At 67.3% G+C, this 45,122-nt stretch carries 46 protein-coding genes and 1 tRNA gene; 34 read left to right on the top strand and 13 right to left on the bottom strand.

Features of this window, described 5'->3' with window-relative positions:
- From WG923_RS29020 to WG923_RS28925, 21 genes are all read left to right on the top strand, one after another.
- Positions 1–507: hypothetical protein (locus WG923_RS29020; RefSeq protein ID WP_340354516.1), on the top strand; the 507-nt coding region annotated here is incomplete at its 5' end.
- Positions 508–1,340: 833 nt separating this feature from the next.
- The gene (locus WG923_RS29015; protein ID WP_340354515.1) at positions 1,341–1,733 is read left to right on the top strand and encodes a ribonuclease E inhibitor RraB; all 393 of its coding nucleotides are present in this window, start codon (positions 1,341–1,343) and stop codon (positions 1,731–1,733) included.
- A 136-nt stretch (positions 1,734–1,869) separates the two neighbouring features.
- A complete protein-coding gene (locus WG923_RS29010) occupies positions 1,870–2,355 on the top strand; it encodes a hypothetical protein (protein WP_340354514.1) in 486 nt (161 codons plus the stop codon).
- Positions 2,356–2,450: 95 nt separating this feature from the next.
- Positions 2,451–2,873, top strand: coding sequence for a gamma-glutamylcyclotransferase family protein (locus WG923_RS29005; RefSeq protein WP_340354513.1), 423 nt, complete (start codon positions 2,451–2,453; stop codon positions 2,871–2,873).
- Positions 2,874–2,997: 124 nt separating this feature from the next.
- The gene (locus tag WG923_RS29000) at positions 2,998–3,477 is read left to right on the top strand and encodes a hypothetical protein (protein WP_340354512.1); all 480 of its coding nucleotides are present in this window, start codon (positions 2,998–3,000) and stop codon (positions 3,475–3,477) included.
- 134 nt (positions 3,478–3,611) lie between these two features.
- Positions 3,612–4,028, top strand: a complete 417-nt coding sequence (locus WG923_RS30455; protein WP_445322995.1) for a DUF6228 family protein — start codon at positions 3,612–3,614, stop codon at positions 4,026–4,028.
- Between the two features lie 162 nt (positions 4,029–4,190).
- The gene (locus WG923_RS28995; protein ID WP_340354511.1) at positions 4,191–4,622 is read left to right on the top strand and encodes a hypothetical protein; all 432 of its coding nucleotides are present in this window, start codon (positions 4,191–4,193) and stop codon (positions 4,620–4,622) included.
- A gap of 113 nt (positions 4,623–4,735) precedes the next feature.
- Positions 4,736–5,131 (top strand): hypothetical protein, encoded by a 396-nt coding sequence (locus tag WG923_RS28990; RefSeq protein WP_340354510.1) that lies wholly within the window; start codon positions 4,736–4,738, stop codon positions 5,129–5,131.
- A gap of 710 nt (positions 5,132–5,841) precedes the next feature.
- Positions 5,842–6,564: a hypothetical protein gene (locus WG923_RS28985; RefSeq protein ID WP_340354509.1), complete on the top strand. Its 723-nt coding sequence runs from the start codon at positions 5,842–5,844 to the stop codon at positions 6,562–6,564.
- 162 nt (positions 6,565–6,726) lie between these two features.
- Positions 6,727–7,176, top strand: a complete 450-nt coding sequence (locus WG923_RS28980) for a hypothetical protein (RefSeq protein WP_340354508.1) — start codon at positions 6,727–6,729, stop codon at positions 7,174–7,176.
- Positions 7,177–7,329: 153 nt separating this feature from the next.
- Positions 7,330–7,893: a hypothetical protein gene (locus WG923_RS28975; RefSeq protein WP_340354507.1), complete on the top strand. Its 564-nt coding sequence runs from the start codon at positions 7,330–7,332 to the stop codon at positions 7,891–7,893.
- Between the two features lie 368 nt (positions 7,894–8,261).
- Positions 8,262–8,678, top strand: coding sequence for a hypothetical protein (locus WG923_RS28970; RefSeq protein WP_340354506.1), 417 nt, complete (start codon positions 8,262–8,264; stop codon positions 8,676–8,678).
- Between the two features lie 117 nt (positions 8,679–8,795).
- Positions 8,796–9,074: a hypothetical protein gene (locus WG923_RS28965; protein ID WP_340354505.1), complete on the top strand. Its 279-nt coding sequence runs from the start codon at positions 8,796–8,798 to the stop codon at positions 9,072–9,074.
- A 597-nt stretch (positions 9,075–9,671) separates the two neighbouring features.
- Entirely contained in the window at positions 9,672–10,019 is a 348-nt protein-coding gene (locus WG923_RS28960) for a DUF3024 domain-containing protein (protein ID WP_340354504.1), read from the top strand.
- Between the two features lie 498 nt (positions 10,020–10,517).
- Entirely contained in the window at positions 10,518–10,790 is a 273-nt protein-coding gene (locus WG923_RS28955; protein WP_340354503.1) for a hypothetical protein, read from the top strand.
- A 111-nt stretch (positions 10,791–10,901) separates the two neighbouring features.
- Positions 10,902–11,351, top strand: coding sequence for a GNAT family N-acetyltransferase (locus tag WG923_RS28950; RefSeq protein ID WP_340354502.1), 450 nt, complete (start codon positions 10,902–10,904; stop codon positions 11,349–11,351).
- A gap of 592 nt (positions 11,352–11,943) precedes the next feature.
- Positions 11,944–12,237, top strand: a complete 294-nt coding sequence (locus WG923_RS28945; protein WP_340354517.1) for a YciI family protein — start codon at positions 11,944–11,946, stop codon at positions 12,235–12,237.
- 1,008 nt (positions 12,238–13,245) lie between these two features.
- Positions 13,246–13,761 (top strand): hypothetical protein, encoded by a 516-nt coding sequence (locus WG923_RS28940; protein WP_340354501.1) that lies wholly within the window; start codon positions 13,246–13,248, stop codon positions 13,759–13,761.
- A gap of 741 nt (positions 13,762–14,502) precedes the next feature.
- A complete protein-coding gene (locus WG923_RS28935; protein WP_340354500.1) occupies positions 14,503–14,778 on the top strand; it encodes a BrnT family toxin in 276 nt (91 codons plus the stop codon).
- Positions 14,735–15,010 carry a BrnA antitoxin family protein gene (locus WG923_RS28930; RefSeq protein WP_340354499.1) on the top strand — a complete coding sequence of 92 codons (276 nt, stop codon included), beginning with the start codon at positions 14,735–14,737 and terminating at the stop codon, positions 15,008–15,010. The genes WG923_RS28935 and WG923_RS28930 overlap by 44 nt, the downstream gene beginning before the upstream one ends.
- Before the next feature lie 483 nt (positions 15,011–15,493).
- Positions 15,494–15,976, top strand: coding sequence for an ASCH domain-containing protein (locus tag WG923_RS28925; RefSeq protein ID WP_340354498.1), 483 nt, complete (start codon positions 15,494–15,496; stop codon positions 15,974–15,976).
- Between the two features lie 108 nt (positions 15,977–16,084).
- Here the strand turns inward: WG923_RS28925 and WG923_RS28920 are convergent, their stop codons facing one another.
- The 4 genes from WG923_RS28920 to gcl all read right to left on the bottom strand — a co-directional run bounded on the left by WG923_RS28920 (position 16,085) and on the right by gcl (position 21,934).
- Positions 16,085–18,376, bottom strand: a complete 2,292-nt coding sequence (locus WG923_RS28920) for an NADP-dependent malic enzyme (protein WP_340354497.1) — start codon at positions 18,374–18,376, stop codon at positions 16,085–16,087.
- Positions 18,377–18,464: 88 nt separating this feature from the next.
- Entirely contained in the window at positions 18,465–19,358 is an 894-nt protein-coding gene (locus tag WG923_RS28915; RefSeq protein ID WP_340354496.1) for a 2-hydroxy-3-oxopropionate reductase, read from the bottom strand.
- Positions 19,355–20,134 (bottom strand): hydroxypyruvate isomerase, encoded by a 780-nt coding sequence (gene hyi / locus WG923_RS28910; RefSeq protein WP_340354495.1) that lies wholly within the window; start codon positions 20,132–20,134, stop codon positions 19,355–19,357. Before hyi ends, WG923_RS28915 begins: the two co-directional genes overlap by 4 nt.
- A 12-nt stretch (positions 20,135–20,146) precedes the next feature.
- Complete coding sequence (gcl, locus tag WG923_RS28905) at positions 20,147–21,934, bottom strand: glyoxylate carboligase (RefSeq protein ID WP_340354494.1); 1,788 nt, start codon at positions 21,932–21,934, stop codon at positions 20,147–20,149.
- 176 nt (positions 21,935–22,110) lie between these two features.
- Between gcl and WG923_RS28900 the strand changes: the two genes are divergently transcribed.
- From WG923_RS28900 to WG923_RS28890, 3 genes are all read left to right on the top strand, one after another.
- A complete protein-coding gene (locus WG923_RS28900; RefSeq protein WP_340354493.1) occupies positions 22,111–22,911 on the top strand; it encodes a response regulator in 801 nt (266 codons plus the stop codon).
- Positions 22,912–22,959: 48 nt separating this feature from the next.
- Complete coding sequence (locus WG923_RS28895) at positions 22,960–23,874, top strand: LysR family transcriptional regulator (RefSeq protein ID WP_340354492.1); 915 nt, start codon at positions 22,960–22,962, stop codon at positions 23,872–23,874.
- A 124-nt stretch (positions 23,875–23,998) separates the two neighbouring features.
- A complete protein-coding gene (locus WG923_RS28890; RefSeq protein ID WP_340354491.1) occupies positions 23,999–24,343 on the top strand; it encodes a DUF2917 domain-containing protein in 345 nt (114 codons plus the stop codon).
- On the opposite strand, the gene WG923_RS28885 is transcribed toward WG923_RS28890, so the two are convergent.
- Positions 24,340–25,293, bottom strand: coding sequence for a 2-hydroxyacid dehydrogenase (locus WG923_RS28885; protein ID WP_340354490.1), 954 nt, complete (start codon positions 25,291–25,293; stop codon positions 24,340–24,342). The genes WG923_RS28890 and WG923_RS28885 overlap by 4 nt on opposite strands.
- 66 nt (positions 25,294–25,359) lie before the next feature.
- Here WG923_RS28885 and WG923_RS28880 point away from each other — a divergent pair, with 66 nt between their 5' ends.
- The 4 genes from WG923_RS28880 to WG923_RS28865 all read left to right on the top strand — a co-directional run bounded on the left by WG923_RS28880 (position 25,360) and on the right by WG923_RS28865 (position 28,237).
- Positions 25,360–26,328 (top strand): tripartite tricarboxylate transporter substrate binding protein, encoded by a 969-nt coding sequence (locus WG923_RS28880; RefSeq protein WP_340354489.1) that lies wholly within the window; start codon positions 25,360–25,362, stop codon positions 26,326–26,328.
- A gap of 40 nt (positions 26,329–26,368) precedes the next feature.
- Positions 26,369–26,453 (top strand) — tRNA-Leu (locus WG923_RS28875).
- Positions 26,454–26,526: 73 nt separating this feature from the next.
- Entirely contained in the window at positions 26,527–27,429 is a 903-nt protein-coding gene (locus WG923_RS28870) for an alpha/beta fold hydrolase (RefSeq protein ID WP_340354488.1), read from the top strand.
- A gap of 73 nt (positions 27,430–27,502) precedes the next feature.
- On the top strand, positions 27,503–28,237 hold the full coding sequence (locus WG923_RS28865; RefSeq protein WP_340354487.1) for an ABC transporter substrate-binding protein: 735 nt from the start codon (positions 27,503–27,505) through the stop codon (positions 28,235–28,237).
- Positions 28,238–28,425: 188 nt separating this feature from the next.
- Here WG923_RS28865 and WG923_RS28860 read toward each other — a convergent pair whose 3' ends face one another.
- On the bottom strand, positions 28,426–30,120 hold the full coding sequence (locus WG923_RS28860; protein ID WP_340354486.1) for a methyl-accepting chemotaxis protein: 1,695 nt from the start codon (positions 30,118–30,120) through the stop codon (positions 28,426–28,428).
- A gap of 271 nt (positions 30,121–30,391) precedes the next feature.
- Between WG923_RS28860 and WG923_RS28855 the strand changes: the two genes are divergently transcribed.
- Complete coding sequence (locus tag WG923_RS28855; RefSeq protein WP_340354485.1) at positions 30,392–30,817, top strand: GlcG/HbpS family heme-binding protein; 426 nt, start codon at positions 30,392–30,394, stop codon at positions 30,815–30,817.
- 81 nt (positions 30,818–30,898) lie between these two features.
- Positions 30,899–32,191, top strand: coding sequence for a lytic murein transglycosylase (locus WG923_RS28850; protein WP_340354484.1), 1,293 nt, complete (start codon positions 30,899–30,901; stop codon positions 32,189–32,191).
- Here the strand turns inward: WG923_RS28850 and WG923_RS28845 are convergent.
- Positions 32,188–32,667: a hypothetical protein gene (locus WG923_RS28845; protein WP_340354483.1), complete on the bottom strand. Its 480-nt coding sequence runs from the start codon at positions 32,665–32,667 to the stop codon at positions 32,188–32,190. The two genes, WG923_RS28850 and WG923_RS28845, sit on opposite strands and share 4 nt — an antisense overlap.
- Before the next feature lie 135 nt (positions 32,668–32,802).
- Between WG923_RS28845 and WG923_RS28840 the strand changes: the two genes are divergently transcribed.
- Complete coding sequence (locus tag WG923_RS28840) at positions 32,803–33,918, top strand: bifunctional nicotinamide-nucleotide adenylyltransferase/Nudix hydroxylase (protein WP_340354482.1); 1,116 nt, start codon at positions 32,803–32,805, stop codon at positions 33,916–33,918.
- On the opposite strand, the gene garD is transcribed toward WG923_RS28840, so the two are convergent.
- The 5 genes from garD to WG923_RS28815 form a co-directional block, all read right to left on the bottom strand.
- The gene (garD, locus tag WG923_RS28835) at positions 33,896–35,452 is read right to left on the bottom strand and encodes a galactarate dehydratase (protein ID WP_340354481.1); all 1,557 of its coding nucleotides are present in this window, start codon (positions 35,450–35,452) and stop codon (positions 33,896–33,898) included. The genes WG923_RS28840 and garD overlap by 23 nt on opposite strands.
- Positions 35,453–35,460: 8 nt before the next feature.
- A complete protein-coding gene (locus WG923_RS28830) occupies positions 35,461–36,435 on the bottom strand; it encodes a Bug family tripartite tricarboxylate transporter substrate binding protein (RefSeq protein ID WP_340354480.1) in 975 nt (324 codons plus the stop codon).
- A gap of 66 nt (positions 36,436–36,501) precedes the next feature.
- Positions 36,502–37,941: an aldehyde dehydrogenase family protein gene (locus WG923_RS28825; RefSeq protein ID WP_340354479.1), complete on the bottom strand. Its 1,440-nt coding sequence runs from the start codon at positions 37,939–37,941 to the stop codon at positions 36,502–36,504.
- Between the two features lie 177 nt (positions 37,942–38,118).
- Positions 38,119–38,763 (bottom strand): response regulator transcription factor, encoded by a 645-nt coding sequence (locus WG923_RS28820; protein WP_340354478.1) that lies wholly within the window; start codon positions 38,761–38,763, stop codon positions 38,119–38,121.
- Positions 38,760–39,815, bottom strand: a complete 1,056-nt coding sequence (locus WG923_RS28815; RefSeq protein ID WP_340354477.1) for a PAS domain-containing sensor histidine kinase — start codon at positions 39,813–39,815, stop codon at positions 38,760–38,762. Before WG923_RS28815 ends, WG923_RS28820 begins: the two co-directional genes overlap by 4 nt.
- A 178-nt stretch (positions 39,816–39,993) precedes the next feature.
- Between WG923_RS28815 and WG923_RS28810 the strand changes: the two genes are divergently transcribed.
- Complete coding sequence (locus WG923_RS28810; protein ID WP_340354476.1) at positions 39,994–40,740, top strand: hypothetical protein; 747 nt, start codon at positions 39,994–39,996, stop codon at positions 40,738–40,740.
- On the opposite strand, the gene WG923_RS28805 is transcribed toward WG923_RS28810, so the two are convergent.
- Entirely contained in the window at positions 40,709–43,186 is a 2,478-nt protein-coding gene (locus tag WG923_RS28805; protein WP_340354475.1) for a sensor domain-containing protein, read from the bottom strand. The two genes, WG923_RS28810 and WG923_RS28805, sit on opposite strands and share 32 nt — an antisense overlap.
- Before the next feature lie 157 nt (positions 43,187–43,343).
- Between WG923_RS28805 and WG923_RS28800 the strand changes: the two genes are divergently transcribed.
- Both WG923_RS28800 and WG923_RS28795 read left to right on the top strand, forming a co-directional pair.
- A complete protein-coding gene (locus tag WG923_RS28800; RefSeq protein WP_340354474.1) occupies positions 43,344–43,766 on the top strand; it encodes a response regulator in 423 nt (140 codons plus the stop codon).
- Complete coding sequence (locus tag WG923_RS28795; RefSeq protein WP_340354473.1) at positions 43,763–45,016, top strand: hypothetical protein; 1,254 nt, start codon at positions 43,763–43,765, stop codon at positions 45,014–45,016. Before WG923_RS28800 ends, WG923_RS28795 begins: the two co-directional genes overlap by 4 nt.
- Positions 45,017–45,122: the final 106 nt, after the last annotated feature.

Raw genomic sequence — 45,122 nt, 5'->3', positions numbered from 1 at the left:
ACGTTAGACGGCATGAAGAAGCTCGTGCTCGCATTTCTCGCCGTGTTCGTTGTGGCGCCGACGTGTGTGGCCGTGCTGTTGGCCTCCGTTCTGTTTCCGGCAATTCTTGCCCTTCGCATTCCCGTTGTGATCGTGGTGCTTGCCCTTGTCGGAAGCTGGCTCGGCGTCGCCGCTCTGGTTCGGCTTTCCTCACACTACTCTCGCTCCGACGACCTACCGCCGGCGCCTAGGAAGGCTGCAATCGGCCTGTTGTGCGGCACCGCGTCAGCGTTGACCCTCATGGCTTCGGCAGGACGGCCGTTTGAGGCTCCCGCCGTTCTCCTTTGGGGACCCGTCGTCGCAGCAGCGTATGTGGGATACCTGCTTTGGACGTCATGGCCTAAAGAGCCGGAGAATGCGGAGATGGGGCCACTGGGCCGCTTCCTTCAATCCAACGCTTGGCGCTTGCAGCTCATATCGATTGGCGTTGTCGTACTACTCGGGATTGTTGTGCTGATACTTGCATGATGTCTAGCAGTCTCATGCCAGGCCAGGTCGTGGCCCTGCCGTCTAACAGGTCGTTCGACGCGGACACGCACCGGCAGGGCGCCGCCGGCCGTGCGCGGGAGCATACGTCCGGCGGCGCCCTGCCGGTGCGCGCCGGTCAACTCCAACGTTAGAGCTCATGGCCCGCTGCCCGAACTGTGACGCTGAAATTGATGCCGACGCGGGTACTTGCCGGCAGTGCAACGCTGACTTTCAAGGCCCCGGTTCGTGGAAGCCCCGTGCAACATCGTGGAAGCGGTCGCCCACATTCTGGGGACGGCCTGAGTTCACGGAGTACGAGCACGACGAGTATGAGGCGCTCATAGACACAGTATCTCGGCATCCATTGCAGCCAGCGGTCGGACTGCCTCTATTTGGCGCTATGTTCGCTATGACTCTGCTCGCGAAGAACTTGCTGGGCTTTTCATTTGCGGGCGTGGTCCTTATCCTGCTTCTCTTTCTATTTCCCTACTATGTTGTTCAACTGCTCATGCGATGGCGCATGCGCGAGCATCAGAAACTGGCGCTAAGGGATGGGGTGAAGCCTAGGTATGTTCCGTCTAACGCACGCGGTTGGGCTGCGGTGTACATAGCGACGTTCCTTGCAGCGGCGTACGCGATCCTTACCCTTGACAGGATCTCTATCCGATGAATCGAGTGAACCCAGTGAGGGAGCCGAAGGGGAGTGACGAGATGAGCTCTAACAGGTCGTTCGACACGGACACGCGCCGGCAAGGCGCCGCGAGCCGTGCGCGGGAGCATACGTCTCGCGGCGCCTTGCCGGAGCGTGCCGGTCAACTCCGACGTTAGACCGCATGAAGAAGCTCGTCGTCATTCTTGTCGCCGTTACGCTTTCCGCCTGTGCGCCGACGCGCGCGCCCGTGAATGCGGAGGCCGCGGAGGACGCTCGAACAATCGAGCAGTTGCGCAAAGCAGGCACGGATCTGACGAAGCCACACCTCACTCGGTTCTACCTATATTTCCCAGACGAGCGCAGCGCCCGTGCCGCCAAGACAGAACTCCCAGGGTCAGCCTACGTTGTCGCGCGCATCGCGCGGGCTGCGCGCGGGACCGACTGGCTCCTGCTTTTGAAGAGACCTACACTCCTGTCCGCGGGCGAACTCTCCGAGCGATCTCGTGAGTTGACAGTCCTCGCTGCAAAGCATGGCGGTGCGTACGACGGCTGGGAAGCGGAGGTGAGGAAGTGACGCTGCGGTCTAACAGGTCGTTCGACGCGGACACGCACCGGCAAGGCGCCGCGAGCCGTGCGCGGAAGCATACGTCTCGCGGCGCCTTGCCGGTGCGTGCCGGTCAACTCCGACGTTAGATTGCTTAGGAGCTCAAGTGACTTATCCAGACTCAAGCTACAAGATCTACCGACCCAAGACGTTGCCGCCCGGATTGTTTGGCGAGACATATGTCATTGCAGTCGGAATTCATACATCGAGCAACTACTACAAAGGCGAACTCTTCGTTCTCACTCAGCGACCATCTCCGCGCTTGGTCAAGGGGGCGTTTCGCTTCTCGGCTACGGGTGTCCCGCCGGAGCTGCTTACGGTCAGCGTGGAGTTCATGCTCGAACAGGCCATGCGACAGGGAGAGATCCACCTCATCGATCGACTTGAAGAGCGCGCGAAGGAACTTGCCCGCCCCGAGATCCTTGCTCTTCACCTGGAACTTGAGGAGTGTCCGGCGAGCCCGCTTGTGAGTTGTTGGCTGCGTGGGCAGTTCAGAGACGAGCTGACCGATATTTGGCGAGCTACAGAGTGCGCCTCACTGGAGAGCCACCTTGGGTTGGTCGCTCAACTTGGCGGATTTCAAACGAAGTGACGGCGCAATCTAACAGGTCGATCGACACGGACGTCCTATGGGCCGGCTTCGCCGTCCTACTGTCCGCCGGTCATCTCCGACGTTAGACCGCAGTCATGGAGCACTTGGTCTTTGTCTTTGGCACCTTGAAGGAGGGGTTCCCGAACTTTGGCGTCAATCGGGGCACCCGGGTCCCTGGGGAGTTCAAGACCTGTGCGGCATATCCGCTGTACCTTGTGGGGGAGCGTCATTCGCCGTGGCTCATTGAGGCACCAGACACTGGCTTGCGCGTGACTGGTCAGGTCTTCCGCGTTGATGGTGAGACGCTTGATGCCATGGACAGACTGGAACGAGTCGCCGAGCACGACGGATATCGCAGAAAGCTGTTGCAACTGGAAGAGGTTGGCTCGTCCAGCTTAGTCTCTGCTTATGCTTACCTCAAGCCGCTGAAGCAGCTCGTCAGGTCTGAAGTTCGCATCGGCCCACTTGGGGAGTACCTGCATGCACATGCCGCCTTGTATCGCGCCCGTGCTGTCTAACAGGTCGTTCGACGCGGACACGCAGCGGCATTGCGCCGCAAGCCGTGCGCGGGAGCATACGTCTTGCGGCGCAATGCCACTGCGTGCCGGTCAACTCCGACGTTAGGCCTCACTGGGAGATCGCATGTACGCTGAAATCAGTGCCGCAATCCAGAGCGTCAAGACCGTTGGCGAGCTCGCCAAAGCGGCAACGTCTCTTTCGAACTACAACGAACTGATCGCGGCCGTTTCGGAGGTGAACTCCAAGCTCATGGAAGCTACCGCGGTCGCACTCGCGAGCCAGGAGCGCCAGTCGGAGCTTTTGAATCGGATTGCGCACCTGGAGAAGGAACTTGGAGAAGTTCGTGCGGAGCAGAAGCGCGCGGAACGGTACTCACTGTTCAAGTTTGCTACTGGATCACTTGCGTATCAGCTCAAGACCGAGTTCGAGGCTGAGGAGCCCCCGCACTTCCTGTGCGCCAAGTGCGCTGATAGTGGAGGTCATACCAAATTGCAGCCTTGGGGTAGTCGGCGTTTGAAGTGCTTCAGTTGTGAATCGGTCATCCAAACTGAGCCTGACCCGCCTGCGCAGCCCCGCAGCCTCATCTCTCGTACTCGGATCTAGGCAGGGCAAGTGAGGCCTAACAGGTCGTTCGACGCGGACACGCACCGGCAAGGCGCCGCAAGCCGTGCGCGGGAGCATACGTCTTGCGGCGCCTTGCCGGTGCGTGCCGGTCAACTCCGACGTTAGGCCGCGCTATGGGGAAGTTGCTGATCGGAGGCCGAGGGAGCCCAGAAATCAAGATCTCGGTGCCAGACCGGTCGCGGACCGAATGGCCTGGGCACTTCGCGGTTGCGATTTGCGCGCCAGGTATCAACGCGAGCATCACGGTGGAGAACCCGCCGTATGCGCCCGAGCTGAGCGCCTTCTTTGAGGAACTAGGGAACGCTTCCTCCGCTTGGGCCGGCGGGCGAGAATGGCGGTCCATCGAGGAAGAATTTGGAATTCGCGCCGCATGCGACCCCACAGGGCACGTGCACCTTGAGTTCGAGATTCGTCCTGGCTATGGTTCAGCGCAAGGGTGGCGCGCAATCGCCAGCATTGTTGTGGAGCTTGGGTTCCTTCACGGAATCGCCGGTGAACTGCGGGAGATGTTCGCTTATGTGCGAAGCTAATCGGATGGTTCACGCGGCCGCTCGGCCTAACAGGTCGTTCGACGCGGACACGCAGCGGCATTGCGCCGCGAGCCGTGCGCGGGAGCATACGTCTCGCGGCGCAATGCCGCTGCGCGCCGGTCAACTCCGACGTTAGCCCTCATCTGAACCATGCGCGCGCACGTGTACCTGTCCGAACTTCTCGACGCCTTCGAGTGGGTGAGCGCGGCAGGTCCGTTCGAGAACACAGCGTACGTGAGTCGCGAATCCGGTCGCATCTTTTGGGCTACGGACACTGGGGACCTCGACGAGGATCTGCCCGAGGACGTGGAGGACGGAACGCTTTACGTCTGCGTACCGCACAAGCATGACCTAGACCTTGGGCAAAGGCTGGTTTTCCGCTTTGTCGAGACGAACGCTCCTGACGCCTACGACCAAGTTCGAGCGTACTTCTCCAAGCGCAGCGCGTATGCTCGGTTGAAGGACCTTCTGGAGCGCCGCGGCCTCCTTGAGGGCTGGTACTCATACGAGCAAGAGGCCTGCGAAGCCGCTTTGCGGGAATGGGCCGAAGATGAGGATCTCGAAGTCGTGGAGGGGCGGCGTGCTGAGGGCTAACAGGTCGTTCGACGCGGACACGCACCGGCAAGGCGCCGCGAGCCGTGCGCGCGAGCATACGTCTCGCGGCGCCTTGCCGGTGCGTGCCGGTCAACTCCAACGTTAGACCGCAGATGAACCGCTCTCTCGCTATTTCGCTGTCAGCCACGGCTGTTGTCGCGGTTGGCCTCGCCTCCTATCGGCTTGGACTTCGGGCTGGAGCAGTTCAGGCTAAGGAGTCCTTTGGCTCTGTCCTGGCCTCCGTGCAGGCCGATCTCGGGCTAAGCCAGCTGCAGCGATTGCGAGTCCTCGAGGCCGACTTGGCGCGCGGCTGCTCGAAAGAAGCCCTGGCCAAGCTCCGCTTCGACATTGACTCACAGCTCTATGTGCTTTCCTCTCTTTATCGGGGCCACAGGGGCACCTGGGTGATTGAGGAGCTTGCAAAGCGCGACCCAACACTTCCTGCGCAACTCGAGAGCTTCAAGAGTCAGTTCGGAAACTCGTGGACGGAGCCGAAATGTGCAGCCTAGTGCGCTTGCGGTCTAACAGATCGTTCGACGCGGACACGCACCGGCAAGGCGCCGCGAGCCGCGTGGGTGATCATGCGTCTCGCGGCGCCTTGCCGGCGCGTGCCGGTCAACTCCGACGTTAGAGCGCATGAAAACGCCGGCCCCGTACTGCCCCTTTTGCGCCACTGCGCTCGAGCACCGCGAAGGACATCTTCACTGCCCCTCGGGGGACACGTTCTTTGCGACCGCCGTAGAAGCCTGGGTTATTGATGCCGTGGCGAAGGTGGGCGGGCCTCGGCAGAACCCGGACCCGTCGCAGCCTGGCAATTCTGGGTTCTTCTGTCCAAGTTGCACGGGCCCGTTGAACTACGCCACCGGCGCAATGAGATGCAGTAGGTGCGACCTCGTCATGCCATTGCGTCTCCACCATCTCTTGGTGGAACATCACTCACATGGACCGCAGCATGCGCTCTAACAGGTCGTTCGACACGGACACGCTGCGGCATTGCGCCGCGAAGCGTGCTGGTGAGCGTACGCCTCGCGGCGCAATGCCGCAGCGTGCCGGTCAACTCCGACGTTAGACCGCAAGAATGGTGCATCTGCCTGACATCGCATTCCTCGTTCTCGCCGCATTGCTGTGGGGCCTGAGACAGCAGGTTGCGCTGCGAGTGCTTGCAATCGTTCTGCTGGCGGGAGCACTTGCGGCTTGCGCCGCGCCTGGAGCCAGCGCTATGAAGTCGGAACAGCAGTCCGTTGCCGGCGCCATGTGGGTGGAGCGCTGCAAGAAGGCGGGAGTCTTCATTCGCCGGCAGGTAAACGACGTGGAAGGAATAGCGCTGCTGAACGTCCGGATACGGAATATCAACTACGGTGATCAGTTCGCCATGGACGACCCATACGGCAGCGACTTCGGCGGTGACGACTACATCGCAAGCTTCCTTCGTGGACGTTGGCCGAAGGTGGAGAAGCCGACGCCGTTGACGTTCGTGTATCAAGGATACCGTTACGTGGAAGCCGTAGATCCGAAGGACGGGCAGCGGTATCGGTATACAGGTGGGATGCGGGACGTAGAACGAGTGACCAGCCATATGTCCGGTGATGCCGCTGGACAACGCTTCCTGCATCGGGAGTTCGTCCTGGACCGTGTTCCCGCCTCCGGGTTGAGGCCGAGGTACGGGGTTTCATTCGAGGACATCTCCACTCCAGAAGAGCGGCAGCATTGGATTGCCGGCAGTTCCCTGAAGGTGATCGACCTGGAGACCAAGGAGGTCATTGCCGAGCGGATCGGCTACATGGTTGATCGCGGCCAAGGCAATCGGTCGGGCGGGCGCTCGCCCTGGCTGCGCGCTGCTAGCTATTCGTGCCCTCGGTTTCGTGGCGATGGGGCGTCCGACCAGACAGGGCAGACGGCCCGGTTTGTAGAACAAGTCCTGCAGCCGATAAAAGGGGAGTGAGGTGGCTGATTTGATGGCGGCGAGTGCTACCTCGCGCCGGTTGCGGCCTAACAGGTCGTTCGACTCGGACACGCAGCGGCATTGCGCCGCGAGCCGTGCGCGGGAGCATACGTCTCGCGGCGCAATGTCACTGCGTGCCGGTCAACTCCAACGTTAGACCGCATGGGTTGCATCATTCATTTCGTGGGCCGAGACGCTGATGTGGAGCGGCTCGTTGCGCTGAGTCCAGTTGAGCCGTGTACCGTCTGGCGCCGCGGTGAGCCGCGCTCTTCGCGCCCCAACAGCCGGCGCGCCGTGACATCTGGTGTGAACTTGGAGGTCAGCGACGCTGAATTTGAGGAACTGGAGCAACAGCAGGCCGATGCAGTTCGCTTCCTCCGTGAGCACGCAACTGCCCTAAGAAACATGCGCGAAGTCGAAGGCGTGGAGAGATCGACCCTGGACTTCGGAATCGCCATGCGGGACGTCGTGGTCCAATCGGACAGCTTTTCCGCCGACCTGATATCGGCACTCGCCACAGTGGGCTGCGGTTTGGAGCTAACTCAATTCCCCACGGGGCGGAAGGCGAAGAACCTCAAGCGTTATCGGAAGGCGCTCCGTGCTGCGGTCTAACAGGTCGTTCGACGCGGACACGCACCGGCAAGGCGCCGCCGGCCGTGCGCGGGAGCATACGTCCGGCGGCGCCTTGCCGGTGCGTGCCGGTCAACTCCGACGTTAGGTCGCACATGGAAGCCGCTGTCGTTTTGAACCGAACTCGGGAACTGCTTGAACAAAGCTGAACACGTCGACGCGTCGCGCGACGCACCTCAGCGTTACTGGCGCAGGCACGTCGGGATCCTGGCGCCGTTGGTGGCGCTTTCCGTGTACCCAGTCCTGAACCTGGCGGGATTCTGTTTTGACGAGAATCGCTTTCTGGATCGTCAAGCAACAATCCGAGATGGCATTTCCGCTGTCATTGCCTACTATCCATCAATCCGGTTCGCTTACAACAAACTTCCTCCGGGAGGGATGCAGCTGGCCCACGGAGAAGAACGCCGAGCGCTCATGAAGTATTCAGATGGAATCGAGCTTGAGCAGCAGCAGCTTGTTCCCTATCGTGATGTCGACGAATTCCGCGCGGTGAATCCCGGCTGCTGCTCATTCACCCCAACGCCAGAGTTCGATGAATTCCCCGCAACTTCATTTCTCGACAAGGCGACGGGCCGCGCCGCCGGATTCGTGAACATCCGCTTTTTGGTGCGGTTCAGAGACTCTTCTGGCCAGCTGGTTAGCCGTCTTTCTGCATACTCGTTCGGGTACACGAACTGCGGACGGCCTATGTCTTTCTAGGGATAGCTCACCATTGAGACAAGCAACATCCCTTGGCGCTTCAATCGGCGGCAGAAATCGCTGTCACTGAATGCCGTGAGACGTCGCGGAGCCAGCTGGACGCTAGGAGCGGCCGGTGACCTTAGCGCGGATCTGATGAATTTGGGTGGTCTACTGCCGTGGTTCTTGGTGGCCTACGAGCGATTTGGGGTTCCGCGATGATTCCGGGACACGAACATGGATGGAGGCTGCGGGGCATGCGACCTAACAGGTCGTTCGACGCGGACACGCAGCGGCATTGCGCCGCGAGCCGTGCGCGGGAGCATACGCCTCGCGGCGCAATGCCGCTACGTGCCGGTCAACTCCGACGTTAGACGGCAGGAGCAGACGTGTTTGTGATCGAGGCAGTGAATGACAAGGGCTGGCGGTGGATTTCAGCCATCTGCCTCAAGCCGGCCACGGCGGAAGCGTTCCTGGAGAGTGTCCCTGCCGAACTACGCGCGATGCAGAAGCTAGTGGAACTCCCGATAACGGCGTACCCGTTGTTCGTTGTCGACGAAAACGGGTTCCAGTACGGGGGCGCCGATCTAGTTCGTGCGCGGCTCGCGAGCGTCACTCCGCATGGCTCGGAGGATTACATTCATTTCAACGTCTACATCGTACGGGACGACTTCTTGCCCAATCGGCCGGGCGAGGACTCGATGGGCGACATATACCATTGGCACATTACGGACTGGTCTCTTCAACCTCCGCGCTCGGAGGTGATAGCCGAGGAACTCTTGGAGGCTGAGCGCCGTGCCGTCTAACAGGTCGTTCGACGCGGACACGCAGCGGCAGTGCGCCGCAAGCCGTGCGCGGGAGCATACGTCTTGCGGCGCCCTGCCGCTGCGTGCCGGTCAACTCCGACGTTAGAGCTCACGAACATGGCAGCGAACCGACCGAAGGAAGACGTCCTGGTCCACTATGACGAGGACTCGGGCGAACTGGTCATCTACACCGTGCCATCCAGCTCCACGGCGGAGGTTCGCGCAAAGGGGTTCGGCGGAGTGCGGCCTGCGGTCGATGAGCTGCGGGCGCTCGATGCCGCTGAAGCCATGCGTCGAATCGGCGGCGCCGTTCTGGGGCTGCTCGATTTGAGCAGTACTGACAAACTGGGTATCGCGGCTCACCCAACAATCGGAGCGAAGGGCGATGAGCTCTAACAGGTCGTTCGACACGGACACGCACCGGCAAGGCGCCGCAAGCCGTGCGCGGGAGCATACGTCTCGCGGCGCCTTGCCGGTGCGTGCCGGTCAACTCCGACGTTATACCGGCGCCGTAGGCCCCCGTCCCCTTCTAAGCGATTTGGTGCTGAAAGTCTGCTCCTCCCTTCAGCGCATTCGGCCCGCGGCCTCATTCGCATCGCGTGTACCTATGAACCCGCGAACCGCCGCTGGTTTCTGCCAGGCATGGCCCTGGCAGTGCCTCGCACCTTCCTGCACTGTGTTCGGTCGCCCCTCTGTCATGCACCGTTGCAAGCACCGCGGCTTCTCGAAGGCCGTGAAGGCCGGCGCCGGTGCACCAAGTAATCAGCATGGTCGCGAGCAGTGTTGTCGCATGAAGTCCGTCGGCTTAGGCAGCGTGAACCAGCGTGCGCGCCGTAGCGCCGCGCCCTGTGGAGAAGGACAGAGGTCGCGGTATAACAGGTCGTTCGACACGGACACGCAGCGGCAGGGCGCCGCGAGCCGTGCACGTGAGCATACGTCTCGCGGCGCCCTGCCGCTGCGTGCCGGTCAACTCCGACGTTATACGGCACGACCATGGCCCTAAGCGAGCTTGAGACCGCCCGCACTAAGAAGATCCTGGGCGAATTCATTGAACGGCGCAGGCCGCCTCCGCACATTCGTCACGAGTTGGATATCGGGTACCGTGTTAGGGGGCAGAGCGTCGAAATCTTCGAGGTGCGGCCTGCTTGGGATCTTCCGACGAAGAAGATCGAGAGACCGTTGGCGAAAGCCACGTTCGTTCGGTCACAGCACGTGTGGCGGGTGTACTGGCAGCGCGCCGATCTCAAGTGGCACCTTTACGAGCCAATCCCCGAGGTGCCTGGGCTTCCGGAGTTTGTATCAGCAGTGGAGGAGGATCCGCATGGCTGCTTTTGGGGGTGAGGTGCCGTATAACAGGTCGTTCGACGCGGACACGCAGCGGCAGGGCGCCGCGAGCCGTGTGTGTGATCGTACGTCTCGCGGCGCCCTGCCGCTGCGTGCCGGTCAACTCCGACGTTAGACGTCGGAGGAAAGCGTCATGGTCGGTCTAGAAGACATCATCCGCCGGGCTATCGATCCCGCTAGCGTGCACCAAGTGGGCCGGTACACCGTTCCCCGAAGCTTTGGGGTCTATCGTGTGCCCCGTGCGACCGGTTCCTCGCGAAGCTACCGTTTCGGAAATCACCCGGTGCGAATGCGCGAGCTTGAGAACGAGTTCGGATCGTGCAAGCTTGAATATCTCTTCTCGTCGCGGGAAGATGCGATGGCGATGGCTTTGCATTTTGGGGGGCGGAGCTGAGATGAGACGAGAGCGTAAGAGGCTCGACTTTGGAACGGAGAAGAATGCACTTTCGGCAGGCTTCCGCCTACCGCTGGTACGGCACTAGCATCGGACAGCTCATGGACGGAAACGAGGAACTGCAGAACCAATCCGAGCTTGCCGATGCACGCCTCGGCGTCGCGGAGGAATTGGGCTGGGCGGTTGCATTCCTGGCGGGCCTTGTCGTCTATCTCAGATGGGATACTTGGTTGGGCGGCGTCGCTGCGGCAGTCGTCGCATACTGGCTGGCCACGTTCCAGTATCGAAGGGCTGCAGCGAAGGCGGAAGACGCCTATTTCCGCCAGGCTGGTTTGGGGAAGTACGTCCCTAGGCGTGGGGAGTCCGATGTCTAACAGGTCGTTCGACGCGGACACGCAGCGGCATTGCGCCGCGAGCCGTGCGCGGAAGCATACGTCTCGCGGCGCAATGCCGCTGCGCGCCGGTCAACTCCGACGTTAGACGGCATGGTCGATGCCGCTGCTCAACTTGTGGTCGCGACGGTGCCCGAAGTGGACCGCGTGCTCCTGGCCTCCATGCTGCGGGACTACCTGGAGGAGCTTGGAGCGGAATCAAAGTACCCCTACTTGGACCTGTATTGGCGTGAGTCCGGCCGCTATGCCTACTGGATCAAAGTCTCCGGAGACATTGCTGGATTCGCGCTGATTCGTCAAACTGAGGGTGGCACCAATGAAGTCGCTGAGTTCTTTGTCGGCGGACCGTGGCGACGGAGGGGAGTAGGACGCGCCGCCGCAAAGGCTTTGTTCGCTGCGCATCACGGGCTTTGGCAAGTTCGGAGCTATCCTCTTAGTCCGGCCAGCGAGTCCTTCTGGGAAAAGGTGGTTCCCTCGAATGCGCAACGGGTGAGAGATGAACAGTGCTCGGTTTTTTTCTTCACCGTCGGCGCTGCCGTCTAACAGGTCGTTCGACGCGGACACGCACCGGCAAGGCGCCGCGAGCCGCGTGGTTGATCATGCGTCTCGCGGCGCCTTACCGGTACGTGCCGGTCAACTCCAACGTTAGGGCGCACGAGTGGCAACTGCTTTGGTACGGGTAGAGATTGATGCCTCCGTCTTCAGTGAGGCTGGCGCGGCGCTTGGGCGAATCTCGGGCCCTCTTGAGTTTGTGACTATTCCGCGCTCTGGCGAAGTGATCTCTCTGTCGTTCTCTCCAACGGGTCTTGGAGCAGCGGCATCGGGGGCCCCGTCCTTGCAAGTTCGAGTAGAGAAAGTGATGCACACTCCCGGACCCGAGGGAGGAGTGACGCTGATGCTCGAAGACATCTCAGTCGAATCAAGCGAGGCGGCACAGAAACTCGCTGCGTATCTGGAGGCAGGCTTTGGCCTTTTCTATGACGCTTGGAGCGCCAGTGCGCCCTAACAGGTCGTTCGACGCGGACACGCAGCGGCATTGCGCCGCGAGCCGCGCGCGGGAGCATACGTCTCGCGGCGCAATGCCACTGCGTGCCGGTCAACTCCGACGTTAGACCTCACGAGACGCGAGGTGCCAATGCTGTTTGCGGTTATCTTCACTGACAAGCTTGGGCATGGGCAACTTCGCGCCCAGTATCTGGAGGCCCATGTTCGTTGGGTGGCGCAGCACCAGGATTCAGTGCTCGTGGCGGGCTCGCTTCGAGCACATCCCGAGGACGTGCCGAAGGGTGGCTTGTGGATTGTCGAGGCCCCTTCCAAGGCCGCGGTGCAGGAGCTCATGACGTCCGACCCGTTCTACACGTGTGGTCTGCGCCGGAACGTTGAAGTCCTGCACTGGAGCAAGGCACTCGAAAGAAAGGTGCTTGTGTGAGGTCTAACAGGTCGTTCGACGCGGACACGCACCGGCAAGGCGCCGCCGGCCGTGCGCGGGAGCATACGTCCGGCGGCGCCTTGCCGGTGCGTGCCGGTCAACTCCGACGTTATACCTTTCTCCCTCAGAAGTAGGAGCAGGGTGGCGTTTCATAGCATCGCGTTTGCCTGGATGCTGGCGCCTCCCGTTGGCTTTCTTGCAGTGCGCGGTCGTGGGGAGTGCGCTCAGTCCGAGCCTCGGCCTCCTTCCACCACCGTCCTTCGACATCGCCGAGAAAGTGTGTCGCGAGCTGGGGTTGCTCGTGCGCACGGCTGGCTGTACGCTGCTACTGAAAATCGAGTCCAAGGCCATTGCCTGATACCTTGTCGGAGACCGCGGTTCCTCCCTATACGGCCGGGGCTTCATGTCCGGATACTGCGCCCTGTAGGGGCAGGCGCCTTCTATGACGTTCTTCACATTCGAATGCGACAGCTTCTTCTTCTGGGCATTGGGTATAACAGGTCGTTCGACACGGACGCCCAGCAGCGGGCCTTCGCTTCGCTCCGGTCCTCTCCGCCGGTCGCCGGTCAACTCCGACGTTATACCGACGCCATGGGCCCCTGCCGCCTTCAAAGAGAACTGGTGCTGGAAGTCCGTTCCTCCCTTCAGCGCAATCGCCCGCGGCTCCATTCGCATAGCGCGTATCTATGAAACCGAGAACAGCCGCTGCGTTCTGCCAGTTGTGGTCATGGCGGCTGTGCCTCGCGCCGTCCTGCACCGCGCTCGGTCGCCCTTCTAACATGCACCGTCGCAAGCACCGCTGCTTCTCGAACGCCGCGAAGGCCGGCGCCGGTGCGCCAAGTAATCAACATGGTCGCGAGGAGCGTTGTCGCATGAAGTCCGTCGGCTTGGGCAGCGTGAACCAGCGTGCGCGCATCAGCGCCGCGCCCTGTCGCGAAGGGCAGAGGTCGCGGTATAACAGGTCGTTCGACGCGGACACGCAGCGGCAGGGCGCCGCGAGCCGCGTGTGTGATCGTACGTCTCGCGGCGCCCTGCCGCTGCGTGCCGGTCAACTCCGACGTTAGCCAGCACATGTCACAACATGCTTTGATTGGTATCGCAGGCGTGCACTACGTTGCCTCTGAGCTGTCGCGGCGCGGCCTCATTGCGCTTCCCACCACGAAGAATCTGCCGGCCTTCGACATCTTGGTCTCGAACGTGGACGGCACAAAGCACGCGAATATCCAGGTGAAGGCCTCGTCCAAGCGTGTTGCCTTCTTTCCCATGCCTCCGGCGGAGAAGGTGCGGACGGGAGGTCGCGACGTCTACGTTCTCGTCCGATGGCTGGAGTCAGAAGCCCGGTACCAAGGCTTTCTCCTTACGGGCAAGCAGGCTCGTGCTGCCGTTGAGGATGCGTGCGACCGTCAGCGCGTGAACATCCGGAATGGTACACGCACAAAGGAATTTCCAACTGTCCATGTTGGCCTGCAGCTGACTCCTGCAGCGGTGAAATGGGAGCGCGCATGGAAGAACTGGAATCTGTAGCGGTGCTGGCTAACAGGTCGTTCGACGCGGACACGCACCGGCATTGCGCCGCAAGCCGTGCGCGGGAGCATACGTCTTGCGGCGCAATGCCGCTGCGCGCCGGTCAACTCCGACGTTAGATTGCATTGTCCGGCGCAGCGTTGTACCTTCGCGGCAAACAACCAGGAGACGCAGATGGCAACGAAAGCTTCCGGTAAGAGCGCTGGCACCAAGATGACCCCTGGGGCGGCCGCTCGCGTTCAGAGCGCTACGGCAAAGTCCTCTGGCGGCGGTGTCGCGAAAGGGACCTTTGCGGCACGTGCGCAGTCGGCTGCGGCCAAGAACACGCCACGAGGCGAGGTCACCGGAGCCAAGGCGGCGAAGGCTGCATCCCGGACGTTGTCGTCGAATTCCACGGGCAGTGCATCCAAGTCGGCGGCAGGAAGCGCTCTTTCGCAAGTCGCACCGAAGAAGGTTACTTCGGCGCCGGCTGCCTCAAAGGCTTCCAAGACTTTGCGCGATGGTCGTACGAGCGCTGCCTCCAAGTCGGCGGCTGGCTCGGCTCTGACGCAGAGGACAGCGAAAAAGCGCTGATGCAATCTAACAGGTCGGTCGACTCGGACACGTTGCGGCAAGGGGCCGCACGGCGCGGTTGGAAATCTTGCACCGTGCGGCCCCTTGCCGCAACGTGCCGGTCACCTTCACGTTAGGTCTCACGGAACGTCGCGCTTGACCGCGTGGTTGTTGTAGCTACAATAACCCATGCGCGTCACCTACGATCCCGCGAAGCGTGAAGCGACGTTTCGGGAGCGCGGCCTCGACTTCGAGGATGCCAGCGCCGTCTTCGCGGGCCCCACGGTGGAGGTCGAAGACACGCGGAAGGATTACGGTGAAGTCCGAGTCATCTGCTATGGCCTGCTCGCGGGCCGGATGGTGGTGGTCGGCTACACCCCGCTTGGCGCGACTCGCCACGTATTCAGCATGAGGAAAGCGAATGCCCGCGAAAAAGCCCGCCTCGCCCCGCTCCTTGAAGAGTGATCTACCGCGCGTCGACGCGCATCGCATCCAGAAGAGCGAGTACGAGGAGCTACCCGAACTCACCGACGACATGCTCGCTCGCGCCAGTATCAACAAGGGTGGACGTCCGCCCTCTCCGAATCCCCGCAAGCAACTCACGCTCCGTCTGCCCACCGACGTCATCGAACGTTGGAAAGCAACGGGGCCAGGTTGGCAGACGCGGATGGCAGAACGACTGAGCAAAGTGCGGTGAGACCTAACAGGTCGTTCGACGCGGACACGCACCGGCAAGGCGCCGCGAGCCGCGTGGGTGATCATGCGTCTCGCGGCGCCTTGCCGGTGCGCGCCGGTCAACTCCGACGTTAGGCCGCACGCGTCAGGCCCTGCAGAATAGAACATCGCCGAGGTTCCTGTCTACGCGCTCGGCTCGGGCGGCAAGCGCCGTCCCGCAGGACTTCATCGTTCCAGAATTCGTTGCGGAAGACGGTGTCGAGGTTTTGGAACCATGCTCATGAACCACATGCTTGACGAAGCCGGGGCCCTCAGGCTGCGTGGGCTCATATCCGACGTGGGCCGCACGGCTCATTCCACGAGAGCTTCGGATTTCTTGTCGGCGAGCAGCGCAACCCCGTCCTTCGAGGCGTGGTCATCCCGGACGCCCTGACGCGACGTGAGATGAAGGATGTGTGATGCGGGACGGCCAGTGCGCTCTGGTGCGTTGACGGCGCGCGAAGTCATGGCCGTCCCCGCGCGCCTCGCGTCATTCTGGGCGACCTTCCTCAGGAGGACAGGTCGGGCTGAGGATGCTCCCTTCTACGAGGCCTTCGCCTTCGGCGATACCGAGTCCCTCGCGAACGGGCTCGCGGAACTTGTGCTACGCGAGGTCAAACGCGCCACGGCGGGATCGGCGTGGACCTACGAGGCCCAGGGCAAGTCGCTGCCGAAGCGGGGTGACCTCAGCATCGTGACCGACTGGGCCGGCACGCCGCTCTGCGTGATCGAGACGGAGGCCGTCGACGTCGTGCCCTTTGGCGAGGTCTGCGCTACGTTCGCAGCGATCGAGGGTGAAGGAGATGGCTCGCTATCCTTCTGGCGAGAGGCGCACAGGCAGTACTTCACCCGGGAATGCATCCGGATCGGTCGCCTGTTCTCGGAAGACATGCCGGTGGCGTGCGAGCGCTTCCGAGTCGTCTATCGGCCGTGCGGAGATGCGGCCTAGCCCCTCGGGGGCGATGGCCGCATCGTGACCCCGACGCCTGCGAGCGACCTACGGATCGCTGCCCCTGCCGGCGGGCCCAACCCGCCGTAGCAGGAGCGCCCGCCCTTCCTACCCCCGCGCCGACGTCGCCGACACCAGCGCCGTCATGTTCACGATCCGCCGCACCGTGGCCGACGGCGTCAGCACGTGCACCGGCGCCTTGGCTCCGAGCAGCATCGGGCCGACCGTCACGCCGTGGCCGCCCGTCATCTTCAGCACGTTGAACAGGATGTTCGCCGCGTCGAGATTCGGGCAGATCAGCAGGTTCGCTTCGCCGTTGAGCGTGGTGTCCATCAGCGCCGAGCGCCGCACCTTCTCCGACAGCGCGGAGTCGCCCTGCACCTCGCCGTCGCACTCGATGTCGGGCGCCATCTGGTGGAACAGCTCGCGGGCCTGCCGCATCTTCAGCGCCGAGCCGCGCGTGGACGAACCGTAGTTGCTGTGCGACAGGAACGCCACCTTGGGCGGCAGGCCGAAGCGCCGCACCTCGGTGGCCGACATCAGCGCGATGCGCGCGAGCAGCTGCGCGTCGGGGTCCTCGTTCACGTAGGTGTCGGCGATGAAGAGGGTGCGGTCCGGCAGCATGAGCGCGTTGAGCGCCGCCAGGCCCTCGCCCTCGCGGCAGCCGATCACGTCGCGCACGTGCTGCAGGTGCTGCTCGAAGCGGCCCACCATGCCGCACAGCATCGCGTCGGCGTCGCCGAGGTGCACGGAGAGCGCGCCGATCAGCGTGTTCGATCGGCGCACGGCCGCCTTCGCGGCCTCGGGCGTCACGCCGTTGCGGCCCATGATGTGGTGGTAGGTCTCCCAGTACTGGCGGAAGCGCGCGTCGCTCTCCGGGTTCACGACGTCCACGTCCTGTCCCAGCTTCAGGCGCAGGCCGGCCTTGGCGATGCGCGTTTCGATCACCGCCGGGCGGCCGATCAGGATCGGATGGGCCAGCTTCTCGTCGATCGCCAGTTGCGCCGCGCGCAGCACGCGATCGTCCTCGCCCTCGGCATAGGCGACGCGCCGGGTGCTCGATTGCTTCGCCGCCACGAACACCGGCCGCATGATCATGCCGGTCTGGTAGACGAAGCGCGTCAGGCCCTGCGTGTAGGCGTCGAAATCGGTGATCGGCCGCGTGGCCACGCCGGACTCGGCCGCCGCACGCGCCACCGCCGGCGCGATGCGCAGGATCAGCCGCGAATCGAAGGGCGTCGGGATGATGTAGTCGGGCCCGAAGGAGAGTTCCTTGCCGGCGTAGGCATTGGCCACTTCCTCGCTGATGTCCGCCTTGGCGAGCTGCGCGATCTCGCGCACGCAGGCGAGCTTCATCGCCTCCGTGATCTTCGTGGCGCCGCAATCGAGCGCGCCGCGGAAGATGTACGGGAAGCACAGCACGTTGTTCACCTGGTTCGGGTAGTCCGAGCGGCCGGTCGCGATGATGCAGTCCGGCCGCGCCGCGCGCGCCAGCTCGGGCCGGATCTCCGGTTCGGGATTGGCCAGCGCCAGGATGATCGGCTTGTCCGCCATGGTCTTGACCATGTCCGGCGTCAGCACGCCGGCGGTGGAGCAGCCCAGGAACACGTCGGCGCCCTTCACCACGTCGGCGAGCGAGCGCTTGGAGGTGTCCTGCGCGTACTTGGCCTTCGATTCGTCGTAGCCGCCGGGGCGGCCCTGGTAGATCAGGCCCTTGGAATCGACGACGTAGATGTTGCGCTTCTGCAGCCCCAGGCCCACGAAGATGTCGAGGCAGGCGATCGCCGCGGCACCGGCGCCCGAGGAGACGAGCGTCACTTCCTCGATCTTCTTGCCCACGAGCTCCAGCCCGTTGATCAGGGCGGCCGCGGAGATGATCGCGGTGCCGTGCTGGTCGTCGTGGAAGACCGGGATGTTCAGGCGCTCGCGCAGCTTGCGCTCGATGTAGAAGCACTCGGGGGCCTTGATGTCCTCGAGGTTGATGCCGCCCAGCGTGGGCTCCAGCGCCGCCACGATCTCGACCAGCTTGTCCGGGTCGCGTTGCGCCAGCTCGATGTCGAACACGTCGATGCCGGCGAATTTCTTGAACAGGCAGGCCTTGCCTTCCATCACCGGCTTGCCGGCCAGCGGGCCGATGTCGCCCAGCCCGAGGACGGCGGTGCCGTTGGTGATCACGCCCACCAGGTTGGCGCGCGAGGTGTACTCCGCGGCCAGCGACGGATCGGCCTGGATGTCGAGGCAGGGGTAAGCGACGCCCGGCGAATACGCCAGCGACAGGTCGCGCTGGTTCGACAGCGGCTTCGTCGGCGTGATCGAGATCTTCCCGCGCGTCGGGTTGCGGTGGTAATCGCGGGCGGCGTCGCGCAGGGCCTGTTCCGCCTGGGTGGTCGGTTCGTGCATGGAGTTCTCCGCTCTCTTGATTGGAACCCTCCACCCTACGCCGATGCACTGCGCCGCGCGTGGAGAAACCACGCGGTCTTGATGCTGATCAGCTTTCGGCCAGCACGTGTTGCGCCAGGGTCTCCAGCGCCCGCACCAGCGCGGAGTGATCCGCCTGCGCCAGCCCCAGCGCCGCGCAGGACTGCATCAGCTGTGCGGCGATGGCAGTCTGCGGCAGCGCCACGCCCAGGCTGCGTGCGCCCTGCAAGGCCAGGTTCAGGTCCTTCTGGTGCAGCGCGATGCGGAAGCCCGGCTGGAAGCTACGCTTGAGCATGCGCTCGCCGTGCACCTCCAGCACGCGCGAGCTGGCGAAGCCGCCCATCAGCGCCTGTCGCACGCGGGCCGGATCGGCGCCGGCCTTGCCGGCGAAGACCAGCGCCTCGGCGACGGCCGCGATATTGAGGCCCACGATGATCTGGTTGGCGACCTTGCAGACCTGGCCGTCGCCCACCGCGCCCACGTGGGTGATGTTCTTGCCCATGAGGGCCAGCAGGGGACGCACCCGCTCGAAGGCAGCGTCGGTGCCGCCGGCCATGATGCTCAGGCTCGCCGCCTTGGCGCCGACCTCACCGCCGGAAACGGGCGCATCGACATAGTCGCAGCCCAGTTCCGCGATGCGGGCCGCGAAGCCGCGGGTGGCGATCGGGTCGATCGAGCTGCAGTCGACCACGGCCTTGCCGCGGGCCAGCCCCGCGGCCACGCCGTATTCGCCGAACAGCACCTTCTCCACGTCGGGGGTGTCGGGCAGCATCAGGAAGACGATGTCCGCCCGTTCCGCGACGGCACGCGCGTTGGTGCAGGGCGTGGCGCCCGCATCCGCGAGCGCTGGCGGCACCTTGCCGCGGGTGTGCACGAACAGCTGGTGGCCCGCGGCCAGCAGGTGGCCCGCCATGGGCGCGCCCATCACGCCCAGGCCGACGAAACCGATCTTGAGGGAACTCATTGCGCGAACTCCTTCATCCAGCCCAGGCCTTCCAGCGTGGTCGTGCGCGGCCGGTATTCGCAACCGATGTAGCCTTTCCAGCCGAGCGCGTCCAGGTGCCGCAGCAGCCAGGCGAAGTTGATCTCGCCCGTGCCCGGCTCGTTGCGGCCCGGGTTATCGGCCAGCTGGATGTGGCCGATGCGGGGCAGGTGCCGCTGCAGGGTGGCGGCCAGCTCGCCTTCCATGCGCTGCGCGTGGTAGATGTCGTACTGCACGAACAGGTTGTCGCTGGCCACCTCCTCTATCAGCGCGATGGCCTGCTCGGTGCGCGTGAGGAAGAAGCCGGGGATGTCGTAGCTGTTGATCGGCTCGACCAGCAGGCGGATGCCGGCCTCGCGCAGCCGGCCCGCTGCATGGTGCAGGTTGGCGACCAACGTGGCCTGTGCCTGCTCGCGCGTCACGCCCGCCGGCAGCTTGCCGGCCAGGCAATTGAGCTGGCCGCAGTCGAGCGCGTTGGCGTAGAGGATGGCGCGGTCCACGCCGGCGCGGAATTCGTCGACGCGGTTCGGGTGGCAGGCGATGCCGCGCTCGCCCGCGGCCCAGTCGCCGGCGGGCAGGTTGTGCAGCACCTGCTTGAGCCCCTCGCCCCGCAGGCGGGCAGCGACTTCCTCCTTCGGGAATTCGTAGGGGAACAGGTATTCGACGGCGCGAAAGCCCGCGGAGCGCGCGGCGGCAAAGCGGTCCAGGAAGGGCAGCTCGGTGAAGAGCATGCTCAGGTTGGCGGCGAATCTCGGCATGGTGTGTTTCCCTCAATCCAGCGCCACGGCCACCGCCGTCGGCGCATCCGCCCGCGAGCTCGCCAGTTCCTCGAACTCCACGATCTTGTCGATCTCGGCCCCCATCGCGACGTTGGTCACGCGCTCCAGGATCACCTCGATCACCACCGGCACCTGGTGCTCCTTCATCCAGGCTTCGGCCTGCGCGATGGCAGGCGCCATCTCGTCGGGCCGGTGCACGCGGATCGCCTTGCAGCCCAGGCCCTCCACCACCTTGACGTGATCGACGCCGTAGCTGCGCTCCGGGGCGTGCTCGGGGCTGTTGATGTTGTCGAAGCCCAGCTGCACGCAGTAGTCCATGTCGAAGCCGCGCTGCGCCTGGCGAATGAGGCCGAGGTAGGAGTTGTTCACCACCATGTGGATGTAGGGCAGCCTGAACTGCGCGCCCACGGCCAGCTCCTCCAGCAGGAACTGGAAGTCGTAGTCGCCGGAGATCGCGACGATGCGGCGCGTGGGGTCCGCCGCCCGCACGCCCAGTGCCGCCGGCGCGGTCCATCCGAGCGGGCCGGCCTGGCCGCAGTTGATCCAGCGGCGCGGGCCGAACACGTGCAGGAACTGCGCGGCGGCGATCTGCGACAGGCCGATGGTGGTGACGTAGGTCGTGTCCTCGCCGAAGGCGCGGTTCATGCACTGGTACACGCGCTGCGGCTTCATCGGCACTTCGTCGTAGTTCGACTTGCGCAGCATGGTGCCCTTGCGGTGCAGGCACTCGGCGGCCCAGGCGCCGCGGTCCTTCAGGCGGCCGCTGGCCTTCATCTCGCGGGCCACGGCTATGAACAGGCGCAGCGCCGCGCCGGCATCCGAGACGATGCCGAAGTCGGGCGAGAACACGCGGCCGATCTGCGTCGGCTCGATGTCGACGTGGACGAACTTGCGCCCCTTCGTATAGACGTCGATGGAGCCGGTATGGCGGTTGGCCCAGCGGTTGCCGATGCCCAGCACGAAGTCGCTGGCGAGCATGGTGGCGTTGCCGTAGCGGTGGCTGGTCTGCAGGCCGCACATGCCGGCCATCAGCGGGTGGTCGTCGGGGATGCTGCCCCAAGCCATCAGCGTGGGGATGACGGGCACGCCCGTGAGCTCCGCGAACTCCACCAGCAGATCGGACGCGTCGGCGTTGATGATGCCGCCGCCGGCCACGATCAGCGGCCGCTCGGCCTCCTGCAGCAGGGCGATCGCCTTTTCGGCCTGCGCGCGGGTGGCGGCCGGCTTGTAGACCGGCAGGGGCGAATAGGTGTCCGGGTCGAACTCGATCTCGGCGGTCTGCACGTCGACGGGCAGGTCGATCAGCACCGGGCCCGGACGGCCGGAGCGCATCACGTGGAAGGCCTGCTGGAAGGCGCGCGGCACCTGGGCCGGCTCCATCACGGTCGTCGCCCACTTGGTGACCGGCTTGGCGATGGACTCGATGTCGACGGCCTGGAAGTCCTCCTTGTGCAGGCGGGCCCGCGGCGCCTGGCCGGTGATGCACAGGATGGGGATCGAGTCCGCCTGCGCGGAATAGAGGCCCGTGATCATGTCCGTGCCGGCCGGCCCGGACGTGCCGATGCACACGCCGATGTTGCCGGCACCTGCGCGCGTGTAGCCCTCGGCCATGTGCGAGGCGCCTTCCACGTGCCGCGCCAGGATGTGGCCGATCGTCCCCTGCTTGCGCAGGGCGGCGTAGAACGGGTTGATCGCGGCGCCGGGCACGCCGAAGGCCTGCGTGATGCCTTCCTTCTCGAGCACCCAGACGGCGGCCTGGGCGGCGGTCATTCTTGCCATGTCGTGTCTCCTGTGGTTTGTCGTCTGGGGTGGACTCTAGGGAGCACACCCGGCCGGCAGAAGACTGGCGCCAGCCATAAGACTTATTCGCAGCAGGAATGGGTGGAGCCGGAAGCGGCCCAGCCTGGCGGATGCGGGCGCGGCGGCTAAACTGCGGTACAGCACCCGGAACCGCCATGCAGAACGACGACATCTACGCGCTGAGCCCCCTGGGCGAGAGCGAGTTGCGCAGCAGCGCGACGCGCCTGGCCCCGGCCGAGATCGACGTGCTCGTGCGCCTGGACGGCACGCTCACCGTGGGCCAGGTGATCGCCAGCCTGCCGGCTGCGGCCCGCCCCTCCTTCGACGCGATCTTCCGCAGCCTGCTGGACCGGCGGCTGGTGACGCTGGTGGAACTCGATCCCTTCACCCGCACCTGGAACGCGCAGGTGGAGATGCTCACGCAGGCCGTGCGGCCGGCGCAGGCGGATGCCGGCCTCGCCGCCCTGCAGCGCAGCGGCTTCTACGTGCAGATCGCGCGCGAGCGCAGCACCATGCGCGCGCCGCACCCGGAGCGGCCGCTCACCGCCGTGGTGGTGGAGGACGACGCCGCGCTCGGCAAGTTCACCAGCACGCTGCTCAAGCTCTCCGGCTTCGAGGTCCGCAACGCGCACAACCGCGCCGAGGTCGTCGCGGAGATCCGCCGCCCACCGATCCCCGACCTGATCCTGCTCGACGTGATGCTGCCGGATGCGGACGGCTTCGACATCCTGCAGCGGGTGCGCCAGCATCCCGCGCTGAAGGACGTGCCGGTGATCATGCTGACCGGCAAGGCCACGCGCGAAGCCGTGCTCAAGGGCATCGCCGGCGGCGCCGACGGCTACATCACCAAGCCCTTCGAGCCCGATTCCCTGCTGCGCGCCGTGCGCACCGTGCTGGGCCTGCCCGAGGAAGATCCGGGCGGCGCCACCCCCTGGTCGGCGCCCAAGCTGCGCTGACGCTGGCACCTTGCCACGCCGGCCATTCCGCGGTGGAATGGATGCCTGATGGACCGACTGCAGGCAATGGAGATGTTCGTGCGCGTGGTGGAGACGGGCAGCTTCTCGCGCGCCGCGCGCGAATTCTCGACCACCCAACCCACCGTGACCAAGCAGGTCGCCGCCACCGAGGCGCGGCTGAAGGTGCGCCTGCTCAATCGCAACACGCGCGGCGTGAGCCTGACGGAGGCAGGCGCGCTGTACTACGAGAAGTGCAAGAACATCGTGCGCGAGGCCGAGGAGGCCGAGAACATCGTGCGCGTGCGCCAGTCGCAGGCCGAGGGCCTGCTGCGGGTGGGCAGCTCGGTGGCGTTCGGCCGCCGCGTGATGGTGCCGCTGGCGCTGGAGTTCATGCGGCAGCATCCGCAGCTGCTGGTGGACCTGAGCTTCGAGGACCGCTACACCGACCTGGTGGCGCAGGGCATCGACGTCGCCCTGCGCCTGGGCAAGCTGGCCGATTCGTCGCTCGGCGCGCGCTTCCTGGGGACGAACCCCTGGCTGTTCGTGGCCTCGCCGCGCTATCTGAAGCGCTGCGGCACGCCGCGCCGCCCGGCGGACCTGGGCGACCACCCCACGCTGACCTACAGCAGCGTGCAGGGCAACGATGTCTGGCGCATCCTCACGCCGCGCGGCGAAGCGGTGACGGTGCCCGTCTCGCCGCGGCTGCGCTCGAACAACCTCTCCGCGGTGCTGGCCGCCGCCCGCGCGGACATGGGCATCGCGGCGCTGCCGCGGTACGTCGCCTCCGACTCCATGGCCTCCGGCGCGATCGTGGAGGTGCTCAAGGGCCACAGCCTGCCCGAACAGGAAATCCACGCGGTCTATCCCTCGCCCAAGCTGGTGCCGCAGAAGGTGCTGGCCTTCATCGCCTTCCTGCAGGGCCGCTTCGAGCCGGGCTGGTGGCAGCAGCAACCGAAAAGCTGAGTCCGGCAAAAGGCTGAGGAGGCTGCCCCTACCGGGGGCGGCGCCCTCCTCCGACGTGCGCTGCCGGACCGTCCCGGCGCGCGCCGCGGCACCTGCGCGGCAGCATGGACCCAAGGAGCGAACAATGACCAAAGAGGACTCGCTGCAGTTCGTGCAGGAACGGCTGCGCCAGAACCATTCCCCCCTGTACCGCGAACTGCACCTGCGCGCGCCGGAGCGCGTGAAGCGCCGCTTCGCCGTCGAACTGGAGCAGGGCGAGGCCCGCCGCTTCGAGCGCGTGGACGCCAGCGTGCTGGTCTGCTGCGCGAGCGGCAGCGTGTGGATCACCCATGACGGCGACCCCAAGGACATCGTCCTCGGGACGCACGAGAGTTATCGCGCCGAGCGCGACGATGCGATGCACGTGTTCGCGCTGCAACCGTGCCTGCTGGAGATCGAGTTCGAGGACGACGTCCTCGTGCAGCACTAGGCAGCGCTCGGAAGCGGTTTCCCTGCGAAGAACGCGTCGAGGTTGTCCACCACGCGCTGCGCCATCGATTCGCGCGTCTGCACGGTGGCGCTCGCGATGTGCGGCACCACCACCACGTTGTCCAGGGTGAACAGCTCCGGCGGCACGTGCGGCTCGCGCTCGAACACGTCCAGCGCGGCGCCGCCGATGCGCTTTTCCTGCAGCGCCCGCACCAGCGCCTTCTCGTCGATCACGGTGCCGCGCGAGACGTTGACCAGGTAGCCCTTGGTGCCCAGCGCCTGCAGCACGGAGTCGTCGACCAGGTGCTTCGTCTCCGGTCCGCCGGCCGTGATCACGACCAGGAAGTCGCACCAGCGCGCCAGTTCCAGCAGCTGGGGCTCGTGCTGCCAGGCCACGCCTTCCACCGGCCGGCGGCTGTGATAGCGCACGTCCATGTCGAAGCCGCTGGCGCGCCGGGCGATCGTGCGGCCGATGCGGCCGAGGCCCAGGATGCCCAGCTTCGCACCGCTCACCTGCCGCCCCAGCGGGAAGGGCGTGGGCGGCTGCGCGCTCCAGCGCCCGGCGCGCACGAAGCGGTCGCCCTCCGGGATGCGGCGGCCGATGGCCAGCAGCAGGCCGAAGGCGAGGTCGGCCACGCAGTCGTTCAGCACGTCCGGGGTGTAGCCCACGGGGATGCCGCGCTGCGCGGCGGCGGACAGATCGAGCTGGTCGAGCCCGACGCCGAAACTGGAGATCACGCGTAGCCGCGGCAATGCGTTGATCACCGCCGCGGTGACGCCGTGGGCGGCGGAGGTCACGAGGCCTTCGAAGCCGGCGCCGTGCTCGCGCAGGAATGCATCGCGCTCGGGCCCGGGGGCGGGCAGGCGCTGCACGTCGTAGCGCTCGGCGAGCTGGCGTTCCAGGTACGGCAGCAGGGGGAGGGCTTGCAGGAGGGCGGGACGTCGGTTCATCACCGGATTGTGCCGCGCGCCGGACCTGCGATGATCGCCGCGACCAGACCTCCAGGAGCCGTCGTCATGAGGAAGTTCGCCCTGGCGCTTGCCGCGCTTGCCCTCGCATCGGCCGCGTCGCCGGCGCTCGCGCAGTCCTGGCCCAGCCGGCCCGTCAAGCTGCTGGTGGGCTTTCCCGCGGGCGGCTCCACGGACTTGGCCGCACGGCTGCTTGCCAACCGGCTCTCGCAGGCGCTGGGCCAGTCGGTGGTGGTGGAGAACAAGGTCGGCGCCAGCGGCAACATCGCTTCCGAGACCGTGGCGCATGCGCCGGCGGACGGCTACACGCTGATGATGGCGGCCACCTCGATGGCCGCCGCGCCCGCCTTCTTCGACAAGCTGGCCTGGGATCCGGTCAAGGACTTCACGCCCGTGGCCCTGGTCGCGACCGTTCCCATCATGCTGGTCGCCACGCCGCAGCTGAACGTGCGCAACGTCGCCGAACTCGTGGCCTACAGCAAGGCGCGTCCCGGCCAGGTGAACATGGCCTCGCCGGGGCCGACGACGCTGGTGCGCCTGTCGGGCGAGCAGTTCAAGCAGACCGCGAAACTCGACTGGCTGACGGTGAACTACAAGGGCGGCGCGCCGGCGATGCAGGACATGCTGGCCGGCACGGCGCAGGTGATGTTCGCGCAGATCTCCGACGTGATCGCGCAGGTGAAGGCGGGCAAGCTGGTGCCGATCGCCGTCACGACCAAGGCGCGCTCGGCGATCGTCCCGGAGATCCCGACCCTGTCCGAGTCCGGCTATCCGGGCTTCGGCTTCGCCACCTGGCAGGGCGTGGTGGGGCCGGCGGGCCTGCCGCCGGAAGTGGTGGCGCGGCTGAATCGCGAGATCCGGCGCATCCTGGCCGAGCCCGAGACCAGGACGCAGTTCCTCGCGATCGGCACCGACGTGGCCACGGGCAGCCCGGAGGAATTCGGCGCGCTGATCGCGGAGGAGGTCGACAAGATCAAGCGCATCGCGAAGTCCGTGGGCGCGACGGCGGCGAATTAGGCACCCGTCGGAATGCTCTACAATCGCGCCTTCCTGAAATGCCCAGGTGGCGGAATTGGTAGACGCACTAGTTTCAGGTACTAGCGGGTAACTCCGTGGAGGTTCGAGTCCTCTCCTGGGCACCAACGCAAGCCGGCTCCTGCCGGCTTTGTCGTTCCCGGGTCCGTCGTGCTCCAATGCGGCGCCAGGAGACCCACCATGCCCACGATCACCACCGACGACGGCGTGAAGCTGTACTGCGAGGACACCGGCGCCGGCACGCCCATCGTCTTCGTGCACGAATTCGCCGGCGACAGCCGCAGCTGGGAGCCGCAGGTGCGGCACTTCTCGCGCCGCTGGCGCTGCATCACCTACAACGCCCGCGGCTACCCGCCGTCCGACGTGCCGCAGGACGCGGAGCGCTACTCGCAGGAGCGCGTGCGCGAGGACCTGCGCTGCGTGCTGGAGGGCCTGGGCCTGGCAGACGCGCACATCGTGGGCCTGTCGATGGGCGCCTTCGCCACGCTGCACTTCGGCATGCGCTATTGCGCGCAGGGTGCGGCACCGCGGGCCCGCTCGCTCACCCTGGCCGGTTGCGGCACCGGCGCGCACCCGGCCCTGTACGCGAAGTTCCAGCAGGAGGCGCGGGCGCTGGCGGACAGCATCGAGCGCGAGGGCATGGCGCATTTCGCCGCGACCTACGGCCACGGGCCGGCGCGCGTGCAGCTGCGCGACAAGGATCCGCGCGGCTTCGCCGAGTTCGTGCGCCAGCTCGCCGGGCACTCCGCCACCGGCTCGGCCCACACGATGCGCGGCTACCAGGCGCGCCGGCCCTGCCTGTACGACCTGACCGACGAGATGGCGCGCATCGCCGTCCCGGTGCTGGTGATGACCGGCGACGAGGACGAGCCCTGCCTGGAGCCCTCGCTGCTGATCAAGCGCACCCTCCCCACGGCGGGCCTGGCGATGCTTCCGCGCAGCGGCCACCCGATCAACCTGGAGGAGCCGGCGCTGTTCAACCGGCTGCTGGAGGACTTCCTGCACCAGGTGGAAAGTGGGCGCAGCACCGTGCGCGACGCGGCCAGCCGCCCCTCGATCTGGGGCCCCGGCGGAAAGCCCTGAGCGCGGGCACGCGCAACGTCGTTGCCGGGCCCGGCGAGCCGGGTACCATCGGCCGCGATCCAGGAGCCTGACCATGACCGTCGCGACCGACATCGTCCGCGCCTTCACGCCCACCGGGCGGCTGCGTGCCTCCATCAATCTCGGCAACCCGGTGCTCGCGGGGCGCGATGCGGCCGGTGCCGCCAAGGGGGTGTCGGTGGACCTCGCGCGCCGGTTCGCGCAGCGCCTGGGCGTGGAGCCCGAGCTGGTCGTGTTCGACACGGCCGGCGCGTCGGTCGATGCCGTCACGCGCGACGAGGCCGACATCGGCTTCTTCGCCATCGACCCGAAGCGCGGCGAGGGCATCCACTTCACGCCGCCCTATGTGCTGATCGAAGGCTGCTACCTCGTGCGGCAGGATTCGCCGCTGCAATCCAACGAGGAGGTCGACCGGCCCGGCACCCGCGTGGTGGTGGGCCAGGGCAGCGCCTACGACCTGTATCTTTCGCGCGAACTGAAGACCGCGCAGGTGGTGCATGCGCCGTCCTCGCAGGCGGTGCTGCAGCACTTCCTGGACTCGGGCGCCGAGGTCGCGGCCGGCGTGAAGCAGCAGCTGGAGAAGGACGCGGCGCCCCTCGGCGGCCTGCGCCTGCTGCCCGGCCGCTTCATGGTGATCCGCCAGGCCATGGGCTGCGCGCGCAGCCGGGGCGAGGCGGCGGCGGCCGAACTCGCGCGCTTCGTGGAGGAGATGAAGGCTTCGGGCTTCGTCGCCGAAGCGCTGGCGCGGCACGGCATCCAGGGCGCTTCCGTGGCGCCGCCGGGGACCTGAGCCCGCGGCAGCCGGCATCGCCGCAGCGCCGGCGCTGTCGTTCGCCTGTCATGCAGGCCTGCGCAGAATCGGCGCATGACTGATCCTGCCCGATTCCCGAAGGGTGCGCCCGGCGGCACCGTGCGCAAGCTGCTGGAAGTCACCGCCCGTTCCTGGGGGCTGCGCGCCCCGCCGAACGCCGCGGCGACTCAGAATTCCTTCCAGCCGGCCCCGGCCCCGGCCTGGGGCGCGTGGGCGAGCGGTGCGAGCTCGGGCCGCAGGGACTCGACCGACGGCCTCACCCGGATCGGCGGCACCACCGCGATGGCCTGACGCGGGCGTTCGGCCGGCGCCGGCGCCGCGGCCGCCTCGTCACCGATGCGGAAGCGCGCGACCAGCTTGAGCAGCGTGCCCGCCTGCTCCTTCATCGCTTCGGTCGCGGCGGTCGATTCCTCCACCAGCGACGCGTTCTGCTGCACCACCTGGTCCATCTGCGTGACGGCGGTGTTGACCTGCGCGATGCCGGAGCTCTGTTCCTGCGACGCCGCGGCGATGTCGGCGATCAGGTCGCTCACGCGCGACACCGCGGCGACGATCTCGTTCATCGTCTTGCCGGCGGTGTCCACCAGCCTGGAGCCCTCCTCCACCTTGGTCACCGAGTCGCCGATCAGCCCCTTGATCTGCCGCGCGGCCTCGGCGCTGCGCTGGGCGAGCTGGCGCACCTCGCCGGCCACGACCGCGAAGCCGCGGCCCTGCTCGCCGGCGCGCGCCGCTTCCACCGCCGCATTGAGCGCGAGGATGTTGGTCTGGAAGGCGATGCCGTCGATCACGCCGATGATCTCGGCGATGCGGCGCGAGGACGTCGAGATGCCGTCCATGGTGGTGACCACTTCGCCGACCACGCTGCCGCCCTTGCGCGCCACGTCCGCCGCGCCGCGCGCGAGGTCACTGGCCTGGCGGGCGTTCTGCGCGTTCTGCGTGACGGAGGAGGTGAGTTCCTCCATCGAGCTGGCCGTTTCCTCCAGGGTGCTGGCCTGTTCCTCGGTGCGCTGCGAGAGGTCCACGTTGCCGTGCGCGATCTGGGTGCTGGTGTCCGCCACCATGCGCGCGCCGCTGGAAACCTCGCCCACCAGCTTGCGCAGGCCGTCGTTCATGGCGCCCACGGCGTGCAGCAGTTGCGCCGACTCGTCGGTGCCGCGCACGCGCAGTTGCACGGTGAGGTCGCCCTCGGCGATCCGGTTGGTCGCGGCGATGGCGGTGTGCAGCGGGCGCACGATGGTGCGGCTCAGTTTCAAGGCGATCAGCAGGGCCGCCGCCGCGGCACCGGCCACGAGCGCGCCCAGGATCAGCAGGGTGCGGCGGTAGGCGGCGCCGGCGGCGTCGTAGCTCTCGCGCGCCAGCCGCTGCTCCAGCGCCACCAGCGCATCGAGATCCTGCACCACGGCCTGGAACTGCGTGTCCGTCGTCTGCATGGCCATCAGGCCGATGGAGACGTCCACGGTCCCGAGCTCGACGCCCTTGTCGACGCCGGCGCGGTACTTGGCCAGCAGCGGCTGCACCGTCTCCACCAGCTTGCGTTCCTCGGCACCCAGGTCGCCGCCGGCGAGCTTGCCCAGCGACGCGGACACCTCGTCGAGGTTCTTGCGCAGGCCGGAGGCGATCGCCTTGATCTTCGCGTCGTCGTAGTTGGCCATCCACGTCATGAGGCGGTAGACGCCGGAGTGGACCTGCCCCATGTCGCGCGCGGCATCGGCGGCGATCTCGAAGCGCGCCATGCGCTGCGTCACGAGGGCCTCGAGGCCGTCGTTCTGCTGCTTGAGCATCAGGAAGGCGGTGGCGCCGAGCGCCACCAGGAAGGCGATCGCCACGCCGGGCGCGATCAGGATCTTGTGCCAGATTTTCAAAGGGGGTCTCCCCCCGGCCAGGCGGGCGCGCGGCCGGGTACAACGATATTGAATGTGACCGGAAGTTTCCTTCGTTCTGCGCTCGTAACCGAGCCGTTCGCCGCGCCGTTGCGGCCGCCGGTCGAGGAGGGTGCCGGTCGAGGAGGGTGCCGGGCGATGGCGCCACCATGTGAAAGGCAAGGGCGATGGCGGGCCTGCGTCCTCGTCGCGGATTCCGCCGCCGCGCCGGCCAGAATACGCACCTTCCCAACCTTTCCGCCCCCGCAAGCCCATGACCACGCTGACCCTGCAGATCGCCAACCAGATCATCGCCGCCGCCCTCGCGAAGTCGAAGGAGAGCGGCTTCAAGCCCATGGGCGTGGCGGTGCTCGATGCCTCCGGCAACCTCAAGGCGTTCGCGAGCGAGGACGGCGCGAGCATGTTCCGCTTCGACATCGCGCGCGCCAAGGCCTGGGGCGCGGTGGGCATGGGCGTGGCCAGCGGCGTGCTCGCCAGGCGCGCCAAGGACAATCCGAACTTCTTCGTGGCCCTGGCCGCCACGGCCGAAGGGAAGTTCCTGCCGCAGCCGGGCGCCGTGGTCATCAAGGACCACGACGGCCAGGTGATCGGCGCCGTGGGGGCCAGCGGCGGCACGGGCGAGGAGGACGAGGCGATCTGCGCGGCCGGCGTCGCCGCCGTGGGGCTCGTCGCCGGCTGAGCCAGCCCGGTTGAGCCACCGGCTGTTACCAGCCGCGGCAGTGACCCCACGGCAGGGGAGGGGCCTCCTATATTGGGCCCCATGGCCATCCGTCTTCCTTCCTGCATCGCCGGGGCCGCGCTCGCGGCCCTCGCTTCGACCGGCGCTGGCGCCCAGAGCCTGCTCGAGCAGCCGCTCGGCTCCGATCAGTTCGCGGCCTGTGTCCAGGGCCTGGCGGACAAGACCGCCACGGCGGGGCGGCCGCTTGCGCGCGAGGACTTCCTGCGCATCGCCTCGGCCGGCAAGTACGACGACCGCGTGCGGCAGTCGATGCTGATCGCCGCCGGCGAACCGACCTTCTGGTGGGACGAGCTGGCGGCCACCACCGACGAGGACCGCGTGCGCGAGGGCCGCGCGATCCTGGCGCGCGAAGGGCCGACGCTGCAGAAGATCGAATCGCAGTTCGGCGTGCCCCGGGAGATCGTGCTGGGCATCTACGGCATCGAAACCAACTTCGGGCCTTCGCAGGGCAAGATCCCGGTGCTCGATGCCGCTCTGAGCTACGCCTGCCTGCGGCCCTGCGCCGCATCGGCGACCGGCACGGGCTCCTGCATCGCGCGCGAGCGCGCCTATGCCGCCGTGCGCGTGCTGCGCGACCGGCGCGTGCGCACCGACAACTGGCTGGGCTCCTGGGCGGCTGCCTTCGGCCGCACGCAGTTCGTGCCGGACAGCTTCGAGCAGCTCGCGGTCGACTTCGACGGCGACGGCGTCGCCGACATCATCAACTCCGAAGCCGACGCCTGGGCGACCACCGCCAACCACTTGAAGCAGCGCGGCGGCTGGAACATGAACGCACCGGTGTACGTGGAGGTGAGCATCCCGAAGGAGCAGCAGGCGGAGTTCGCGGCCAGCGGCAAGTCGATCCGCCTTGCCGACCGCGCGAAGCCCCTGTCGCAATGGATGGCGCAGGGCTGGCGCGCGCTGGCCCCGGACGGGCAGCCCAAGCCGCTGGAGCTGGCGGGAGATCCCGAGATGTATCCCTTCCTGCCGGTGGGACTGCCGGGCCCGGCGTTCCTGGTCTCGCGCAATTTCGACACGGTGCTGCGCTACAACCGCTCGGAGCGCTACGTGATGGAAGTGGCCCTGCTGGCGAACAAGATCGCCGGCGGCGGCGACTTCGTGACGCCCTGGCCGACCGACGACCCCGGGCTCACGCGCGCGCAGGTGCGCGAGTTGCAGGCGTGGCTGGCGCAGCGCGGGCACGCGCAGGTCACGGCCGACGGCGTGATGGGCCGCAACACGCGCGATGCGATCGAGCAGGAGTTCGTGGCGAAGGGCCTGCCGCCTCAGCGCCGCGTCGGCCAGCGGACCATGCGCCTGTTGATGCAGCCTTAGTGGGGCACCATCAGCACCCGCAGGGGCCAGGGATGCCGGCCCGGCGTGGCCTGCGGCGACAGCTCGAAGCGCAAGCGCACCAGCAGGTGGTCGCGCCACATGCCGGTGCCGGCCGCCGGCCGCGACGCCATGGCGCCGGCGCTGTCGAAGCGCAGCGAGCCGAATTCGCCCAGCACCTGTGCGCTGCGCACCTGCGCGCCCTCCAGCCCGAAGGCGAGGGTGTAGCCCTGGGGCGCGTTGCTCTGCACCGCCAGCTCGATGGCGGCCGCTTCGACGTAGCCGCGCGCCACGTCTTCCTCCGACAGCTGGATCGACGCCGGCGGCGTGAAACGGATGCTGGCATGGCGCGGCACCACGGCGCTCACGAGTAGCGCGGCCCGCGCCGGCGGCGCGGGGCCGCCCAGCGCCGCAGCCGCGAACAACATGCCGCCGAACGCCGCCAGGACGCGGAGCGAGAACCCGTGCAGCGAGGTCATGGACCCCCCTTCCTCATGGTCCAGCTTAGGCGCGGGCGGCCGGCTTTTCCTGTGATCCATTCACCTTGCGGCCGTACGCGGGTGCCATGCGGTCGGCGCACCCCGGGCCGGCGGCTTTGAAAGCAGAATGCCCCCGTGACCACCGATCCCCCGTACGAATGGGCGGCCTGCATCGGCAGGTTCCAGCTGTTCCACGATGCGCAGCTTGCCCTGATCCGCACCGCGCTGGAGCTGGCGCCGCGCTGCGCGGTGCTGATCGGCTCGGCCTTCCAGGCGCGCTCGCCGCGCAACCCCTTCACCTTCCAGGAAAGGGTGGAGACCATCCGGCTGGCGCTCACGGAGGACGAGCGCCAGCGCGTGGACTTCGCCGCGATCCGCGATACGTTCGACGAGAAGCGGTGGGTCGTGCAGGTGCAGGCCGCGATGGCGAAGCTGACCGGCTCGGACCGCACGCGGGTCGTGCTGGTGGGGCACCGCAAGGACCCGACGGGCGAATACCTCGACGACTTTCCCGGCTGGCCGCTGCACGACATCGGGCGCATGGGCGAGATCCACGGCAAGGCGCTGCGGGCGGCGCTGTTCAGCGCGGACTCGCTGGATGCGTCGCTGGCCGCGATCGCCAGCCAGGTGCCGGCGAGCACGATCGCGTTCGTCCGCGCCTGGGCGCAGCTGCCCTTCCTGGCACGCTTGCGCCAGGAATGGCAGGAGCTGGCCGAGGAACACGACAAGTGGGCCTGCGCGCCGTATCCGCCGGTGTTCGTGACCGTGGATGCGGTGGTGCGCGTCGCCGACCAGGTGCTCCTGATCCGCCGCGGGCGCGCGCCCGGCAAGGGCCTGCTGGCGATGCCCGGCGGCTTCATCGAGCAGCGCGAGACCGCCTACCAGTCGGCGGTGCGCGAGCTGCAGGAGGAGACCGGCTTCGAGCTGTTTCCCCCCGAGATGGAGCACGCGCTCAAGGCGGTGCGCGTGTTCGACCATCCGGACCGCAGCCAGCGCGGCCGCGTGATCACGCACGCCTTCTACTTCGATTTCGGCGCACGCATGCTGCCCGAGATCGCCGGCAGCGACGATGCGGCGGAGGCGCGCTGGGTCCCGATCGCGCAGTTGCCCTCGCTGGAGGAGCAGTTCCACGACGACCACTTCCACATCCTGGATGCGTTCCTCGGGATCACGAAGGACGGAGTGCCCCCACCCCGACCCTCCCCCGGAGGGGGAGGGAGGAATACAACTACGTCACCGGCGCCGGATTGAACAGCACCAGCGCGTTGTGCAGCTTCCACCGCTCCGCCCAGGTCTTCTTGCGCCCGCTGGCCACGTCGAGCATCAGCCGGAACAGTTCCCAGCCCACGTCCTCGATCGTCGCCCGGCCCTCGGCGATGGTGCCGGCGTTCACGTCCATCAGGTCGTGCCAGCGGCGCGCCAGGTCGCTGCGCGTGGCCACCTTGATCACCGGCACTTCCGCCAGCCCGTAAGGCGTGCCGCGGCCGGTGGTGAACACGTGCAGGTTCATGCCCGCCGCCAGCTGCAGCGTGCCGCAGATGAAGTCGCTGGCCGGCGTGGCGGCGTAGATCAGGCCCTTCTGGCCCTTCAGCTTTTCGCCGGGGGGCACCACGCCCGCGATGGGCGCGGAGCCCGACTTCACGATCGAGCCCATCGCCTTCTCGACGATGTTGGACAGCCCGCCCTTCTTGTTGCCGGGCGTGGTGTTGGCGCTGCGGTCGACGCTGCCGCGCTTGAGGTACTCGTCGTACCAGCCCAGCTCGCGGATGATGTCCTGCGCCACTTCCGGCGTGGCCGCGCGCGACGTGAGCTGCGCCACGCCATCGCGCACCTCGGTGTTCTCCGAGAACATGATCGTGGCACCCGCGCGCACCAGCAGGTCGGCGCAGAAGCCCACCGCCGGATTCGCCGTGACGCCGGAGAAGGCGTCGCTGCCGCCGCATTGCACGCCCACCACCAGTTCGCTGGCCGGCACGGTCTCGCGGCGGCGCCGGTCGAGGCGCTGCAGGTGCACCTCGGCCTGCTTCATGATGGATTCGACCATGGACATGAAGCCGACATGCTCCTCGTCCTGCAGGCAGACGACGTCCAGCGCCTGCGGCTCCCCGCGCAGGTCGGTGATCGGGATGGTGCCGGGCGGCATCAGGCGCTCCGGCTGCAGCTTCTCGCAGCCCAGGCTCACCACCATCACCTCGCCGCCGAAGTTGGGGTTGAGGCTGATGTTGCGCAGCGTGCGGATCGGGATCACCGCATCGGGCGCGTCGATCGCCACGCCACAGCCGTAGCTGTGTTCCAGGGCGACGACGCCGTCGACGTTGGGATACCTGGGCAGCAGTTCGGCGCGGATGCGATCGACGGCGAAGCGCGTCACGCCGGCCACGCACTGCACGCTCTGCGTGATCGCCAGCAGGTTGCGCGTGCCGACGGTGCCGTCGGCGTTGCGGTAGCCCTCGAAGGTGTAGCCCGCCAGCGGAGCCGGCGCGCCCGGCCGCACGGTGGCCAGCGGCAGGTCCTCGAGGCTGCGCGCCTCGGGCATGCGCAGCAGGCGCTCGTGCACCCAGCTGCCCGCCGGGATGTCCTTTTCCGCGTAGCCGATGGTCACGTTGTAGCGCCGCACCGGCGTGCCCGCGGGCAGGTCCACCAGCGCCACCTTGTGGCCCTGCGGGATCTTGTCGCGCAGGGTGAGTCCGGAAGCGAAGGCGGTGCCCTCCGGCAGGCCGCCGTCGTTCGCCACGATGCCGACGTTGTCGGCTGCGTGCATGGTGATGTACAGCGGCTCGCTCATGGCGGCCCTCACGACTCCGCGCGGATGTTCGCCGCGTTCACCACTTCGGCCCAGCGCTTGCGCTCCTGCGCGAAGAACTGGTCCTGCTCCTGCGGGCTCATGGTCACGACCTCGGCGCCCTGGCCGGCCAGGCGGCCGCGCACTTCCGGGTTGCGGATCGCGCGCACGAGTTCGGCGTTCAGCTTCTGCACGATCGCTTCGGGCGTGCCCTTGGGCACCAGCACGCCCTGCCAGGAGCCGGACTCGAAGCCCGGCACGCCCTGTTCGGCGATGGTGGGCACCTCCCCGATCAGGGGCATGCGCGTGCGCTTGGACACGGCCAGCAGCTTGAGCTTGCCGGACTGCACGTGCGGGTAGGTGGCCAGCATGCCGTTCATCATGACCTGCGTCTGGCCGCCCACGGTGTCCTGGATCGCCTGGCTGCCGCCCTTGTACGGCACATACTGCCAGCGCGCATTCACGGCGCGCTGCAGCGCCACGCCCGCGAGGTGCGGCGCACCGCCGGTGCCGCTGATGGCGAAGTTCAGCTCCTTCTGTTTCGACAGCGCGACCAGTTCCTTCACGTTGCTGGCGGCGACCGAGGGGTGCACCACCAGCAGGTGCGGCGAGTACGCCAGCATCGTGACGCCGCGCAGCTCCTTCGACGGATCGAACGGCAGCTTGGGATACACCGAAGGCGAGATCGCCAGCGCGCCCACGTCGCACAGCAGCAGCGTGTAGCCGTCCGCGGGCGACTTGGCGACGAAGCCGGCGCCGAGGTTGCCGTTGGCGCCCGGCTTGTTCTCCACGATCACGGACTGCCTGAGCGCGTCGGACAGCAGGTTGCCGATGGCGCGCGCGATGATGTCCGAGGAGCCTCCCGGCGGATACGGCACCACGATGCGCAGCGGCTTGGAAGGCCAGTTGTCCTTCTGCGCGAAGGAGGCCGGCGCCGCGAGCGCGGCGGCGGTGGACAGCAGGGCGTGGCGGCGGTTGATCTTCATGCTCGTCTCCTCGGGGGTTTCGGGTCAGGCCTGGTGCATCGGGCCTGGCGGATCAGGCCTGGCGGATCAGGCCTGGGTATAGGCGGTCTTCACGGTCGTATAGAACTCCGCGGCGTGGCTGCCCTGCTCGCGCGGGCCGTAGCTGGAGCCCTTGCGGCCGCCGAAGGGCACGTGGTAGTCCACGCCCGCGGTGGGCAGGTTGACCATCACCATGCCGGCCTGCACGTGGCGCTTGAAGTGCGTGGCGTGCTTCAGGGACGTGGTGGCGATGCCGGCGGAGAGGCCGAACTCGGTGTCGTTGGCCAGCGCCAGCGCTTCCTCGTAGTTCTTCGCGCGGATGACGCTCACCACCGGGCCGAAGATCTCTTCGCGGTTGATGCGCATCTGCGCGGTGGTCTCGGTGAACAGGGCCGGGCGCAGGTACCAGCCCGGCGCGCCGTCGGCGTTCTTCTCAAGCGCTTCGCCGCCCGCGACGAGCTTCGCGCCCTCGGACTTGCCGATGGCGATGTATTCGAGGTCCTGCGCGAGCTGTTTCTCGTCGACCACCGGGCCGATGTCGGTGCCCTTGGTGCGCGCATCGCCAACGACCAGCGTCTTCATCTTCCCGGCCATCGCGGCCACGAAGCGGTCGTGGATGCCTTCGGTGACGATCAGGCGGCTGGAGGCGGTGCAGCGCTGGCCGGTGGAGAAGAAGCCGCTGTTGGCGGCGGCGGCCACGGCCACGTCGAGGTCGGCGTCGTCGAGCACCACCATCGGGTTCTTGCCACCCATCTCCAGCTGCAACTTGGCCATGCGCGCGACGCAAGCCTGCGCGATGCGCTGGCCGGTGGCGACCGAGCCGGTGAAGCTGATCGCGTTGACGCGCTTGTCATCCAGCAGCACCTGGCCCACCTCGGAGCCGCGGCCCATGACGAGGTTGAACACGCCGGCGGGCAGGCCCGCGCGGTGCAGGATGTCGGCGATGGCCCAGGCGCTGCCGGGCACCAGGTCGGCGGGCTTGAGCACCACCGCGTTACCGTAGGCCAGCGCCGGCGCGATCTTCCAGGCGGGAATCGCGATGGGGAAGTTCCAGGGCGTGATGAGACCCACCACGCCGACGGGCTCGCGGGTGACTTCGACGCCCACGCCGGCACGCACGGAAGGCACCACCTGGCCGCCCACGCGCAGCGCCTCGCCGGCGAAGAACTTGAAGATGTTGCCGGCGCGGGCGACTTCGCCGATCGCCTCCGGCAGGGTCTTGCCTTCCTCGCGGGCGAGCAGGTCGCCCAGCTCGTTGCGGCGCGCCAGGATCTCCGCGCCGGCGGCGTCGAGGATGTCGAAGCGCTGCTGCGGGGTGGACAGGCCCCAGGCGTGCTGCGCCTGGGTGGCCGCGGCGATCGCGGCGCGCGCCTGCTCGGCGTCGGCCTGCGCATATTCGCCGACGAGGTCGCGCGTGTCGGAGGGGTTGATGTTGCGCGAGACGCGGGCGCCGGCGACCCATTCGCCGTTGATGAGGTTCTTGAACATGAGGTTCTCCTGTCTTGCTCCTTCCCCCTCTGGGGGAAGGCTGGGATGGGGGCGCTCCGGATGATGGATTGGCGCTGGAGTGGGGGGGGGGGGGCGCCCCCCCCCCCCCCCGGGGGGGGGGGGGGGGGCCCCCCCCCCCCCCCCGGGGGGGGGGGGGCGGCCCCCCCCCCCACCAGCCTACGACAGCGGGTCGGTCAAGCCGTGCTTGAGCGCATAGCGCACCAGTTCCGTCTGGTTGCTCAGCCCCAGCTTCTGCATCAGGTTGGCCTTGTGCGTACTGACCGTCTTGACCGAGAGGTTCAGCTGGTGCGCGATGTCGGAAACCGCGCCGCCGCCCACCAGCAGCCGGAACACCTCGAACTCGCGATCGGACAGGCTCTCGTGGGGCAACGAGTCGCCCCCCGGCATGGCGCCCAGGGCGAGCTGCTCCGCCACTTCGGCGCTGATGTACGCGCCGCCGCCGGCGATCTTGCGGATCGCCTGCTGGAGCTGCGCCGGCGCGCTTTCCTTGGTCAGGTAGCCGCTGGCGCCCGACTTGATGGCCCGCACCGCGTACTGTGTTTCCTGGTGCATGCTCAGCACCAGGATGCGCAGCTTGGGCTTCTCCGACTTGACCAGCTTGATCAGCTCCATGCCGCTGCGCCCCGGCATCGACAGATCCAGCACGAGGATGTCGAACTCCAGTTCGCGCACGGCCTTCATCACCTCGGTGCCGTCGGCGGCTTCGCCGACCACCTCGAGGTCCGGGGCGTCGCCCACGATCCGCTTGAGCCCCTCGCGGACGATCGCATGGTCGTCCGCGATCACGATCCGGATCGTCATGCGTCGACCCTGACCGTGGGAATCTTCGCTTCCACGCGCGTGCCCGCGCCGGGACTGCTGTCCACCCGCAGCTCGCCGCGCATCAGCTGCGCGCGTTCGCGCAGGCCGACCAGGCCCAGCGACTGCGGCTTGCGCGGGTCGGAGGGCCGAAAGCCGATGCCGTCGTCCTGCACCCGCAGCAGCAGGTAGTCGCCCTGCGTCTTGATTTCCACTTCCACCTGCGTCGCCTCGGCGTGCTTGGCCACGTTGTGCAGCGCCTCCTGCACGATGCGGAAGACGCCGGTGGCGAAGGGCTCGTCGAGTTCCAGTTCCTCGTCGACGATCAGGGCGCAGGGCACATGGGTCCTTTGGTTGAAGTTCTGCACCACCCATTCGAGGGCGGGCACGAGGCCGAGGTCGTCGAGCACCAGCGGCCGCAGGTCGGCGGCGATGCGGCGGGTGGAGGCCACGCAGGTGTCCAGCATGCTCAGCATGGTGGCGATCTTGGACTGGGCCTGAGCGTCGCCCGCCAGGTGGTCGCGCAGCCAGATCGCGTCCATCTTGGCGGCGGTGAGCGACTGGGCGAGCTCGTCGTGCAGCTCGCGCGCGATGCGCGACTTCTCCTGCTCGCGCACGCCCGCGGATTCGGCGGCGAAGGCGGCCAGCTCCTCGCGGGCGCGCACCCGCTCCGTCACGTCCCGCAGGATCACGGTATAGAGCTTGCCTTCCGGCGTGTTCAGCTGGGAGATCGAGGCCTCGATCGGGAACTCGTCGCCGTTCTTGCGCCGCGCGTACAGCACGGTGTTGTCGCCCATGCGGCGCGAGGTCGTGCCGGTGGCGCCGAAGCGGCGCACCTGCTGGCTGTGCAGCCGGTGGTAGCGCGTCGGAATGAGCATCTCCAGCGGCTGCCCGAGGGCCTCGTCCAGGGGCCAGCCGAAGATCTTCTCGGCGGCCTTGTTGTAAAGCACGATCCGCTGCGTGTCGTCGCAGCTGATGATGCCGTCCATGGCGGATTCCAGCAGGCCGGCGAGGCGCTGGGCGGCATTGCCGTCCGAAAGGAGCGAGAGGGTCACAGCGGAATACCTGTCATCACGCGCAAATTACAGCACAACCCGCCAATTGTCACCCGTGGCTCGTCGGGCCGTCACAAGGGCCGGGGTCCTACAGAGGCCCCCGGGGGCCCCTGACATCTGCGGCGGAACCCGGGTTCCAGACTGCGCTCCAACCTGGACTTAGCTCATACACACTGTGTTGGCCATCGAAGACCCCATCGCCCACTCCTCCGGCGCCACGGCCGCCGCCGCCGTCGATGCCTCCCCGCAGCGTCAGCGCAGCCTGGCGCGCGCGGCGCAGCACGACATCCTGCGCCGCCTGACGCCGCCGTTGCGCCACGACATGGTGGTGCACCTGCAGTCGCTGGGCATGATGGCCGAGGCGCTGAGCGCGCGCATGGACCGCGGCGCCGTCGCCCAGGAGGACCTGCAATCGTCCGTCTCCAAGCTCAACCGGCTGTCGCGGCAGGCCGTGGCGCGCTGCCTCGAGGTGTCGACGTGGATGGAAGCGGGCGAGGACGACACCATCGCCCTGCGTGACGGCGTCTCGGAGGTCGTGCGCCTGCTCTCCACCAGCCTCAACTTCCGCGGCTTCGACCTGCGCACGGAGATGGCCGACGGCGAATTCGACGTCTCGCGCAGCGCGGTGCGCTTCCTGCTCGCCGCCGCGATCCTGACCCTGGCCGACGCCGCGCCGGGCCCCGGCGAAATCGCGGTGCGGACCGAGCCCTCCTCCTCGCACGGCGTGACCGCCGTCGAATACCAGCCCCAGCCGGAAGGCAGCTTCACGCAGCTGCACGAATCCGCCGAAGCGCCGCTGTCGTGGCCCGAAGTGCAGGCGCTGGCGCTGCAGCACGACGCGGAGCTGCTGCGCAGCGGCCAGGCGATCATCCTGCGCCTGCCGCGCGCGGTGGTCACGACGCCACTGAAGATGGTTCCGGTCTGAGGCCGGCGTCGCCCTCGACGCGGGCGATGAAGGCCTCCAGCTGCTCGATCGGCAGCGGCCGGCAGAACAGGTAGCCCTGGTAGCGGTGGCAGCCCTGGCGGGCCAGGAACTGGCGCTGCTCCTCGGTCTCCACGCCTTCCGCGATCACCTCCAGCCCCAGGTTGCGGCACAGCCCGATGATCGTGCCCGCGATGGCGGCGTCGTTGCCGTCGGTGAGGATGTCCTTCACGAAGCCCCGGTCGATCTTCAGTTCGTCGATCGGCAGGCGCTTGAGGTAGGACAGCGACGAATAGCCGATGCCGAAATCGTCGACCGAGAGGCTGACCCCCATGTCCTTGAGGTTGCGCATCTTCGCGATCGCGGCGTCGAGGTTGTCGGCCAGCAGGCTCTCCGTGAGTTCCAGCTTGAGCTTGCCGGGCGGCACGCCCGCGCGGCGCACGCAGCTCATGACCTCGTCGATGAAATCGGGATGGCGGAACTGCCGCACGCTGACGTTCACCGCGATGCTCAGGTGCGCGCGATCGGGCCGGCGCGCCCACAGCGCCAGCTGCGCGCACGCCGCCTCCAGCACCCAGTGGCCGATCGGGATGATCAGCGAGGTCTCTTCGGCGGTGGGGATGAACTGGTCCGGCTGCACCAGGCCGCGGTTCGGATGCTCCCAGCGCAGCAGCGCCTCCACGCCGGTCATCCGGCCGTCCATGCCCACCTGCGGCTGGTACTCGATCTTCAGGTGGTTGTCGCGCCAGGCCATGCGCAGGTCCGCCGCGAGGGCCGCGTTCTCGGTCGCCACCGCCTGCATCTCCGGATCGAAGAAGCGCACCGCATTGCGCCCGGCCGCCTTGGCCTGGTACATCGCGAGGTCCGCCTGCTTGAGCAGTTCGCTCACGCTGGATGGCGCCTTGCCGAACAGCGTGACGCCGATGCTGCAGGTGCTGTGGTGCAGGTAGCCCGGAAGCACGTAGGGCTCGCCGAGCGCCTCGAGGATCCGGTGGCTCACGGCCTGGGCCGCGGTCAGCGGGTCGAGCGGCTTTTCCGGCGTGTTCTCCAGCAGGACCACGAATTCGTCGCCGCCCAGGCGCGCGACCAGGTCGCCCTTGGCCACGCAGTTGCGCAGGCGGCGGGCCACCTGCTGCAGCAACAGGTCGCCCTTCTGGTGCCCCAGCGTGTCGTTCAGGACCTTGAAGTTGTCCAGGTCGATGAACATCAGCGCGCCGTCGCGGCCGTTGGCGGTCTCGCTCACCGCCTCGTTCAGGCGATCGAGCAGCATCTGCCGGTTCGGCAGCTGCGTCAGCGGATCGTAGAAGGCCAGGTACTGGATCTTCTCCTCGTCGCGCTTGCGCTCGGTGATGTCGCGCCCGACGGCCACCCAGTGCGTCAGGCGCCGGGCGTCGTCCCAGACCGGGGAGACGTCGAGGTCGACCCAGTACGGCTCCCTGGCCTTGGTGTAGTTGATCAGGTCGACCCGCACCCGCTCCCACTGCTCCAGCGCGGCACGGATGCGATCGAGCTGGGGGCGCTGCGTGTCCGGCCCCTGCAGGAAGCGGGGCGACTGGCCGATCACCTCCTCGCGCGTGTAGCCCGTGCGCCGCTCGAAGGCCTCGTTGACGAACACGATGCGCGGACCCGGCGCGCGAAAGGGGGCGGCCTCGGTGATGATCACGATGTCGTTCAGCCGGGCGATGCTGCCTTCCAGCAGCATCAGGTGCTGCTGTGCCTTGCGCCGCGACGACACGTCGCGCAGGTGCAGCGCCAGCCCCGCGCCGAACGGAAACCCGCGCAGCTCGAGCCAGTGGCTCACCTGCGCATCCAGTTCCTCCAGCTCGATGGCCTCGCGCTTTTCCAGCGCATGGATGAAGCGCTCCTCCAGGCGCAGCCGCGCGCGCTTCTGGAAGAAGCTCCAGATCTTGCGGCCCGCCAGGGGCTCGCCGCCGGCGGCGAGCAATTGCTCGGCCTGCACGTTGGCGTAGCTGATGCGGCCCTGCCGGTCGATGGTGGCGAAGGCTTCGGCCCCGCCGAGGGCGCCGCCCATGCTGACGGTGTGGCGCATCAGCGTGCCGGGCTGGTAGCCGGCCGGCGCGATCTCCTGCACCAGGCCTTCGGTGCCGATGATGGCGCCGTGCTCGTCGCGCAGCGGCTGGCCCACGCAGCGCACCCAGATGCGCCGCCCCTGCATGGTGTGCAGCTGCACCTCGAGGTCGAACGGCGTGCCCTGCTCCTGGCAGGCGAGGATGCGCGCCTGCAGTTCGCCGCGGTGCTCCTCGGCGTAGTGGCTCATCGCGTTGTCGAAGGTGGGCATGTAGCCCGCAGGCGCGCCGTGCAGGCGCGCCAGCTGCTCGGACCAGTACAGGCGGCCCTCCCTTGCGTCGAGCCGCCAGAACCCCAGGAACACGCTGCGTTCCACCAGTTCCAGCAGCTGCCCTGCGTTGTGCGCGATGACCGAGTCCATGGAATTCCTTGTTGCGCATCTTACGGGGCCCGCGCAGGGGCGGGGCCGACCGTAGGCTCCCTCCTACATGCAAACGCGTGGGCATCCGAGCGGAGCCCCTGGCTGAGCGACTAGAGTGCCTTACGCCTTGACACCAACCCTTACCAACCGATCTACCGTGCAACTCGCAGTATTCGTCGTCGAGGACAACGCGGAGATCCATGAGAACCTCGTGGGCGCGCTGGAAGAACTCACCTGCGTCAAGGTGGTCGGAGGCACGACGACCGAGGAAGGCGCGCTGGCCTGGATCTCCCAGCACAGCGACTGGGACATGCTGATCGTCGACCTGTTCCTCAAGGGCGGCAGCGGCATGCGGCTGGTGCAGCGCGCGCAGCGCAGCCGCCCCGACCAGAAGATCATCGTCTTCAGCAATTACGTGAACGCCGGCGTGCGCAAGCGCTGCGCGCAGCTGGGGGTGGACGCCGTCTTCGACAAGTCCACCGAGATCGACGCGCTGGTGGATTACTGCTCCCACCTGTGCAGCGTCATGGGCGCGCAGGCCGCGCTCGCCCCCCTACACCCCACCGGAGGTCACCCATGAGCAACACCCTTGAATTCCCCGGCCTCACGCTGGTCGAGCGCGAACCTGCGGCGGCCCCCGGGATCGTTCCCGCCGCGGCAGCGCAAGCTGCGAATGGCGGCGCCGTCGGCGGCCGGCGCTGGTCGGATGGCGCCGGCGCCTTTGCGCCCTCGGACCCGAACGCGCCCTGGACGATGTCGCAGCAGTGGCCCAACCTCGTCGCGGCGCTGTCGGAGCAGGCGGTGGAAAGCAGCAACCTGCTGCTGCGCGCGCTCAATTACCTGGTGGGCGCGGGACGGCTGCGCCGCAGCGAGGCCAAGGCCCTGAGCGATGCGATGCACCAGTTGCGCGGCACGAGCCTGCGCGCGCAGCAGATCACCCGCCTGGCCGGCGGCCGCATCCGGCAGGCGCGCGAGCGCGTCGACCTGGCGGAACTCGTGTCGCATGTCGTGCACGAGCGCGCCGGCGAGATCGAGGCCGCGGGCATCTCCGTGAGCTCGGACCTGCAGGCCGTCGACGTGCTGCTCGACCCGCCGGTGGCGATCAGCCTGGTCAACGCGATCCTGGACTGGGGCATGAGCTTCAGCAAGCAGCTGCACTTCGTGCTGGTGCCCTCGGGCTTCCCCGGGCCGGCGCAGCTGAAGGTGCGCGTGACGACGCCGGCGTCGGGGCAGCATGCGCACCCCGGCGGCGTGGGCTGGACGGTGCGCCCGCGCGGCCGGCGGCTGAACGACGGCCTGCACTGGATGCTGCTGCGGCAGATCGCCGCCTCCTCGAACCTCGACGTGATGCGCACCCGCGAGGACGGCGCGGCGGTGCTGACGATCGATTTCCCGAACACCTTCCTGAGCACCGAGGGCATGGCGTGCCTCGAGCTCACGGACCACGGCGATTCCGCGCCCTTGCGCGAGACTTGGGTGCTGGTGCTGGCGAAGGACGAGCGCGTGCGCAGCGAGGCGGTAGACGCGCTGCGCAAGATGGGCATCGAGGCACGGGCCGCGGCCGACACGGCGCAGGCCCGCGCGGTGATCGGCGAGGCGCGGCCGAACGTGCTGGTCAGCGCCTGGGACGTGTCCCAGGACGACGTGACCACCTTCCGCCGCGACGTGCTGGGCGGCGAGGACCGCTGCCCGATGGTGGAGATCACGCGCGAACTGCCGTCGTTCCATTTGAGCGGTTTCGACCGGTTCGAGACGCCGAAGGTGGGGCGCGAGCAGCTGACCGCGGAGTTGCCGCCGACGGTGTTGTTCGAGCTGGTGAAGATCGTTTGAGGCTACCGGTGGGGTGAGGCGAAGCCGTCATCCCCGCGTAGGCGGGGATCCAGAGGGGGGCGCTGTCGTATTGCGCCCCTTCTTGCTTTTCGGGGGCGTCGCGCCG

The sequence above is a fragment of the Ramlibacter sp. AN1133 genome, from assembly GCF_037890035.1.
Lineage (GTDB): Bacteria > Pseudomonadota > Gammaproteobacteria > Burkholderiales > Burkholderiaceae_C > Ramlibacter.
The sequence above is the reverse complement of the archived record's forward strand: the minus strand, read 5'-3'. Positions and strand labels throughout refer to the sequence as shown.

Coding starts and splice junctions, on each gene's coding strand:
- WG923_RS29015 (WP_340354515.1), top strand. CDS start 1,341: ATGAAGAAGCTCGTCGTCATTCTTGTCGCCGTTACGCTTTCCGCCTGT.
- WG923_RS29005 (WP_340354513.1), top strand. CDS start 2,451: ATGGAGCACTTGGTCTTTGTCTTTGGCACCTTGAAGGAGGGGTTCCCG.
- WG923_RS29000 (WP_340354512.1), top strand. CDS start 2,998: ATGTACGCTGAAATCAGTGCCGCAATCCAGAGCGTCAAGACCGTTGGC.
- WG923_RS30455 (WP_445322995.1), top strand. CDS start 3,612: ATGGGGAAGTTGCTGATCGGAGGCCGAGGGAGCCCAGAAATCAAGATC.
- WG923_RS28990 (WP_340354510.1), top strand. CDS start 4,736: ATGAACCGCTCTCTCGCTATTTCGCTGTCAGCCACGGCTGTTGTCGCG.
- WG923_RS28985 (WP_340354509.1), top strand. CDS start 5,842: ATGAAGTCGGAACAGCAGTCCGTTGCCGGCGCCATGTGGGTGGAGCGC.
- WG923_RS28980 (WP_340354508.1), top strand. CDS start 6,727: ATGGGTTGCATCATTCATTTCGTGGGCCGAGACGCTGATGTGGAGCGG.
- WG923_RS28965 (WP_340354505.1), top strand. CDS start 8,796: ATGGCAGCGAACCGACCGAAGGAAGACGTCCTGGTCCACTATGACGAG.
- WG923_RS28960 (WP_340354504.1), top strand. CDS start 9,672: ATGGCCCTAAGCGAGCTTGAGACCGCCCGCACTAAGAAGATCCTGGGC.
- WG923_RS28955 (WP_340354503.1), top strand. CDS start 10,518: ATGGACGGAAACGAGGAACTGCAGAACCAATCCGAGCTTGCCGATGCA.
- WG923_RS28950 (WP_340354502.1), top strand. CDS start 10,902: ATGGTCGATGCCGCTGCTCAACTTGTGGTCGCGACGGTGCCCGAAGTG.
- WG923_RS28945 (WP_340354517.1), top strand. CDS start 11,944: ATGCTGTTTGCGGTTATCTTCACTGACAAGCTTGGGCATGGGCAACTT.
- WG923_RS28935 (WP_340354500.1), top strand. CDS start 14,503: ATGCGCGTCACCTACGATCCCGCGAAGCGTGAAGCGACGTTTCGGGAG.
- WG923_RS28930 (WP_340354499.1), top strand. CDS start 14,735: ATGCCCGCGAAAAAGCCCGCCTCGCCCCGCTCCTTGAAGAGTGATCTA.
- WG923_RS28925 (WP_340354498.1), top strand. CDS start 15,494: ATGGCCGTCCCCGCGCGCCTCGCGTCATTCTGGGCGACCTTCCTCAGG.
- WG923_RS28920 (WP_340354497.1), bottom strand. CDS start 18,376: ATGCACGAACCGACCACCCAGGCGGAACAGGCCCTGCGCGACGCCGCC.
- WG923_RS28915 (WP_340354496.1), bottom strand. CDS start 19,358: ATGAGTTCCCTCAAGATCGGTTTCGTCGGCCTGGGCGTGATGGGCGCG.
- hyi (WP_340354495.1), bottom strand. CDS start 20,134: ATGCCGAGATTCGCCGCCAACCTGAGCATGCTCTTCACCGAGCTGCCC.
- gcl (WP_340354494.1), bottom strand. CDS start 21,934: ATGGCAAGAATGACCGCCGCCCAGGCCGCCGTCTGGGTGCTCGAGAAG.
- WG923_RS28900 (WP_340354493.1), top strand. CDS start 22,111: ATGCAGAACGACGACATCTACGCGCTGAGCCCCCTGGGCGAGAGCGAG.
- WG923_RS28895 (WP_340354492.1), top strand. CDS start 22,960: ATGGACCGACTGCAGGCAATGGAGATGTTCGTGCGCGTGGTGGAGACG.
- WG923_RS28890 (WP_340354491.1), top strand. CDS start 23,999: ATGACCAAAGAGGACTCGCTGCAGTTCGTGCAGGAACGGCTGCGCCAG.
- WG923_RS28885 (WP_340354490.1), bottom strand. CDS start 25,293: ATGAACCGACGTCCCGCCCTCCTGCAAGCCCTCCCCCTGCTGCCGTAC.
- WG923_RS28880 (WP_340354489.1), top strand. CDS start 25,360: ATGAGGAAGTTCGCCCTGGCGCTTGCCGCGCTTGCCCTCGCATCGGCC.
- WG923_RS28870 (WP_340354488.1), top strand. CDS start 26,527: ATGCCCACGATCACCACCGACGACGGCGTGAAGCTGTACTGCGAGGAC.
- WG923_RS28865 (WP_340354487.1), top strand. CDS start 27,503: ATGACCGTCGCGACCGACATCGTCCGCGCCTTCACGCCCACCGGGCGG.
- WG923_RS28855 (WP_340354485.1), top strand. CDS start 30,392: ATGACCACGCTGACCCTGCAGATCGCCAACCAGATCATCGCCGCCGCC.
- WG923_RS28850 (WP_340354484.1), top strand. CDS start 30,899: ATGGCCATCCGTCTTCCTTCCTGCATCGCCGGGGCCGCGCTCGCGGCC.
- WG923_RS28845 (WP_340354483.1), bottom strand. CDS start 32,667: ATGACCTCGCTGCACGGGTTCTCGCTCCGCGTCCTGGCGGCGTTCGGC.
- garD (WP_340354481.1), bottom strand. CDS start 35,452: ATGAGCGAGCCGCTGTACATCACCATGCACGCAGCCGACAACGTCGGC.
- WG923_RS28830 (WP_340354480.1), bottom strand. CDS start 36,435: ATGAAGATCAACCGCCGCCACGCCCTGCTGTCCACCGCCGCCGCGCTC.
- WG923_RS28825 (WP_340354479.1), bottom strand. CDS start 37,941: ATGTTCAAGAACCTCATCAACGGCGAATGGGTCGCCGGCGCCCGCGTC.
- WG923_RS28820 (WP_340354478.1), bottom strand. CDS start 38,763: ATGACGATCCGGATCGTGATCGCGGACGACCATGCGATCGTCCGCGAG.
- WG923_RS28805 (WP_340354475.1), bottom strand. CDS start 43,186: ATGGACTCGGTCATCGCGCACAACGCAGGGCAGCTGCTGGAACTGGTG.
- WG923_RS28795 (WP_340354473.1), top strand. CDS start 43,763: ATGAGCAACACCCTTGAATTCCCCGGCCTCACGCTGGTCGAGCGCGAA.